The organism is Streptococcus sp. 22.1 (assembly GCF_016648645.1).
In the GTDB taxonomy this organism is placed as follows: domain Bacteria; phylum Bacillota; class Bacilli; order Lactobacillales; family Streptococcaceae; genus Streptococcus.
In genome coordinates this window covers 1-40,461 of record NZ_JACLQK010000018.1, presented here as the reverse complement: position 1 = coordinate 40,461, position 40,461 = coordinate 1, and the positions used below count along the sequence as shown (strand labels likewise).

Below are 40,461 nucleotides of genomic sequence, written 5' to 3'. Positions count from 1 at the left end.
CACTTCTTCTTAAGTTAACAGATTTGAGTTTAGCTTTCGACTTCTGGTGGTATCACTCCCTTGTAGCTATTTTATGCAACATTTTTAATCGCCGTTTTTATACCTACTGATATTTTTCATGAACTCACCTCGTTCATCTTAAGAATATAGGATTTACGTTTCGTGTGGCATGGGTATCACTCCTTAGGCTATTTTACGCAACAACCTAAGTGTCTCCATTTTTATACCTACTAACATTTCTCATGAGCTTTACCTCACTTCTTCTTAAGTTAACAGATTTGAGTTTAGCTTTCGACTTCTGGTGGTATCACTCCCTTGTAGCTATTTTATGCGACTGAATTAATCTCCGTTCTTGTAACGTCCTACTGTCATGTGGTCACGCTCCTCAGAGATGAATGGTAAAGTTATTTGTTTTGCCTACTGTTTTGTTTAGAGATTTTAGTCTCCGTTTTTGTACCTTGAAATATTGACTCTCACCATGGCTTTTACCTCCTTGATGAATCCTTATCTTCTTTACACTCTTAGTATAATGTAAACGCTTACTTTTGTCAATCTTTTTAACAGAAAAACGCATGATTTTTTGAAAAAAGATTTCTTTGCTACAATAGAGACATGTTAGATTTAAAAGAATACGGCATTATCATGTGGGATGCTGAGAAAATCGCCTCTTTTCGTCGTACCCTCCTGGACTGGTACGATCGAGAGAAACGAGACCTCCCATGGCGTAGGACTAAGAATCCCTACTATATCTGGATTAGCGAAATTATGCTACAACAAACCCAGGTTCAAACTGTCATTCCCTATTACGAGCGCTTTTTAGACTGGTTCCCAACAGTTAAGGATCTGGCTGAGGCTCCAGAAGAGAAACTTCTCAAGGCTTGGGAGGGGTTAGGTTACTATTCACGTGTCCGCAACATGCAAAAGGCTGCACAACAAATCATGGATGACTTTGATGGCCAGTTCCCAGATACTTATGACAATATTGCCAAACTCAAGGGCATCGGTCCCTATACTGCTGGTGCTATTTCTAGTATCGCCTTTGGACTCCCCGAACCTGCTGTTGATGGTAATGTTATGCGAGTTATGGCTCGTCTCTTTGAGGTTAACTATGATATCGGAGACGCCAAAAATCGTAAGATTTTCCAAGCGATTATGGAAATCTTGATTGACCCTGACCGTCCAGGTGATTTTAATCAGGCGCTTATGGACCTTGGAACCGATATCGAATCAGCTAAAAATCCGAGACCAGACGAAAGTCCAATTCGCTTTTTCTGTGCAGCCTATCTTAACGGAACTTATGACAAGTACCCTATCAAATTGCCTAAGAAAAAGCCTAAACCTATGCAAATTCAGGCTTTTATTATCAAAAATGAAAAGGGAGAATTTTTGCTCGAAAAAAATGTCGAGGGACGCCTACTAGGTGGTCTCTGGTCCTTCCCTATCATGGAAACGGACTTTATTGGTCAACAACTTAGTCTTTTTGAAAAGGACGATTGTATTCTCGAGACAGTCTCTCAAAAGGCTATTTTTGAGGAAAATTATGCCCTCAAACCAGAGTGGACGAATAATAGTTTTACACCCGTAAAGCATACTTTCAGCCACCAAAAATGGACCATCGAGATGGTGGAAGGTAGCGTTAATGACGATAAAGTCACTACCGATAAGGAGCTATGCTGGGTAGCGGCTGAAGACTTCGACCAGTTCCCAATGGCCACACCACAGAAGAAAATGATTAAAACTTATGAAGACAGCAAAAAAGGATAGCGTTGAGTGCTACCCTTTTTCTTATGCATCAACTTTATTGTGCTTCCGGCTACGCAAAGCAAGGTATACTTTTGAAAGAACTACTCCCCAAAAGATATAAAACAACTCCAAATAAGTCACATTTTTTGACATCAAAAACTCAATCATAATACGACACTCCTTTTTATTAAGAACTCCTGCCACTGTTCTTAGTTGTGCTTCTATTATAGGTAAGATGGCCAATAAAAAATAGTGACATAAATGTCACTATAGAGAACAAAAAGCCGAAACGTTCAAGTTTCAGCTTGAGAATTATTAATCTACTTTGTAGAAGAAGTAACTGTCGTCTGTGGTGCCATAAAGCGACTGCCCACCCCAGATACGATCCTTACTTTTATCTGACTGATCGTCTACTTTCTCATTAGGTGATGATGTTATCTCCCCAGTCAGAGATATTCCTTTAGGTAAGAATGCCATTGCTCCTCCAGCAGCACCAACACCAGATTTAGGACTAGTACCTGATTTAAGGTAGCCATCCGTAACCTTTGAATATTCAATCCCTATCCTTTCTGTGTCACTAACCAACCCATTCTTGTCAAAAGTCAGTGTCATCCCTTTACCATTCTTCCAAGTTCCAGCAATACTAGAGAAATCACCATTTTGGATGGCATTGATATCCATACCAGTCTCTTGGTTGGACTTGCTATCGCTACTGCTTGCATCTGTCTCGTCGCTACTTGAGTCGTCAAAGTCATACCAATCTTCGACAGATAAATCCAGAGTCTGAGCATCACCGAGACCGACCTTACTGGCACCGTCAGTTGTATCAGACATGCTGAAATCAACTGATTGAAGCTGGCTAAAGGCACCATCTTTAATTTCATAGGTCTCAGCTTTGGCCTCAGGTCTCATACGTTGGAATAGTTGGCAGTAAATCGTACCATCTTTATAGAATTTCATGGTGCTCAAGTAACCACCCTTGGCAAAGGTTCCAGCACTTTTGGCAAATACAGGCTTATCATCATTATCAAGATAATAAAGGGCATGAACACTGTCAGGAGTACCAATCAAAAGCTCAGCTGAGCCATCACCGTTGATGTCTACATAACTATATTGCACGTTTTCTCCTGCTCTTTTAGCATCAAAAATAGTGCTAGTCGCATAAGCTTCGTCAGACGAAAGATCACTTGGAACAGCTGATGTATCGCCGTTCAGAGCAATAGGGCGATAGAGATCCAAGACTGAAGCATAGAGCTCATCGTAGCTCACTTCCTCCGTTTCAGATGAATCACCACTCACTTGTTCAGACTTAGAAGCGCTGTCGCCTGAGCCTGAAGCACCCGTATTTGTTGCGTTACAAGCTGTCAGCAAGAACAAACTTGATAAGAGCGCAAATCCTGTTAATTTCTTTTTCATAACTATCCTTTCATAAGAAACGACCTAATATAAATATTAAATCATTTAAATCTCTTTGACATTATGTTAACAATTGTATGGTTGATAAGTCAAGTATTTTTTGAAAAATTAATTTATATTCATTTATCAAGAACGCTTATATAATCATAACTTTCACTATAATCCAACAATCCCATCCTCAATCAAATTAGAATTTTAATTAAAATATCTAGATATTAATTAGTGATTCTTTTTTCATTTACAAATATCTGCATCAAAAAAAGCCGGACCTCAGTCCAGCTTTCATCTGTCTATTTCTATTTAGTCATAAAGTAGGTGATGATCACCAATACTGCCACGATAGCTAGGACAACGGCCAGAAATCCTAGCATGTAGCGCAAGAGAAAATAGGTAAATGGAAAATTTTCTTTCATGTTTTACTTTGCCTCATACCATGTGCGGCCATCATTCTCATCTGCAATGAGAGGGACAGCGAGTTCAACTGCAGCTTCCATGGTTTCTTTAACCAAGGCTTTCATCGCTACAAGTTCGTCGTTTGGCACCTCAAGGACGATTTCATCGTGCACCTGTAGGAGCATCTTAGTTTTATAGCCACCTTCTACCAGAGCCTTGTCTAGGTTAATCATAGCAATCTTGAGGATATCAGCGGCACTTCCTTGGATAGGAGAGTTGATAGCTGTACGCTCTGCGAAGTTGCGGACGTTAAAGTTACGAGAATTAATATCTGGCAACTCACGACGGCGGTGGAAGAGAGTTTCTACGTAGCCCTTATCCTTGGCTTCACGAACCACATTATCCATATAAGCCTTGATACCAGGATAACGCTCAAAGTAGGTGTCGATATACTCCTTGGCCTTTTTACGGCTAATGCCAAGGTTGTTAGAAAGGCCGAAGTCAGAAATGCCATAAACGATACCGAAGTTAACAGCCTTGGCGTTACGACGATCGTTAGGTGTGACATCCTCTGGCTTTTCAATGCCAAAAACACGCATGGCTGTAGAGGTATGGATATCTGCTCCCTCTTTAAAAGCAGCAATCAAATGCTCATCTCCCGAAATGTGGGCAAGCACGCGCAACTCAATCTGTGAGTAATCCGAGCTTAAAAGCACTGCGTCCTCAGTCGATGGGACAAAAGCCTTACGGATGAGACGACCTTGCTCCAAGCGAACAGGGATATTTTGCAAGTTTGGATCCACTGATGAGAGGCGACCTGTCTGTGTTAAATCTTGCACATAACGGGTATGGATTTTGCCATCCTTAAGGATATAATCCTGAAGCCCCAAGACATAGGTAGACTGAAGCTTGGTGATTTGGCGGTACTCCAAAATCTTAGCTACGATTGGAGCAATTGGTGCCAAACGTTCAAGGACATCCACAGCCGTTGAGTAACCTGTCTTGGTTTTCTTAGTGTATTCCAAAGGTAGTCCCATCTTTTCGAAGAGGATGACACCCAACTGTTTTGGCGAGTTGATATTAAACTCTTCGCCCGCCATCTCATAGATTTCTTGGGTCAATTTATCGATGACTACTTGATTTTCCACTGCCATCTCGTTAAGGGTTTGTCCCTTAACCTTAATACCAGCGATTTCCATCTTAGCTAGCACATTTGCCAGTGGTAACTCCATATCAAAGAGAAGCTCTGATTGGCCGTGTTCAGCCAATTTTTCAAGCATGACAGGTTTAGCTACCTGAAGGACCTTGACTTTTTTAGCTAGGTGGTTGAGTAAGACCTCTTTTTCAGGAACGGCACGTTTAGCCCCCTTACCATAGACCACTTCATCTGTTTCAAGCGGCAAGTCTGTATAGAGACGGGCAATGGTTGACAATTCATTGTCCTCAACGGTTGAGAGGAGATACTTGGCCAGACGTGCATCAAAATTAGCCGTAGGCAAGTCAATACCTAGATGACTCAAAAGGACCTTACTGCGCTTGAAATCGTAGATATTAACAGCTTTAGAAAGAGCTGCTTGGAAGGCTTCTGATTTGAGGAGGTCAGTATCTGTAGACGCATAAATCTGCTTATCATTACCCCATGCAAAACCGATGATAGGCTCAGTGTGATAATTGTCACCAAGGATTTCAAAATAGAAGAAATCGTCAGGGCTGAAGTGGTCCGCTGTTACTTGGCTAGGCTCTTCATAGGCCACATCAAAATCTTGTGGCACAGCCTCGCCACCAAGGGCATTTTTAAACTGAACAAAGCCCATCTCATCATAAAAGGCTGTCAATTTTTCAAGGTCAGGTCCCGTAAAGGCCGTGTCATCGAGACCAATTTCAATAGGTGACTGGGTATCAATAGTCGCCAGGGTCTTAGAAAGGAAGGCTTGTTCCTTGTCATTGATGAGATTTTCCTTCATTTTGGACTTCTTCATCTCGTCGATGTGGTTATAGATACCTTCAAGGGAACCGTGTTCCAAGAGGAGCTTGAGACCAGTCTTTTCACCAATCTTAGTAACCCCTGGAATATTATCAGATTTATCTCCCATAAGGGCCTTGAGGTCGATGAATTGCGCTGGAGTAATACCCATTTTCTCCATGAGGTAATCAGGTGTGAAGGCCTCAAACTCAGCTACACCTTTCTTCGAAATCTCAACAACTGTGTTTTCGTCAGTCAGCTGAATCAAGTCTTTATCCCCAGAGACAACAGTAATTTGATAGTCCTCACTGGTATTTTCAGCCATCTTAGCCAAGGTACCGATAATGTCATCTGCCTCGTACTGAGCCAGATCATAATAGGCGATACCACGTGCAGCCAACATCTCACGGATATAAGGGAACTGCTCACGGAATTCCTCTGGTGTCTTAGCACGACCAGCCTTATAGTCCGCAAACATCTCTGTACGGAAAGTTGTTTTACCAGCATCAAAGGCTACCAAGACATGAGTCGGTTGGATACGCTCAAGCAAGTTGTCCAACATGAGGTGGAAGCCATAAATGGCATTGGTATGAAGGCCATTATTGTTACGAAAACGGTCAATTTGATTATAGAGTGCGAAAAAAGCACGAAAGGCAACGGATGAACCGTCAATTAGGAGTAATTTTTTCTGATTAGTCATAGGTTTATTATAGCATAGATAGGAGCATTGGTTTTAATTGAAAATCTCTTATTTTAGGGAGACTCTTTTGTAAAAATAGCTAGTCAACATCTGATGACAAAAGTTCACTGATAAAACGACCTCAGGTATTTCCCTCCTCCACGCCCCATAGGCAAATGTGCTATAATAGAAGCTATGAACACAAAGATTTTAGACCAATTAGAATTTAACAAGGTCAAGGACCAGTTCACAGAATACCTGCAGACTGAACAGGCTCAGGCGGAGTTGCGTGACTTGGTGCCTATGACCAATCCAGAAAGAATTCAAAATCAATTTACAGAAATCCAAGAAATGTCTGAGATTTTCGTAGAGCACCATGGCTTTGCCATTGGTAGCCTGAGAGATATTTCTGAGCCCTTACATCGCTTGGAACTGGATGCTGATCTCAATATCCAGGAGCTCATTGCCATCAAGAAGGTGCTACAAGCTTCAGCTGACCTTGGTCGCTTCTACGCTGACCTTGAAAATGTTGAGCTCGTCGCTCTTAAACGTCTTTTCGAAAAGATTGAGGCCTTCCCAAGTCTACAAGGCAGCCTTCAAAGTATCAATGATGGTGGTTTCATTGAACATTTTGCTAGCCCAGAGTTGCAAAACATCCGTCGTCAACTCAAATCTTGTGATGATGCCATTCGCCAGACCTTGCAAGACATTCTCAAGAAATCTGGTCACATGTTGGCTGAAAGTTTGATTGCTAGTCGTAACGGCCGTTCGGTGCTTCCTGTCAAAAATACCTACCGTAACCGTATTGCTGGAGTTGTGCATGACATCTCAAGCTCTGGAAACACAGTATATATCGAGCCACGTGCCGTTATCCAGCTTAACGAAGAAATTACACAATTACGTGCAGACGAACGCCACGAGATGGCTCGTATCCTGCATGAACTGTCTGATCAACTCCGTCCACAGGCTGCTGCAATTGCCAACAACGCTTGGATTTTGGGCCACATGGACTTCATTCGAGGAAAATATCTCTATCTCCATGATAAAAAAGCGGTTATTCCAAAGATTAGTGACAACCAAACACTACAACTACTTAACGTTCGTCACCCTCTTTTGGCCAATCCTGTAGCCAACGATTTGCACTTTGATGAGGACCTCACGGCCATTGTCATCACAGGTCCCAATACTGGTGGTAAAACGGTCATGCTTAAAACGCTAGGACTAGCACAACTAATGGCTCAATCTGGTCTTCCAATTTTGGCTGATAAGGGCAGCCGTGTCGCCATTTTCCAAGAGATTTTTGCGGACATCGGAGACGAACAGTCTATCGAACAAAGTTTGTCAACTTTCTCTAGTCACATGACCCACATTGTTGAGATTCTGAATGCTGCCGACAGTAACAGCCTGGTCTTGGTCGATGAGCTTGGGGCTGGTACCGACCCTCAGGAAGGAGCTAGTCTAGCCATGGCAATCTTAGAGCACCTCCGTTTAAGTCAGATTAAGACCATGGCTACCACTCACTATCCTGAGCTTAAGGCCTATGGGATTGAGACGCAACATGTGGAAAATGCCAGCATGGAGTTTGACACAGCGACTTTAAGCCCTACCTATCGTTTTATGCAAGGGGTTCCTGGTCGTTCTAATGCCTTTGAAATTGCTCGACGCCTCGGTTTGAATGAGATTATTGTCAAGGAAGCAGAAAACCTCACGGATACTGATAGTGATGTCAACCGTATCATCGAGCAACTTGAAGCCCAAACTGTGGAAACACAAAAACGTCTGGAACACATCAAGGACGTGGAGCAAGAGAACCTTAAATTCAACCGTGCGGTCAAAAAACTCTATAACGAATTCTCCCATGAATACGACAAGGAACTCGAAAAGGCTCAAAAAGAAATTCAAGAGATGGTTGATACCGCTTTGGCTGAGAGCGATAGTATCCTCAAAAATCTCCACGATAAGAGTCAACTCAAACCTCATGAAGTTATCGACGCCAAAGGAAAACTCAAGAAACTTGCCCCACAAGTGGACCTCTCTAAGAATAAGGTCCTTCGTAAGGCTAAGAAAGAAAAGGCTGCGCGTGCCCCTCGTGTTGGAGATGATATCATCGTTACCGCCTATGGGCAACGGGGTACCCTTACCAGTCAAACCAAAAATGGTAACTGGGAAGCTCAGGTCGGTCTCATCAAGATGACCCTCAAGGCAGACGAATTCACTCTGGTTCGTGCCCAAGCTGAAGCCCAACAACCTAAGAAGAAACAGATTAACGTGGTTAAAAAAGCCAAGAAGACATCTGGCGGTCCTCGTGCCCGTCTAGACCTTCGTGGGAAACGTTACGAAGAAGCCATGCAAGAGCTTGATGCCTTTATTGACCAAGCCCTACTTAATAACATGAGTCAGGTGGACATCATCCACGGTATTGGTACAGGTGTCATCCGTGATGCTGTTACCAAATATCTCCGCCGTCATCGCCATGTTAAAAGTTTTGAATATGCCCCACAAAGTGCCGGTGGTTCCGGATGTACCATTGCAACCTTAGGGTAAAAATAGATAAGAAAGACTGAGACCTTGTGTTCAGTCTTTTTTCATATGTTACCAAAACAAAGAACAAAAAAGCCTCCCTTAATCAAGGAAGACTTCTATTTTCTATATCACACTTGTCCACAAGTGCTGGATAATCTGACTAACTGGAAAATTCCAATTAATCAAAAGGCGCAAAACCCAGCTAGATGACAAGACCGTTTGAATGTTATTCATGGGAACAGTCGCAAGAATATTCCCAAACATAGTCAAAGGCACAAGACTCACTAAGGAGGCCAAGACACCACCTACCACTTGAAATCGTCTCTGGTCAAGGCGTTCAATTCTCACAAAATGGAAGAAAATCCCAAGAAAGCGCAAACCATAATAAGCCACACAGTAAATGGCAAAATAGGCAACACCTGCATAATAGACACGGTCAAGTGAGAAGATGTTCTGATCTTTAAAGAAAGCTATACTAGCATCTTTGGTTGGATTGGTATAAGGTACCCAAAGATTGATAGCCTCTCCTAGCGACTGGTAAAAGTAGGCCGCTACACACATGGCAATAATGACTGAAACCACGTAATAAGCTTGCATAAAGAGGCCTCGACGGTAGCCAATGTAGAAATTCCAAGCCACGATAGCTAAGACAAGGAGTCCAATCATGCGTCATCCTCATCGTCATTTGTAGCTGTCGCCTTGACCTTAAGTTGTTCAAGTTGCTTAGCTCTCAACGTTTCCAACTCTTTTTCCATATCTTCAACTTGGATTTCACGTTCCAACTGAGTCGACAAAGAATTGATAGCCATTAGGATAGCAATCGTTTCATTGTCAGCGTTTTTCATCTGCTCTTTGATAATTTTATATTTCTCGTGGGCAACACGCTCAACCTCTTCCATGAATAGGTTATCTTTATCAGTTGTTAGCGTGAGGTTCTTCTCTCCAAAATGAAATTTGTAACGGTTCTTATTTGCCATTTGCTTGTTAGCTGCCAATCAATGGTGGTCACGGATTCGCCACCGCAGCTTCTCCTTATTTTATTGCTTTTATATCGCCATTTTTTAGCAAGATTCAGACACTTACTCTGAGGCGTGTTCGACACTTAAACGCCAACCTATTTCTTCTAATTGTGGAAAAAAGAGCAGGGTTAGGCATTCTCTTTTTAATCATTATATCCTAAATTTTAACTTTCGTAAATTTTAGACTTTGCACTTCTCTAGAAAAATAATTTTCAGGGATTCCGAGTCTGTAAAATATCTACCAATTCTCCTTTTTTGTGCTAAAATAGATTTCATGGGCACAATCGTATTAAAAATGACAGCAGAGCAGATTTCGACACTCCAGAAGGACCTAGCAAGCTATGCGACTGCGACTAAAAATCCTTATGCAAGTTTTTCAGCCAAGGTCGATGGAATAAGTGTCATCGCCTATACTTCAGGAAAGGTAACTTTCCAAGGTGCTAAGCCAGAAATCCTAGCTAGCCGTTTTGGATACCAAGCTGAACCTAAGCATTCACCTGATGGGCAAAACCTAGCCCTAATTGGATCAGACGAAGTCGGAAATGGCTCCTATTTTGGTGGTCTAGCTGTTGTAGCTAGTCTAGTTACCCCAGCTGACCATGCCTTTTTGAAATCTCTAGGAGTTGATGATTCTAAAAATCTTAACGATATCAAGATTCGTCAGATTGCACCTATTTTGGAGGAGAAAATTCCTCACAAGGCACTCCTTCTTTCGCCTAGAAAGTACAATGAAGTGGTTGGAGACGGTAAGAGTCATAATGCTGTGTCCGTTAAAGTAGCCCTCCATAATCAGGCTATCTTCCTATTGTTACAATCAGGTGCTAAACCAGATAAGATTGTCATCGATGCCTTCACCAGCGAGAAAAATTATCAAAAATATCTCAAGAACGAACGTAATCGCTTTGACTTTCCTATTACTTTAGAAGAAAAAGCCGAAGGTAAATACCTAGCTGTCGCGGTGAGCTCTATCATCGCCCGCAATCTCTTCCTGGAAAATCTGGATAAACTCAGCCAAGAAGTAGGTTATACTCTTCCTTCAGGTGCTGGTGCTAAGTCCGACCAGATCGCAGCCAAGCTTCTTCAAGCCTACGGAGATCAGGCTCTCCAAGCTACTGCTAAATATCATTTCGCCAATACTAAAAAAGCCTACCAACGCTTAAAATAACCCTGAAAGGCCTTAACTATGAAAAACAAATGGACCCAATACTTTCTCATTTTCCTTCGTGAATGGGGACTCTTTATCCTCTTTATCACATTCTTCCTCTTGACTCGCCTCTTCCTTTGGCTCCCTGTCCAAGTTGATGGCCACTCAATGGATCCTACTCTAGCCAATAATCAACGTGTTATTGTTTTGAAACACACATCCATTGAACGCTTTGATATTGTCGTTGCCAAAGAGGTTGAAAATGGTAAGACGAAACAAATCGTAAAACGTGTCATTGGGATGCCAGGTGATACCATTACCTATCAAAACGATAAACTTACTGTCAACGGCAAAGAAGTCAAGGAAGAATACCTCAAAGAATTCCAGGCTGCCTTTGCCAAAGATAAGCTACAAAAAGAGTATGCATACCGCGATTACTTCCAACAACTGGCTAAAGAATCTAAGGCCTTCACTGTCAACGCGGACAAAAACACTACTTTCTCTGTCACTGTTCCTGAAGGCAAATATTTCCTACTTGGAGATAACCGTATCGTTTCAAAAGATAGCCGCGAAGTTGGTTACTTTGACAAGAGTGCTCTTGTAGGGGAAGTCAAATTCCGCTTCTGGCCACTTAATAAAATTGGTACCGTTGAAGACAACTAAAACCACTAAATAAGATAAGGTTGGGGAAACCCAGCCTTATTATGTATCTAGGAAAAACACATGCAAGAATTTTATTTTTCAGGAACTATCGAACGCGTCATTTTCGAAAACACTAGTAATTTTTTTCGTATCTTACTCTTAGAGATTGACGAAACGGACAGTGATTTTGAAGACTACGAAATCATTGTCACAGGAACTATGGGGGATGTCATGGAGGGTGAAGACTATACCTTCTGGGGCCAACTAACCAATCACCCTAAATATGGGGAACAGCTACAAATGACCCGCTACGAGCGTTCAAAACCTTCTGCCAGCGGTCTTATCAAATATTTTGCCAGCGACAATTTCAAAGGAATCGGTAAGAAAACGGCCGAGCGTATTGTCGAAATTTACGGAGAAGACCCTATTGACAAGATTCTCGAGGATCCTAGCGAGTTAGAGCAGATTCCCAACCTATCCAAGGTCAATCGAGAAGCCTTTGTTGCTAAGTTAAAAATCAATTATGGAGCCGAGCAAATCCTGTCCAAACTTTCTAGCTATGGCCTCACACCAAAGGCCGCCTCACAAATTTTCAACCAATATAAGGAAGAGTCACTAAATCTTATTGAGGAACACCCTTATCTATTAGTAGAGGAGATTCAAGGAATCGGTTTTAAAATGGCCGACCAACTAGCTGAACGTCTTGGAATTGCTAGTGATGCCCCTGAGCGTTTACGAGCAGCCTTGATTCATTGTCTACTAGAAGCCAGTATGGAAGAAGGCGATACCTACATAGAAGCCAAAGCCTTGCTTGAACGGACCATCATTCTTTTGGAAGGTGCTCGTCCGATTGAACTTGACCCCGCCTTGGTCGCTAACCAATTAACCAATCTTATCCAAGAGGATAAGGTGCAAAATGTAGAGACTAAAATCTTTGATAATACCCTATATTTTGCGGAACAGGGCATCTATACCCACCTAACTCGTATCATGAAGGACCAACCTGATGTCAGCTCTGAAGACAAAATCTTAGACAGCCTTGAAGGGGTGGAAGAGGAGCTTGGTATTACTTATGATCAGGTTCAAAAAGATGCCATTTTCAAAGCCCTACAAAGCAAGGTCTTCATCCTGACAGGGGGTCCCGGAACAGGGAAAACCACTGTTATTAACGGCATTATTAAAACCTATGCTGACCTTCATGGCCTAGATCTCAAAAAGTCCGATTTACCTATTATTTTAGCAGCACCAACGGGACGGGCTGCTCGTCGGATGAACGAACTCACCCAACTCCCTAGCGCCACTATTCATAGACATTTAGGCCTCAATAGCGAGGACGATTTTAAGACCTTAGAGGACTATCTCGATTGCGATTTGATTATCATCGATGAGTTCTCTATGGTTGATACTTGGTTGGCCAATCAACTCTTTGAAAGTATCTCTGATTCAACCCAAGTTATCATTGTGGGTGACCAAGACCAACTACCTTCCGTAGGCCCTGGCCAAGTCTTGGCTGACCTTTTGCAGATTGATAACTTGCCTAAGGTTTCCCTAACCAAAATTTTCAGACAATCCGAGGATTCCACTATCGTTACCCTAGCTAGCCAGATGCGCCAAGGCCAACTACCCGCTGATTTCACAGAGAAAAAGGCTGACCGCTCTTACTTTGAGGCCAATGCCAACCATATTCCACAGATGGTTCCTAAAATCGTCTCTGCTGCGATAAAGAGTGGGATTGCAGCTCAGGATGTTCAGATTCTAGCCCCCATGTACCGAGGACAGGCTGGTATTAACAATCTCAATACCATTATGCAAGACCTACTTAATCCTCAAGAAAAGGCCAATCAGTTCGCCTTTAATGATATCTTCTTCCGCAAGAATGACAAGATTCTCCATCTGGTCAACGATACAGAACTCAATGTCTTCAATGGCGACATCGGAATCATTACTGATCTCATTCCTGGTAAATATACTGAAAGCAAACAGGACGAAATTTACATGTCCTTCGACGGCAATGAGGTTATCTATCCTCGTAACGAATGGAATAAGATTACTCTGGCCTATGCTATGTCAATCCACAAATCCCAAGGGAGTGAGTTCCCAGTCGTTATCCTTCCCATCACACGCCAAAGTGGGCGTATGCTACAACGTAACCTCATTTACACCGCAATCACACGCGCCAAGAGTAAACTAGTCATGCTGGGGGAAATCGTAGCCTTCGATTATGCTGTTCACAACGAGGGAGCTAAACGAAATACTTATCTCATCCAACGTTTTGAACAAACTTATACACAAGCTGTTGATAAGTCTGTCGAAAAGATTGTTAAAAACGAGGCAACAGACGCATCCAATCAAACAAAAAAGGAAAACAACGAATCCTCAGAACCCCTTGAAAACAAAGACATTTCGGGAAATCTAAATCCATCTCCAGCTCTTATTAACACTTATTCACAACCTGTGGATAAGTCTGTTAACAAACCTGTGCAAACCGAAGAAAACTATCGTTTAACTGAAGATAATTGGTCAACTATAGATCCAATGATTGGTCTCAGTGAAGACGATATCGCTGCTTTTTTTAACAATAACTAAAAAAGACTTGGAAAGCGACTCACTAAGAGCAACTCCAAGTCTTTTCATTTACTAAAACACTAAACGAATCAGGGCCATAGACACTATACCGACGATTACTGCATAGAGCAGATTTTTGCTCTTAAATGCTACAATTACCGTTGGCACAGTAGCCAGTATTTCCATCCACTTAAACTGTGGCAAGTGACCAATCTTCTCAGTCGTGAGACTAGAGAGAATCAGAGCAAAGAGGATAGAAACTGGTAAGTAGTGCAAAAATCGAACAACGATATCTGGTAAGCCCTTGTATTTCACTAAAACAAAGGGGAGAATACGGGGCACCCAGCTAACAACAAATCCAAGTAGAATGGCAATGAGAATAAACTTATTGACGGCCATCACACATCACCCCCACACTACATCCAACTAAAGTAGCCACTAAAACAGCCAAAGATTCCGACAAGATGACACTAAAGCTCAGATAAGCCATAGCAATAGATAGTAAAATCAAGAATAGCTTACGCACGCCTTCACCTAACAAAGCATCTATCTGACTACTTAACAAACCTATAAACATGGCAATCAAGGCAAAATCCAAACCAAAAAGCTCAGGATTAGGAATCATGGAACCAATCAAACACCCAACAACTGATGATACAATCCAAACCAGATAGCTGAAAATATTGTTCCCATGCATCCAGTTCGCAGAAATATCTTTATGATGCACATATTCTCCCAACAAGACACCATAACTTTCATCCGTAATCAGACTACCAATTCCCAGCTGATTCCAGAGGCTTGTTTTTGTAAAAATCGTCGTTGCATGTAAACTCATCAACATGTTACGCAAATTAACTAAGAAAACAGTCAAGGTTAACTCACCAAGGCCAGCTCCTGCAACTACTAATGCACACATAGCAAACTGAGCCGAGCCACCATAGACTAAGGCACACATGAGGCCAACCTCAAGGGCCGATAGACCAGAAGCCGCCGCTACAACACCAAAGGCTAGGCCAATAGCCACATATCCTAGGGCTGTCGGTACTGCAGCTTTTACACCTAAACGAAAGGCAGACATACTCAATTCCTTTCTAAAGGAACCTCTTACCAGACTAGTAAGAGGTTCTTCTTATTCTTCAAATCCTGCAAAGGCAAGACTTGGTTTTGCATTCAAGTCCAACTCAGCAAAATGTTTCTGATCACATTCAATGGCAGCTGCTAGGGCAATCATGCCAGCATTATCACCACAGAGACGTAAAGGCGGAATAACCACATCTACATCCGTAATTTCTTCAGCCAAACGTTCACGTAAGCCCTGATTAGCTGCTACGCCACCAGCAACAACAAGTGTCTTGACAGGATAACGCTCCAAGGCTTTCTTAGTCTTAGCTAGGAGAATATCCAACACAGCAGCTTGGAAGGAAGCACAAAGGTCCTCTCTGACTAGAACTTCTCCCTTCTGTTCTGCATTGTGATGCAAATTGATGAAAGCAGACTTTAGGCCTGAAAATGAAAACTCCAAGTGGTCTTCCTTAATCATAGCGCGTGGAAAATCATAAACATCTTTCCCTTTATGAGCCAATTCATCAATTTCACGCCCAGCTGGGTAGGTCAAACCCATCACACGCCCAACCTTATCATAGGCCTCACCAACTGCATCATCACGTGTCTCACCAACAATCTTGTAATTTCCTGGTTCTGACACATAAACCAACTCTGTGTGTCCCCCAGACACCAAAAGTGCTAGGAGGGGGTATTCCAACTCTTGTACCTCACGCGCTGCCATAAGATGCCCAGCCATATGATTAACTGGAATCAAAGGCAATCCATGTGCCCAAGCGAAGGCCTTAGCCGCTGCCATCCCGACCAAGAGCGCTCCGACCAAACCAGGACCATAGGTTACTGCTACAGCATCTAGTTGTTCAGCAGTAATGCCCGCCTCTGAAAGGGCATCCTTAATGCAAAGAGTCACCACTTCCACATGGTGACGACTAGCCACCTCAGGGACAACACCACCAAAACGTTTATGACTTTCCACCTGACTGGCAATAATATTACTCAAAAGTTCCTTCTCATTTTTCAAAACGGCAACTGAAGTCTCGTCACACGAGCTCTCCACTGCCAAAATATATCTATCTACCATTAGACTTCCTCTCGCCTCATGATAACTGCATCTTCTTGAGGCTCATGATAATAATTTTTCCGAATTCCTAGACTTTCAAAACCAAATTTTCTATAAAGTGCCTGAGCGACTTGATTTGAAGCCCTCACCTCTAAAAATATAGGTTCACTACGCTCTTCCAAATGCTTCATCAGCTGACTAGCATAACCACGCCCCTGATAAGCTTTTAAAACAGCGATATTGGTCACCTCAAGCTCACCCACCAAATTTTGAAGGGCTAAAAAACCAACAACTTCTTCCTGATCATAAACATAGAAATACTCCGTAGTATCCAAAGCCAAGTCTGCTACCACTTGTTCTATCGTCCACGGAGATTTGTCATAAACATCCGACAAAATCTGATAAATCAGTTGAGCTTGCTCCTGACTACTCAATCTAGACGCGCTTGATGTAGTTGTCACGGTTAATCTCCTCATGCGTCTTAAGCCAATTCTCCTCTGCCTCAACCCGCTTCAAGTAATGTGGAACAAAGGCATCCACATCAACAGAAGGCAAGGACAAGCCTAAACGACCAATTAACTGAGCTGATGGAAGGCTAGACAAGATCGTTGCCTCTGGAAGATTTTCCTTAATCTGATCCGCAAAATTAGCCACTTCACCGACAAATGTCACCTTTTCATAAACTTTAGCTTGCTCAAGAACATCTGTAAAGGCAGCATGACAATCAGGGACGATAGCCTGACCATTTTCATAAAAACCAACGTAAACATTATTACGACGGGCATCCATGATAGGAATCACAACACCGACAACCGAAAGGTTTGTCAGCGCCTGTAGACTTGAAACCCCCACTAAATCAATGTCAAGCGCATAGGCTAACGTCTTAGCTGTTGCGACAGCCACACGAAGCCCGGTGTAGGATCCAGGCCCCTGTGCAACCACAATACGTTCTAAATCAGACGGCTGCCAGCCTGCCTGAGCAACTAAAAAATCAATGGTGGGCATTAAACTAATACTGTGGTTCTTTTTTACTGTGACAGTTGTCTCTGCCACTAGTTTCTCTTCTTCCAACAAGGCTACTGATAAAGCAGTGCTAGAAGTATCAAATGCTAATATTTTCATCTTTTTTCCTTGTTTCCTTTTATGCTTTTCTATTATAACACAAGTCACTGTTTCCCAGAAACGAACATTTTCCAACTTTTTCCGCCATTTTCTTTATCTAGCCCTTATCTTATGGTACAATAATAGTAATTGTTAAACGAATCAAGGCTACTAGCTATTACTCATAAAGTGAATATCATAACGTCAAGTAAATCAAAGAAAGATTAACTTGACCGGTTTTTTTATAGAATGGCAGAGCCTTTTGGAAAGAAAGGAAAACCATGATTTATAAAGTCTTTTACCAAGAAACTAAAGAGCGTAATCCACGCCGTGAACAGACAAAATCACTCTACCTAGATATCGATGCAGAAACTGAACTTGAGGGACGTATCCAAGCTCGTCAAATCATCGAAAAAAACACTGCCTATAACATCGAATTCATCGAGCTCCTCTCAGAAAAAGCCCTTGAATACGAAAAAGAAACAGGCGTTTTTGAAGTAACGGAGTTCTAAGACCATGGCATCAAAAATCAATCTAAAACCTGAAGAAGTTGGGGTTTATGCGATTGGTGGTTTGGGGGAAATCGGTAAAAACACCTATGGTATTGAATACCAAGATGAGATTATAATCGTCGATGCGGGTATTAAATTCCCCGAGGATGATCTTCTCGGAATCGATTATGTTATCCCGGACTATTCTTACATCGTTGAAAATGTTGATCGTGTAAAGGCACTTGTCATTACCCACGGTCACGAAGACCATATTGGTGGGATCCCCTTCCTTCTTAAACAGGCAAATATCCCAATTTATGCAGGGCCACTTGCTCTTGCTCTTATCAAAGGAAAATTGGAAGAACACGGACTACTTCGTGACGCACAACTCTATGAAATTAATGCTAATACAGAGCTTACTTTCAAAAATATGAGCGTGACCTTCTTCCGCACTACTCACTCAATTCCAGAACCTCTCGGTATTGTCATCCATACACCTCAAGGTAAAATTGTGTGTACCGGTGACTTTAAGTTTGACTTCACCCCAGTAGGTGAGCCAGCAGACCTTCACCGTATGGCTGCACTTGGTGAAGAAGGCGTTCTTTGCCTCCTCTCAGACTCAACCAATGCTGAAGTACCAACTTTCACAAATTCCGAGAAAGTCGTCGGCCAATCTATCATGAAAATCATTGAAGGCATCCACGGACGTATTATCTTCGCCTCATTTGCCTCAAACATTTTCCGTCTGCAACAAGCTGCCGAAGCCGCTGTAAAAACTGGCCGTAAGATTGTTGTCTTCGGACGTTCTATGGAAAAAGCCATTGTCAATGGGGTTGAACTAGGCTACATCAAAGTTCCAAAAGGAACTATCATTGACCCTAGTGAGATGAAAAACTACCATGCCAGTGAGATTCTTATCATGTGTACCGGTTCTCAAGGAGAGCCTATGGCAGCCCTTGCACGTATCGCTAACGGGATGCACCGCCAAGTGACACTGCAACCTGGTGACACTGTTATCTTCTCATCTAGCCCTATCCCAGGAAACACAACCAGCGTAAACCGCTTGATTAATACTATTCAAGAAGCTGGTGTCGATGTTATCCACGGTAAAATCAACAATATCCATACCTCTGGACACGGTGGTCAACAAGAGCAAAAACTCATGCTTCGTTTGATCAAACCAAAATTCTTCATGCCTGTTCACGGTGAATACCGCATGCAGAAGGTCCATGCAGGTCTTGCTGTTGATTGTGGTGTTCCAAAAGATAATATCTTCATTATGGAAAATGGCGATGTCTTAGCCCTAACAAAAGACTCTGCGCGTCGTGCAGGTCACTTCAATGCTCAAGATATCTATGTTGATGGTAATGGTATTGGGGATATCGGAGCTGCCGTTCTTCGTGACCGTCGTGATCTTTCTGAAGATGGTGTCGTACTTGCCGTAGCAACTGTCGACTTCAAGTCTAAGATGATTCTAGCCGGTCCAGACATCCTCAGTCGTGGCTTCATCTATATGCGTGAATCTGGCGATCTTATCCGCGAAAGCCAACGCATTCTATTCAATGCTATTCGTATCGCTCTTAAGAATAAAGATGCTAGCATCCAATCTGTTAACGGAGCTATCGTCAATGCTTTACGCCCATTCCTATATGAAAAAACAGAACGTGAACCAATCATTATTCCAATGATTCTCACACCTGATAAATAAAAAAATGGTAGCCATCTAGCTACCATTTTTTAAGTTTAAATCCAGTCTGAGCACAACTCTTCCAGCAAGTAAAAAAGCGCTATAAGCGCTTCTTTTCGTTTTATGCACCTGGATAAATGTAAGATACTGAACCTGGTGTAGTTGAGTTTTGTGGATCAAACCAACCACGATAGTTATTGATTTGTTGCTGGTTGTTATAGTTTGACTCCAAGATTTGAATTTGACCATCTTGACCAACTTGTGTTACATAACCAACGTGACCATAACCACCATCAGTCCAACATACAATTGATCCTGTCACAGGTGTTGAACCTACAGCATAACCTTGGCTAGCAGCGCTTCCGGCCCAATCGCCACCATTACCCCACCAGTTACTTGCCCATGGAGCGACTTCCTTAACACCCCATGTACATTGACCAACTGGATAACGATTCCAAGTAGCATCTGAATCAGTAGCTGTTACCTCTGAAGAAGAAACTTCTGTTGTTTCTTCAACTGCCGTAGTAGCTCCTGAAACTTCCAAGCTTCCACCAGGAACAATTGTTGACCAAATAGTCATGCCATTTTCAGCTGCTAATTGATAAGGATCTACACCATACTGACTAGCAATCCCGAAGAATGAATCTCCATTTTGAACTGTATAAGTATCAGCATTAACTGTTTGTGCGACTGTAAGACCGAGCAATAATGCACTTGAGGCTGCTGCCAAAGCAGCTTTTTTTGTAGTTTTCATATTTCCCCCTGAATAAGATTAATATGAAATTAGTTTAACACTCTCATATTTTAATGTGATTAAGGAGGAATAAAGAAATATGACAAAAGAAAACAGCTCAGTTAAAACTACGTAATTTGTCCAAGAACTTAATAAATTTAAAAGAAAAAGAAAACCAGGCATAACCTGATTTTCAAATTTAATTTCTTAATAAATATCCAAGTAGTTATCAATTTCCCATTGTGAAACAAAGGTAGCATAGCTTGCCCATTCCATACGTTTCGCATCAAGGAAGTTTGTATAGATATGATTACCCAAAGCTTGACGAACCACTTCATCTGTTTCCAATGCTTTAAGAGCGTTACGAAGTGTTGATGGCAAATCAATAATACCTGCTTCTTTACGTTCTTCAGGAGACATTGAGTAAATGTTTGTTTCAACTGGATCTGGAGCATCAATCTTGTTAATAATACCATCAAGACCAGCTTCCAAAAGAACAGCAAGGGCCAAGTATGGGTTTGCCATTGGGTCTACTGAACGCAATTCCAAACGTGTACCCATACCACGAGACGCAGGAACGCGGATCAATGGTGAACGGTTGCTACCTGCCCATGCAATATATACAGGAGCTTCATATCCAGGAACCAAACGTTTGTAAGAGTTAACTGTTGGGTTAATAATTGCAGTATAGTTATATGCATGTTTCATCAAACCACCAAGGAAGTAGTAAGCGTCTTGAGACAATTGCATACCACGTGGATCCTCTGGATCAAAGAATGCATTTCCTTCTTCAGTGAAGAGAGACATGTTACAGTGCATACCGCTACCAGCAATACCATATTTAGGTTTCGCCATAAATGTCGCATAAAGACCATGTTTACGAGCGATTGTCTTAACAACCAATTTGAAAATTTGGATATTATCACAAGCCTTCAAAACATCTGTATACTTGAAGTCGATTTCATGTTGACCAACCGCCACTTCATGGTGAGATGCCTCAACATCAAATCCCATTTCTGTCAACACATTAACGATTTCACGACGTGTGTTGTCTGCAAGGTCAGTAGGAGCAAGGTCAAAATAACCACCTTTATCGTTAACTTCAAGCGTAGGATTACCTTGCTCATCTAATTTGAAAAGGAAAAATTCTGGTTCTGGTCCAAGGTTAAATGATTTATAACCAACTTCTTCCATATGACGCAAAGCTTTTTTCAAGTTACCACGAGGGTCACCAGCAAATGGTTCACCCGCAGAAGTATAGATATCACAAATAAGACCAGCTACTGCACCATTTTCATCGCCCCAAGGGAAAACTGTCCACGTATCAAGATCTGGGTAAAGATACATATCAGATTCGTTGATACGAACAAATCCCTCGATTGATGAACCATCAAACATAGCTTTATTTGAAAGTACCTTATCCAACTGTTCATCTGTCGCAGGAATTTCAACGTTCTTCATAACACCAAGGATATCAGAGAACATTAAACGCAAGAAAGTAACATTCTTCTCTTTGACTTCGCGACGAATATCAGCTGCTGTGATTGCCATAATAGGGGTCTCCTTTATAAAAACCAAAAATAAAAGTTCAAAGCGTAATTAGATACGCAAGTTACCAAATTGTTGTGACGGGGTCGTAAAACGGCCTTGCTGAAGGAGTTCATCATGCAAGATACGTCGAACGTCCGCATCTGTTAAAGCCACTTGTTTTTGTTGGGCACGAACTTCACGCTCTTCGTACTCATGTTTAATCGCTGCAATATTGTAACCATCATCCAAAAAATCTTTGATTTCCAATAAACGATCCATATCATTTAATGAGTACATCCGACGATTTCCAGCTGTACGTTCAGGTTGAATTAAACCTTGATCTTCATAGTAACGAATTTGACGAGCGGTTAAATCCGTCAACTTCATAACTGTTCCAATCGGAAAAACAGCTAGAGAACGCCTTAATTCTTTCTCTCTTGCCATGATCATCCTCCTTTCCTAACAATTATATTCTGAATATTTCTACATGTCAACAGTTTATGTCACTTTTTCTTACACAATGAGCAATTACCGAACATTACATTGTATATTCGCTCTAATTTAAGGATTTTATCGAAAAATCATAAAAAATAGAGTCCAATAGAACCCTATCATTCTTATTTTAAATGTTTAAGTAGCCAATCATAATCATAATTGACAAGGATTGCTATAAAGACTCCACAGAATGTTTCAAAGACTCTAGCAATAACATAAGTAAAAGTATTATCAGGCGGAATAGACAAGGTAATAATCAAAAGTGCAGCCACCCCTCCAATAACACCAGAAGCATTATTAAAAGACACATTAATGACAATCGTTAACATTGTCAAAATTGGAACCAATAGCAAGGTCACCCAAACTGAATGATGAAACCACATATTCACAAAGTAAAATAATAGCGACAAAAGACCTCCAACCGTATTCGCAAAAATACGTGATTTACCAAACTGAATACTTCTATCAAAGTTTTCTCGAAGACTAAAGACTGCTGTCAAACAACCAATCTGAAGCCCTTCCCAACCTAAAGCAGAAAAAAGACCTAAAACAAGAAAGACAGCAAGTCCCGTCTTAAGTGTACGCATACCAAATTTAAATTTTTTCGGTTCAAATTTCAATCCCATTTTACCATTTTAACATGATTATGAACCATTTGGCTACTTATACAGTATATTACTGCAAAGTTCAAACAAATAATAGTTTTAGCCTCTATCAAACACCCAATAAGATGACACAAAAAAGAGTTGGTTTCCCAACTCTTTTCATTCTAATAGACTTATTTATCAGTAAGTGCAGCCAATCCTGGAAGTTCTTTACCTTCAAGAAGTTCCATAGAAGCACCACCACCAGTAGAGATCCATGAGAACTTGTCTGCACGACCAAGGTTGATAGCTGCGGCAGCTGAATCACCACCACCGATGATTGATTTAACGCCTGGTTGTTTCACGATAGCATCCATCACACCGATTGTACCAGCTTGGAAGTCAGGGTTTTCAAATACACCCATAGGTCCGTTCCATACAACTGTTTTCGCACCAGTCAAGGCTTTATCGAATTCAGCAATTGATTTAGGACCGATATCCAAACCAAGGAAACCTGGGTCTACTGCTTCACCTTCAGTGTCTTTCACTTCAGTGTAGTCAGCAAATGCATTAGCTTCTTTTGAGTCAACTGGCAAGATCAATTTACCGTTTGATTTTTCAAGAAGAGCTTTAGCAACATCAAGTTTATCTTCTTCTACAAGTGAGTTACCGATTTCGATACCTTGTGCTTTGTAGAACGTGTAAGTCATACCACCACCGATAAGAACTTTATCAGCTTTTGCAAGAAGGTTTTCGATAACACCAATCTTATCAGATACTTTAGAACCACCAAGGATAGCTACGAATGGACGTTCTGGAGTTTCAACTGCTTCTTTAATGTAAGCAATTTCGTTTTCAAGAAGGAAACCAGCAACAGCTTTGTCAACATTTGCTGAGATACCAACGTTAGATGCGTGTGCACGGTGAGCTGTACCGAATGCATCGTTTACGAAGATACCATCTCCAAGTGATGCCCAGTATTTACCAAGTTCAGGATCGTTTTTAGATTCTTTCTTGCCATCAACATCTTCAAAACGAGTGTTTTCAACCAAGAGAACTTGTCCATCTTCAAGAGCGTTAACAGCTGCTTCCAATTCTGCACCACGTGTAACACCTGGGATAAATTTAACGTCTTGACCCAATTTCGCAGCCAAGTCAGCGGCTACAGGAGCAAGTGATTTTCCTTCCTTATCAGCTTCTTCTTTTACACGTCCAAGGTGAGAGAAGAGGATTGCACGTCCGCCTTGTTCAAGAATGTACTTGATAGTTGGAAGAGCAGCAGTGATACGGTTATCGTTAGTGATCACGCCATCTTTTACAGGTACGTTGAAGTCAACACGAACGAGAACTTTTTTCCCTTTCAAGTCAACGTCTTTAACAGTCAATTTAGCCATTTGATCAGACTCCTTAATTTTTTAATACGTTTTCATTATATCACAAAATGCATAAAAGAGATAGCAAAATCAGAAGGATTTCTGGCTTATTGCCAGTATAAAACATTTAGCATATAATCGAAATAGAAAGGTCGAATATCCATGAAAAAACCGCTAAACAAGAAGCAGAAACAAGCTGACCATGATCTAAATGTAATCCTTATTCTTACCCTTGTTCCTCTGCTCCTCTTTCTTACTCTTAAACCAACTCTTTTTTCATACACTAACCAAACCTCAGTACCGCTATGGCTGCGATTAATCTTATTAGCTAGTTGTCAATTTGCCATCGCAGGCTTAGGAACCAGCACTGTTATGCTTTATCGCAAAGAATCTTTCAGACACTTTGGATTAATCACCAAAAATCTAGTTACCACCCTTTTTCAATCTCTTCTTGTAGCCCTACCACTTATCATATTTAAAGGAATTACTCATCAGATTCATTCCTATCTACCTCTTCAATCAATACAATTAACAAAAGAAGTAATGAGCCAATCATTTCCTAGTAATATCCTGGCATACCTATTCATCTGTCTTATTTGGGGATTCTGGGAAGGATTTAACTATGTAGTCATCGCTGAAAAGATACGCATACGTTTTCCATCTCCTTACATTTGGTTAGATAGTGGGGCAATAACTTGTGCGATTTTTTGCCTCCTTATCCATGGAATCATTGGTTTTGATGTCTATACCCTATTTGAATCACTTACCGTTTTTATACTTATTTATGGTATGCTAGCTATACAAAAACATAATAAAAACGCCTGGGGTTGTGTCATGCTCTTTCTACTCATTTGGAATGCCTTCTAGCTTATTCATAAATCACAATCCTACTGAGATTATAACAGCCTATTTATACGGATGTTTTATTATTTTGGAAAATAAAAAAAGAGCCGAAGCTCTTCTTTTTATACAATTGAATTATTTAGCGATTTTCGCGAAGTATTCAAGAGTACGTACAAGTTGTGAAGTGTATGACATTTCGTTGTCGTACCAAGAAACAACTTTAACCAATTGTTTACCATCAACAGTTTGTACTTTAGTTTGAGTTGCATCAAACAATGAACCGTAAGAAATACCTACGATATCTGAAGATACGATTGGATCTTCAGTGTAACCGAATGATTCGTTTGAAGCTGCTTTCATAGCTGCGTTCACTTCATCAACAGTAACGTCTTTTTCAAGAACTGCTACCAATTCAGTAACTGATCCAGTTGGAACTGGAACACGTTGTGCAGCACCGTCAAGTTTACCGTTCAATTCTGGGATAACCAAACCGATAGCTTTAGCAGCACCAGTTGAGTTAGGAACGATGTTTGCAGCACCAGCACGTGCACGACGAAGGTCACCACCACGGTGTGGTCCGTCAAGGATCATTTGGTCACCAGTGTAAGCGTGGATAGTAGTCATCAAACCTTGTTTAACACCGAAGTTATCTTGCAATGCTTTAGCCATTGGAGCCAAGCAGTTTGTAGTACATGAAGCACCTGAGATAACTGTTTCAGTACCATCAAGGATATCGTGGTTAGTGTTAAATACGATTGTTTTAACATCGTTTCCACCAGGAGCAGTGATAACAACTTTCTTAGCTCCACCTTCGTGCAAGTGTTTTTCAGCAGCATCTTTCTTAGCAAAGAAACCAGTTGCTTCAAGAACGATTTCTACACCGTCGTTAGCCCAGTCAATTTGTTCTGGGTCACGTTCAGCAGAAACTTTAACGAATTTACCGTTAACTTCAAATCCACCATCTTTAACTTCAACAGTACCGTCGAAACGACCTTGAGTTGTGTCGTATTTCAACAAGTGTGCAAGCATAACTGGATCTGTAAGGTCGTTGATGCGTGTAACTTCAACACCTTCTACGTTTTGGATACGACGGAAAGCAAGACGACCGATACGACCGAAACCGTTAATACCAACTTTAACTACCATTAGTGATTTCCTCCTTATGAAAATCAAATAAATATAATTTTGAGAGCAAGCTCTCCCTATTGTGAAAAGATTAACTTGAGCGCTTTCAATTCAACCTTTCAACAGTCATATTATATAATTTTTTTCAAAAAATTGCAAATAGAAAAGGCACTTACTTTCATAAGTACCTTAACTTTATAAGTTCTAATTAAGCTTCACCAGAATTTTTCTTGATGATTTCTTCTTGAACTGATTTAGGAACATCTTCATAGTGGTCAAATACCATCATGAATGTACCACGACCTTGAGTTGCAGAACGAAGTGTTGTTGCATAACCGAACATTTCAGCAAGTGGAACATACGCACGAACGATTTGGCTGTTACCGTGTGCTTCCATACCATCAACACGTCCACGACGAGCTGTAACGTGACCCATAACATCACCAAGGTTTTCTTCAGGAACAGTGATTGTTACAAGCATCATTGGTTCAAGGATAGTTGGTTGTGCAGTCTTAGCAGCTTCTTTAAGTGCAAGAGACGCAGCAATCTTGAAGGCAGTTTCAGATGAATCGACATCGTGGTATGAACCATCGTAAAGCTTAGCTTTGATGTCAACCATTGGGTATCCAGCAAGGACACCGTTAGCCATAGATTCTTCCAATCCTTTTTCTACTGCAGGGATGAATTCACGTGGAACCACACCACCGACGATAGCATTTTCGAATTCGAAACCTTTACCTTCTTCATTTGGAGTAAATTCAATCCAAACATCACCAAACTGACCTTTACCACCAGATTGACGTTTGAAGAATCCACGTGCTTGTGTTCCAGCACGGAATGTTTCACGGTAAGATACTTGTGGAGCACCAACGTTTGCTTCAACTTTGTGTTCACGTTTCAAACGGTCAACAAGGACATCAAGGTGAAGTTCACCCATACCAGAGATAACTGTTTCACCAGTTTCAGGGTTAGTTTCAACACGGAATGTTGGATCTTCTTCAGCAAGTTTTTGAAGACCGATACCCATCTTATCTTGGTCAGCTTTAGTCTTAGGCTCAACCATCAATTGGATAACTGGTTCTGGAACTTCGATTGACTCAAGAATAACTTTAGCTTTTTCATCAGTCAATGAGTCACCAGTTGTAGTATCTTTCAAACCGATAGCAGCAGCGATATCACCAGCGTATACTTGTTCAATTTCTTGACGGCTGTTAGCGTGCATTTGAAGGATACGTCCGATACGTTCACGTTTACCTTTAGATGTGTTCATTACATATGAACCTGATTGAAGGATACCTGAGTAAACACGGATAAATGTCAAACGACCTACAAATGGGTCAGTCATGATCTTGAAGGCAAGAGCTGCAAATGGCTCATCATCAGATGCTGGACGAGTTTCTTCTTCGTCTGTATCTGGGTTGATACCTTTGATTGCAGGGATATCAAGTGGACTTGGAAGGTAATCGATAACCGCATCAAGCATCAATTGAACACCTTTGTTCTTGAAGGCAGAACCACAAAGAACTGGGAAGAATTCAACGTTGATTGTTGCACGACGGATAGCTGCTTTCAATTCCTCGTTAGTGATTTCTTCACCTTCAAGGTATTTCATCATCAAATCTTCGTCAGTTTCAGCAACTGCTTCGATCAATTTTTCACGGTATTCGTTTGCTTGATCAACGTAATCAGCTGGAATATCTTCTTCAAGAATATCTGTACCAAGGTCATTAGTATAGATTTCAGCTTTCATTTTAATCAAGTCAATGATACCACGGAAATCATCTTCAGCACCGATTGGCAATTGGATTGGGTGTGCGTTTGCTTGAAGACGATCGTGAAGTGTGCTTACTGAGTAAAGGAAGTCTGCACCGATTTTATCCATTTTGTTGGCAAATACGATACGTGGAACACCATACTCAGTTGCTTGACGCCAAACTGTTTCAGTTTGAGGTTCTACACCTGATTGTGAGTCAAGAACGGTTACGGCACCATCCAATACACGGAGTGAACGTTGTACTTCGATTGTGAAGTCCACGTGTCCTGGTGTATCGATGATGTTAACGCGGTGACCATCCCATTGTGCTGTTGTAGCGGCAGATGTGATTGTGATACCACGCTCTTGTTCTTGCTCCATCCAGTCCATTTGTGATGCACCTTCGTGAGTTTCACCGATTTTGTGGATTTTACCAGTGTAGTAAAGGATACGCTCTGTTGTAGTTGTTTTACCGGCATCGACGTGGGCCATGATACCGATATTACGAGTTTTTGCAAGTGAAAATTCGCGTGCCATTAGGTTTATTCTCCTATAAATATTTTAGTTTACTTATTTATTATAACATTATTGTCAAAAAACGGATAGGCAGGACCTACCCGTTTTTTCACTAATATTTAACTGGTTTTCAAATGATATGAATAATATTATTTAAATTCAGAGTCAGCCTATTACAAATCCATAATCTTAGCTTATGAATATATGACTGTAATTCAGCTTGAAACTTATGATTACCAGCGGAAGTGTGCAAAGGCACGGTTTGCTTCAGCCATTTTGTGAGTATCTTCACGTTTCTTAACTGATGCACCAGTGTTGTTTGCAGCATCCATGATTTCTTTTGCAAGACGATCTTTCATAGTGTGTTCACCACGCGCACGTGATGCGTTAACCAACCAACGAAGACCAAGAGTTGTACGACGTTCTGGACGAACTTCAACTGGGACTTGGTAGTTTGAACCACCGACACGACGTGCACGTACTTCAAGTACAGGCATGATGTTGTCCATAGCTGTTTCAAATACTTCAAGAGCATCGTTTCCAGTTGCTTCTTTGATTTGCTCGAAAGCATCGTATACGATTGTTGCAGCAGTACCACGTTTACCGTCAAGCATTACACGGTTGATAAGACGTGTAACGATTTTTGAATTGTACAATGGATCTGCCAATACTTCGCGTTTAGGCGCTCTATTTTTACGACTCATTTTATCTTATCTCCCTTCTTATCCTTTAGGACGTTTAGCACCGTATTTAGAACGGCTTTGTTTACGATCAGCTACACCTGCAGTATCAAGTGCACCACGGACGATGTGGTAACGTACCCCTGGAAGGTCTTTTACACGTCCACCACGGATAAGAACAACGCTGTGTTCTTGGAGGTTGTGTCCGATACCTGGGATGTAAGCAGTAACTTCGATAAGGTTGCTCAAACGTACACGAGCGAATTTACGAAGGGCTGAGTTAGGTTTCTTAGGTGTCATTGTTCCAACACGTGTTGCAACACCACGTTTTTGTGGTGAAGATACGTTAGTTTGAACTTTTTTGTGGCTGTTGTAACCAACGTTCAAAGCTGGTGATTTAGATTTAACAACTTTTGATTGACGTGGTTTACGAACCAATTGGTTAATTGTAGGCATCTACATTCTCCTGTGTTTTTTTATTTTTGGTTGATATGGCACTTGGTGACAGCCCATATCTTTGTGTACTTTTGCAACTTATGTCAGCACGTCTCTGTACACTTTTGAGAGACCAAAAGTAAAAAGTACTGTCTAATATAGTATCATTTTTTGATGATTATTGTCAAGACTTTCTTGTTAAAAAGAAAAATTCCTAATCGTTAAATTAGGAATACTATCGTAGATTAATTATTTATCAAAAATATTACCGACTTCAACTTCTACCTTCTGTGCTTTTACATCGATGTCAGAAACAGTAAGTAATGATTTATATTCATGGATATCACGATCGCCTTTAGCATTTTCTGCGAATACAGCTACACCTACTAACTCACTATCAAATTCTGAAAGCAAGCTAATCATACCCGTAATGGTACCGCCGCCTTTAAGAAAATCATCAACAATAAGGACGCGGCTATTTGGTTTCAAACTACGTTTTGAAAGGAACATCTTTTCAATACGATCACTTGAACCACTAACGTAGTTTACCGATACGGTTGAACCTTCTGTAATTTTCAAGTCACGACGAACGATAACAAATGGAATGTTCAAGACATCTGCTACTGCATTTGCTAAAGGAACTCCTTTGGTTGCAACTGTCATAACGGCATCAATTTTTTGTCCTTTAAAGGCACTGGCAATGATACGACCAACATTTTTTAAAATAGACGGTGTACTCAATAAATCAGATAGGTAGAGATAACCACCTGGTAAGATACGATCACTCTCGGAAAGACGTTTACAAAGATCTTCAACCAGACTTCTTGCATCTTCATCAGAAATAGTCGGTGTAAACATAACGCCACCAGATGCACCAGTTACTGTTTCGATTTCTCCTATTTGACTTTCCTCAAAAGCTTTTTTAATGATAGCAACATCTTCTGAGATTGAAGACTTTGCAGCTTCATAACGTTCTGCAAAGGTGTTGAGGCTTGTCAATTGATAAGGATTATTAATCAGGTAGTTTGAAATCACTACCATGCGCTCACTTCGTTTTAATTTCATATGTTACCTATATTTTCTGTACTTTTTAACTATTATACCATAATACAGCAAAAAACGAACATTTTCATATGAAATGCTCGCTTAATTTCGATTTTAATCAAATTTTGGCTTGTAGAAAGAACGATTATCCATAGCAAAGAGACGATTTGTCATTTCTCCTGGACCTACTAGGTTAAGGGCTGTCGTCATCATCATCATACTGGCATCAAGATTATCAATCATATGAATAATTTCTGCTTCCATAATACGAGGTCGCACTGGGCTACCATACTCTAGTTGTCCGTGGTGGCTGAGAATGACATGACGCAAAACAACGACATCCTCACGCGTATCATCAATATTGAGCTCCATGAGCACCTTAGTGATTTCTTCATCAATCAAAGCAATATGACCAATCAAGTTTCCACGAACCGTATACTCAGTATTTTCAGGACCAGTAAGTTCAATAACCTTAGCTAAATCATGAAGCATAATCCCTGCAAAAAGTAGACTCTTATTGAGCTCTGGGTAAATATCTCCAATGCTGTCCGCTAGGCGAACCATAGTAGCCGTATGATAGGCTAGTCCACTTTCAAAAGCATGGTGATTTGTTTTAGCAGCTGGAAAAGTGAAAAACTCTTTATTATACTTTCGATAAAGAGCACGAACAACACGCTGCCAAGTTGCTTCCTCAATCTTAAAAATCATTTGCTCTAGGTATTCGCGTACTTCAGAAGGATTTACTGGTGGTTTCTCTTTGAAATCAGCTGGATCATTTGGCTCACCAAATGTAGGCAAGCGTAAGGTTATTTGGTTTACCTGAGGAGTATTATTATAAACTTCTCGACGCCCCTCCATATGCACTACTTTACCTGCGGTAAATTCTTCGACATTATAAGGCTGAGCATCCCACAGGTTTCCTGAAATCTCTCCAGTATCATCCTGAAAAGTAAAGGCAATATAATCCTTTCCTGCTCTTGTCTTACGTACCTCTGCACGCTTAATCAGATAAAAACCTTCAAAATACTCGTCTTTTTTCATTTGATTAATCTTCATGCTTGTCCTCGTTTTCTAATCGTGGTAAATCTAACAAACTTTGTGTCGCACTGTCTTGATAGGTTTCAATTGTATCAAGAGCTCTAACAATTGCCCTACTCCTTGTGTTGAGAAGACTATCGACTGTTTTACTTGCTGTATTCAATTGTCTCTGAGCTTTAGCTAACATATCTCCAAACTTGCTAAATTCTAGTTTGACATTGCCTAAAACCTTACTAATATCATCTGCATTCTTTTGAATATTCAAAGTTCTAAATCCTACGGACAATGAATTCAAGAGTGCTGATAAAGTTGACGGCCCTGCGATAACAATATTTTCCTCACGACGAAGGGCGTCAAAGAAGGCTGGTTGGCGTACTACCTCAGCATAAAGTCCTTCCGTCGGCAAAAATAATATACCAAAATTTGTGGTTTCAGGTGGGTTAAGATACTTCTTGTTAATATCCTTGGCAAATCGCTTAATACTAGTCAAAAGAGACTTACGGTGATTCTCAATTTCCTCTTTATTACCAGACTCATAAGCATCTTCCAGACGATAGTAATCTTCCAAAGGAAACTTAGAATCAATGGGAAGGTAGATATATTCGTCTTTATGGTTTCCTGGCATTTTGATTGCATATTCAACTCGTTCACTTGAACCTGATACCGTAGGAAATTCTCGCTCGTACTGATTAACAGTCAATATGTCTTCAATAATTTGCCCTAATTGAAGCTCTCCCAAAATACCTCGTGTTTTTGTATTTGAAAGGACCTTGTTAAGACTTCCAACATCCTTGGCTACATTTTTCATTTCCCCCAAGCCCTGGTTAACCGACTCTAATTGTCTTGAAACCGTCTCAAAAGAGGCTTGTAAACGTGTTTGTAAGGTTTGCTCAAGTTTCTCTTCAACTGTCTGACGCATTTGTTCCAGACGTTTCTCATTGGAATCTTGCATATCTTTAACCGCTTTGGTTAAGCTTTGGTTTATTTGCTCAAGGCGTTGGTCGGAGCGGTCTCGATTATCAGACAAATTTTGATGTAAAACCTCTCGGATATCTGTCAACTGTTGGTATAGTTCCATCTGCAATTGGTTCAATTGCTTTGTCGTTTCCAGTTGGTTTGTCTTAGCAAAACTTTCCAATTGAAACGAAATTTGATCTGAAAGATTATCTGCATTTTCTTCCAAACCCTTATTAATCTGTTCTTTTAACTCCATATTTCTCAAGAAAAGAACAATAAGAATCCCAAAACTTAATAAAGTTAAAAGTGTAAGTAGATAGATCATACTAACTCCTATCTTTAGTCTGGATGACAATCACATATCCATTTGGCACAATCACTTGAATTGGACCATCAACAAATTCATTACTAGAGTAAATTTTCTTTTGAAAATAATTCATACTAGTTAATTCGTATTTTGCTCCCAAAATCGTCAGTTCTCCATCACCTTCATGTAAAAAAGAAACATATGTCATTCCAGGTTCTGGTAACAAGTTATGACTTCCTTCTGGATAATAAGTAATCTTATTTTGCTTATCCTGCAAACAGATATGCCTCATAAAAGGAGCTAATTCAGGATCACTGACCAAAAATAGATTTGATAACATATGATCAATTCTGCCACCAAAAGCACCGAAAATAGTTACTTCCGCCTCAGGATATAATTGAAATACAATTTTTAGGGCTAACTCTGTATCCGTGTCATCCTTTTCAGCTGGAGCAATCCTACACTCTTTAGCAGCTGATTGAATCATCTCTAACTCTGACCGAGATACTGAATCAAAGTCTCCGACAGCCAGATTAAGCGGCAAACCTAACTCCAACAAACGTAAGCAAGCACGATCCACCCCAACAAAATAATCAAAATCGGTAGTGAACCACTCTAGCTCACCACCGACAAATAAAGCTATTTTAGGCATCAATAGCATCACGAAGCGTTTGAACTTGGGCTGTCAAATCAGGATTTTTGAAGAGGTAAGAGCCTGCTACAAAAACATTAGCCCCCGCCTTGGCACATGCTGCAATAGTATTGTTATCTACACCACCATCAACTTCAATATCGAATGAATAGCCACCTTTTTCGCGAAGCTCCACAACACGCTCTACTTTAGACATCATTTCTGGAATGAACGCCTGACCACCAAAACCTGGATTTACAGTCATAATAAGTACTTGATCCACTAAATCAAGTACAGGAATAAGTGCCTCGACTGGGGTTCCAGGATTAATCACAACACCTGCTTTCATACCAGCAGCTTTGATTTTCTGGAGGGCACCATGGATATGTTTAGTGGCTTCAACATGAATAGTCATGATATCTGCACCTGCTTGTGCATAGGCATCCACATAACGTTCAGGATCAACAACCATAAGGTGGCAATCAAAAACCAACTTGCTATGTTTACGCATGCTAGCGACCACATCTGCTCCCCAACTGATATTAGGGACAAATTGACCATCCATAATATCAATGTGAACATATTCCGCACCTGATGCATCAATACGAGCTAGTTCTGAAGCAAAATTAGCATAGTCAGCAGCTAGGATAGACGGAGCAATTTTATAAGACATGAGAGACCTACTTTCTTTTTACAGTTTTTTTATATGTTTCACGACGGTTTTCAATTTCACTTAAAAATTGAAGGTAATTATCATAACGGACTTGCCAAATTTGGCCATCTTCAACCTCATCCTTAACAGCACAAGAAGGCTCATGGGTATGGGTACAAGAACGGAATTTACAGCCATGACTAGCTTGACGGATTTCCGGAAAAGCTTCACTCAAGTCCTCGGCATTATCCACTTCATAATCTAGCGAAGAGAATCCTGGTGTATCAGCAATCTTCCCTCCATGAACATCATAAAGACTTACAGCCCTTGTAGTATGACGTCCACGACCTAAACTGTCTGAAATCTCACCTGTTTCCAACTTCAACTCTGGGGCAATACGGTTCAACAAGGTTGATTTTCCAACACCTGTCTGTCCCATAAAGACTGTTATTTTATTAGTCAAGAGCGGCAATAGTTCTTCCAAACTGAAGACAAAATCAAAACCAATTTTTTGATACTGTTTTTGAATAGCCTTCATTTCTGAATCATCTTCAACCAAATCCATCTTAGAAATATAAATTACAGGTTTTATATTTTTATGCTCTAGTAAAACCAAAAAACGGTCCAGAAGATTACTATTGAAATCCGGTTCCTTAGCAGACATAATGACCACAGCCTGATCTATATTGACAATGGGTGGGCGCACTAAGCTATTGATTCGTTGACCAATTTTAAGGATATAGCCTTCTGAATTTTCCTCTGCTGAAAATTCGACAAAATCCCCAACGTAAGGTGTTTGTCCTTTTTTTCTAAAATTTCCTCGCGCACGCGTCTGGTATACAACACCATCATGCTCTACATAATAGAAACCTGCCAGTGCTTTGATAATTCTTCCTTGCAAGTGAACTCCTCAATCGTTTAATAGCCCTATTATACCACAAAACAACACGCTTTTCTGATCCAAAACAAACCACATTTCCATTTCCTTAAGCTCCTTGCATTTTTAGTAATTTGCAGTATAATAATCCTATCACTGCGGAGGTGGTGGAATGGCAGACACGCATGCTTCAGGCGCATGTGCTTTTTCAAGCGTGAGGGTTCAAATCCCTTTCTCCGCATAGCTAAAAATCCCACTGAAATTCAGTGGGATTTTTGAATTATAGACCTGCTTCACTCAAAGCATCTGATAAGTGTGCAAAATCAGAAATAGATAGAGCCTCTCCACGAATAGAAGGTTTTATATCAGCAATTTCCAAAGCCTGCTCAAGTTTGGTTTTCACTTCTTCAGATTTACCAAAATGATTTGTTAAATTATTCCACAATGTCTTACGACGATGGACAAAGCTAGCCTTAGCCACTCGGAAAAGGAAATCCTCATCTTTAACTTCAACCAACGGTTGTTCACGGCGCGTCATCTTCAAAATTGCTGAGTCAACATTCGGGGCTGGTACAAAGACTGTACGAGGGACAACAAATGCCACTTTAGCAGTCATATAATACTGCACAGCAATTGATAGAGAACCATAAGCCTTGCTATTAGGCTCTGCAGAAATGCGGTCAGCAACCTCTTTTTGCATCATAACAACAAATTCTGCAAAAGCAATCTTACTCTCAATCAAATGCATCAAGATTGGCGTCGTAATATAATATGGCAAATTGGCGACTACCTTAATTGGTAGTTCTGGATTTTTAAACTCTTTGACACGTGTCTGTAAATCCGCCTTGAGAACATCTTCATTAATTACGTTAACATTTTCATGATCACGTAATGTATCCTCTAAAATCGGAACCAACCGATCATCAATTTCAAAAGCCATAACTTCCGCAGCATTTTCAGCTAAGAATTCTGTTAATGCTCCGATACCAGGTCCAATTTCGATTACATTGACATTTTTATCGATCTCTGCCGTATCAACAATTTTTTGTAAAATATTTGTATCTGTTAAGAAGTTCTGTCCAAAAGACTTCTTAAAGGTAAAGCCATGGCGTTCAAGGACAGCCTTGGTCACGCTATAATCTGCAATTCTCATTTATTCTCTTTTCTTATTATTTTCACGATTTTTATACTTGGACACAAAACAGGTCCAAACCCTTAATTATCCCAACCTCAATAATAAGCTACTTAGTAGCGATTTGATGTTAAAATCACTGGTAATCTAGTAATTTGACATAGCCTCTTCTAGCTCCTCTAATGTGATTCCAAACAATTCCAAACGCTTTAAAAGCTGCTTCCCATTGCAATAACCAATACGGAGCACCTCGCCCAAATATTCTCGACGCTTTCGACTATCTGCTCCCATTAGTAGCCCTAACTTCATAAGATTTGATTTACTAATATCAAACTGATTATCATCATCGTAACTACCTAAAACTCCAGATAAGGCCTTTTGAAGATCCTCAAAACTCGCATGCTCAACACCCAATGAACGACCTTTAGTCTTAGATTTTGGTGTTGCTTCCCCACGGTTTAAAAAAGCATGCTTTGCTGTCGGAACAGCTTCCATAATGATTTTACGGATACGTTCACCATTATAGTCTGGATCAGTAAAAACAATCACTCCGCGTAAGTCATTAAGCTTATCGATACGCTCTAAGTCATCCTCATTAATAGCGGATCCTCTAGTCTCATAGGTATCCACCTCATAAAAACGTCTCAAATTTGCCGTATCATCCTTACCTTCTACGACGATGACTTCTTGAATCTTTATTCTATTCATCCAGACCAAAAATCCTCATCGCATTGTCATAAGTAGCCCTAGCCACTTCTTCACTCGTTAAACCACGAAGCTCAGCAATCTTGTCTACTACGTAACGTGTATAGCCTGTACGATTCTCACGACCACGTTTGGGAACAGGTGCCAAATACGGTGCATCCGTTTCAACCAGAATCTTATCTAAAGGTAACTTCTGAGCAGCTTCTTGGACATCCAAAGCCTTCTTAAAAGTTACAACACCTGAAAATGAAATCATCATTCCAAGATCAACAAATTTTTGAGCCATTTCTAGGGATCCTGAGTATGAGTGCATAATCCCCCCACGAGGACCAACACCAACTTCTTTAATAACAGCGTAAGTATCCTCAAGTGCATCACGTGTATGGACAACAAAAGGTAAATTGTGTTCCTTTGACAAAGCTATTTGACGCTTAAAGACATCAATCTGAGTTTCTTTAGGATCTTCCATCCAATAATAATCCAAACCGATTTCCCCAAGTGCCACTACTTTCGGATTATCTAATTGTGATACAATCATATCCTCAATTTCCTGAGAATAGGACCCCGCTTCCGTAGGATGCCATCCAATCGTACTATATAATTGATCATATCTCTCTGATAGTGCTAAAGATTTATTTATTGTTGGTTTATCAAAACCAACAATATTCATTTTAACAACACCTAGTTCAGCTGCAAAATCTATTTCTTCTTGTTCTTTTCCTGCAAAATTATCCACATTAAGATGGGTATGCGTATCAAAAATTTCAATCATAGCTCTATTATAACAAAAACGAGCGAGCATAGCTCACTCACCTTTTCATTTTATTAAACAAAGAGTCGCATATATTCTCTCTTTGTACAACGATTCATTACAATATCCTGTCTATTCGCTTGACGAAGAATAGTCTCAGCCTCCTCATTCTCAAGACCAATTTGACTCCAAAAAACTGTTGCATCCGTTTCAAGAAAATCATAGGCAACATCTGGTAAAAGCTCACTTCGTCTAAATACATCAACAATATCAATCGAAAATGGGATATCTTTAAGATGAGCATAAACATGCTCTCCTAGAAGCTCCTGACCTTCTAGTTTGGGATTTACTGGTATAATACGATAACCAGCAGCTTGTAGAAAATGAGCAACCTGATAAGATGCTGCCTCCTTGCGATGAGATAAACCAACAATTGCAATCGTCTTTGCAGATTTTAAATAAGATTCTATAACCTCATCACTAGGATTTTGAAATGAATAAGACATATGATTCTCCTCGTCGTTTGAATAAACTAAAAATAAAAATCCCCAAACGGGACTGTGACGATTAGTTAGCTAAGCTCGGCAACGATAGCTTTAATTTGTTCTTTTGTATGTACACCTGCTACTTGCTTAACAACCTCACCATCTTTTTTGAAGAGTAAAGTTGGAATAGACATAATTCCAAACTTCTGAGCTGTTTCTGGGTTCTCATCAACATCAATTTTAACAATCTTAAGTTCATCTTCTGAAATTTCTTCAGAAAGTTGCTCAAGAATTGGTGCTTGCATCAAGCAAGGCCCACACCAAGTTGCCCAAAAATCAATCAAAACGAGGCCTTCAGCTGTTTCTTGTTCAAATGTAGCATCTGTTACTACTTGTGTCATTTAATCATCCTCCTAGACATTATAAAACTTTTGTAGACCTATTCTATATGATTCTAAAGGCTATTGCAAGAATTTGACACATACATAAAAAATTCTTATCAAATATTAGTCATTACCTATCATAGACATCACTTGCCCACAGGCAGTCTTGGGAGTATAATAATAAAAAACTATAAAAATAGAAATGAGTAAATATGGATAAAGATGCAATGATTACCTATCTCATAGGTGAACTCAAAAAAGAAAATCTAGAATTACATGATTTGATTATCCCAGAAGAACTCGAGGAAAAACAAAAACTTCTCAGAGCACTCTTTAATACACGTAAACCAATGGCAGCATCAACACAATTCTTAACAATCCAAGACCTTTACCTACAAGTTAGAAAAGGGGAAAGAGGATTTGTACAACTCAGTTCGCTCCAGCCCATTCCACAAGATGATCGAATCTACCTCTGGAAAGGTGATATTACAAGACTCGAAGTAGATGCAATCGTAAATGCAGCTAATAAAACCTTACTTGGATGTATGAAACCACTTCATGATTGTGTAGATAACGCTATTCATACATACGCAGGTGTTCAGTTACGCCAAGCTTGTTTCGAGCTCATCTTAGAACAAGGATATGAAGAACCCGTTGGCATGGCTAAAATCACCCCAGCTTACAATCTTCCTTCTGCCTTTGTCATTCATACAGTAGGTCCAAAAATAGTAGACCAACCGACACAAATTGATGAAGATCTTTTAGCAAAAAGTTATCTTTCAGTATTAGCACTAGCTGAGAAAAATAACATTGAATCAATTGCTATACCATGTCTATCAACTGGAGATTTCAATTTTCCAAAACAAGAAGCTGCCAAAATCGCCATTCAAACAGTCAAAACCTTTATTGACGAATCAAGTATAATAAAAAAAGTAATATTTAACGTATTTGATGATGAAAATTTAGCTATTTATCAAAAACTCCTTGCCGAATAAAAGAAGAAAATCGATTTGATTTTCTTCTTTTTTATTACATAACTGAATGCTCTTTTAAAAGATTAAAAAATGACGAGTAATCTCTTTTAAGATTGACAAAACCACCGTCCTTAGACAAGAAACTATGTTCAGAAACAGCTGTACAAACAAGGATTCCGTTTTGATTTACCATATTGTATACAAAAGTAAGTTTAGCAGATTTAACTCTTTTAACATTAATCTCGATAGAAATTACATCTGCAAAAGTAGAAGTAGCTTTATAGTCACAGGAAATTGAAGTAACAGGAGAGATAATTCCCTCCTCTTCAATTTTTTCATAAGGCCAACCTATCTCTCTTAGAAAAAAAGTTCTCGCCTCTTCCATCCATCGAACATAATTAGAATGATGAGTAATACCCATTCGATCTGTTTCATAATACTGGACCTCGTGTTTACAAATAAACATAAGAACCTCCAAAAAGACTAAGAAATAAAATCTAAAATATCATCCTCAGAAAGAGAAGAGTCACATACAACCTTAGCAGCACCATTTTCTGAAACAAAGAGAGCAGGAACTGTAGCAATACCATATCTTTTACGTAAAGCTTGAATATCTTCTAATTCTTCACTATTTTCGCTATTAATATAGAAAATAGTAAGATTTGAATTACGTGCCACATTTGATAATTTAGGTTCAAAAAGTTGACAATATGGACAAGAAGGACGTCCAATAAATAAAATAAATTTTTCAGCTGTATCAATATTCTCCTTAGCCGAAGAAACAGAAATAGGTGTAAAAGCAGATGCAAAATTTGACATAGAATACCTCTCAATTTAAAATATAGTATTATCATATCTGAAATTTAAACTTTTAACAAGTAAATAACTTAACAAAAAAAAGCTAGACCTGCGTCTAGTAATAAGAATTATACTCCGCCAGTAGGACTCGAACCTACGACATCATGATTAA

Annotated in this window: 40 protein-coding genes and 1 tRNA gene; 10 read left to right on the top strand and 31 right to left on the bottom strand. The window is 40.2% G+C overall.

Features of this window, described 5'->3' with window-relative positions:
- Positions 1–612 precede the first annotated feature (612 nt).
- Positions 613–1,764, top strand: coding sequence for an A/G-specific adenine glycosylase (gene mutY / locus H7U04_RS08770; protein WP_201059685.1), 1,152 nt, complete (start codon positions 613–615; stop codon positions 1,762–1,764).
- Between the two features lie 294 nt (positions 1,765–2,058).
- Here mutY and H7U04_RS08765 read toward each other — a convergent pair whose 3' ends face one another.
- Together H7U04_RS08765 and polA are read right to left on the bottom strand one after the other, a co-directional pair.
- A complete protein-coding gene (locus H7U04_RS08765; RefSeq protein WP_201059683.1) occupies positions 2,059–3,159 on the bottom strand; it encodes a DUF6287 domain-containing protein in 1,101 nt (366 codons plus the stop codon).
- A 416-nt stretch (positions 3,160–3,575) separates the two neighbouring features.
- Entirely contained in the window at positions 3,576–6,215 is a 2,640-nt protein-coding gene (gene polA, locus H7U04_RS08760; protein ID WP_201059681.1) for a DNA polymerase I, read from the bottom strand.
- A 174-nt stretch (positions 6,216–6,389) separates the two neighbouring features.
- Between polA and H7U04_RS08755 the strand changes: the two genes are divergently transcribed.
- A complete protein-coding gene (locus H7U04_RS08755) occupies positions 6,390–8,738 on the top strand; it encodes an endonuclease MutS2 (RefSeq protein WP_201059680.1) in 2,349 nt (782 codons plus the stop codon).
- Positions 8,739–8,840: 102 nt separating this feature from the next.
- Here the strand turns inward: H7U04_RS08755 and H7U04_RS08750 are convergent, their stop codons facing one another.
- Both H7U04_RS08750 and zapA read right to left on the bottom strand, forming a co-directional pair.
- A complete protein-coding gene (locus H7U04_RS08750; protein ID WP_201059677.1) occupies positions 8,841–9,383 on the bottom strand; it encodes a CvpA family protein in 543 nt (180 codons plus the stop codon).
- Positions 9,380–9,694 carry a cell division protein ZapA gene (gene zapA / locus H7U04_RS08745; RefSeq protein ID WP_004183554.1) on the bottom strand — a complete coding sequence of 105 codons (315 nt, stop codon included), beginning with the start codon at positions 9,692–9,694 and terminating at the stop codon, positions 9,380–9,382. Before zapA ends, H7U04_RS08750 begins: the two co-directional genes overlap by 4 nt.
- A 316-nt stretch (positions 9,695–10,010) precedes the next feature.
- On the opposite strand from zapA, the gene rnhC reads away from it, so the two are divergent.
- Genes rnhC through H7U04_RS08730 form a run of 3 tightly spaced genes read left to right on the top strand, consistent with a single transcriptional unit; the run spans position 10,011 to position 14,108 of the window.
- Positions 10,011–10,901 carry a ribonuclease HIII gene (rnhC, locus tag H7U04_RS08740; RefSeq protein ID WP_041817282.1) on the top strand — a complete coding sequence of 297 codons (891 nt, stop codon included), beginning with the start codon at positions 10,011–10,013 and terminating at the stop codon, positions 10,899–10,901.
- 18 nt (positions 10,902–10,919) lie between these two features.
- A complete protein-coding gene (gene lepB / locus H7U04_RS08735) occupies positions 10,920–11,543 on the top strand; it encodes a signal peptidase I (protein ID WP_013991198.1) in 624 nt (207 codons plus the stop codon).
- A gap of 60 nt (positions 11,544–11,603) precedes the next feature.
- Positions 11,604–14,108, top strand: coding sequence for an ATP-dependent RecD-like DNA helicase (locus H7U04_RS08730; RefSeq protein WP_201059675.1), 2,505 nt, complete (start codon positions 11,604–11,606; stop codon positions 14,106–14,108).
- Between the two features lie 51 nt (positions 14,109–14,159).
- Here the strand turns inward: H7U04_RS08730 and H7U04_RS08725 are convergent, their stop codons facing one another.
- Genes H7U04_RS08725 through tsaB form a run of 5 tightly spaced genes read right to left on the bottom strand, consistent with a single transcriptional unit; the run spans position 14,160 to position 17,331 of the window.
- On the bottom strand, positions 14,160–14,486 hold the full coding sequence (locus H7U04_RS08725) for an AzlD domain-containing protein (RefSeq protein WP_037599077.1): 327 nt from the start codon (positions 14,484–14,486) through the stop codon (positions 14,160–14,162).
- Complete coding sequence (locus H7U04_RS08720) at positions 14,473–15,165, bottom strand: AzlC family ABC transporter permease (protein ID WP_073688624.1); 693 nt, start codon at positions 15,163–15,165, stop codon at positions 14,473–14,475. The genes H7U04_RS08725 and H7U04_RS08720 overlap by 14 nt, the downstream gene beginning before the upstream one ends.
- Positions 15,166–15,216: 51 nt before the next feature.
- Positions 15,217–16,230 carry a tRNA (adenosine(37)-N6)-threonylcarbamoyltransferase complex transferase subunit TsaD gene (gene tsaD / locus H7U04_RS08715; RefSeq protein WP_110981010.1) on the bottom strand — a complete coding sequence of 338 codons (1,014 nt, stop codon included), beginning with the start codon at positions 16,228–16,230 and terminating at the stop codon, positions 15,217–15,219.
- A complete protein-coding gene (gene rimI, locus H7U04_RS08710; RefSeq protein ID WP_045769118.1) occupies positions 16,230–16,685 on the bottom strand; it encodes a ribosomal protein S18-alanine N-acetyltransferase in 456 nt (151 codons plus the stop codon). The genes tsaD and rimI overlap by 1 nt, the downstream gene beginning before the upstream one ends.
- On the bottom strand, positions 16,645–17,331 hold the full coding sequence (gene tsaB / locus H7U04_RS08705) for a tRNA (adenosine(37)-N6)-threonylcarbamoyltransferase complex dimerization subunit type 1 TsaB (RefSeq protein ID WP_110981011.1): 687 nt from the start codon (positions 17,329–17,331) through the stop codon (positions 16,645–16,647). Before tsaB ends, rimI begins: the two co-directional genes overlap by 41 nt.
- A 260-nt stretch (positions 17,332–17,591) precedes the next feature.
- Between tsaB and H7U04_RS08700 the strand changes: the two genes are divergently transcribed.
- Positions 17,592–17,822 carry a DNA-dependent RNA polymerase subunit epsilon gene (locus H7U04_RS08700; RefSeq protein ID WP_002884752.1) on the top strand — a complete coding sequence of 77 codons (231 nt, stop codon included), beginning with the start codon at positions 17,592–17,594 and terminating at the stop codon, positions 17,820–17,822.
- A 4-nt stretch (positions 17,823–17,826) separates the two neighbouring features.
- Positions 17,827–19,509 carry a ribonuclease J1 gene (rnjA, locus tag H7U04_RS08695; RefSeq protein WP_002884294.1) on the top strand — a complete coding sequence of 561 codons (1,683 nt, stop codon included), beginning with the start codon at positions 17,827–17,829 and terminating at the stop codon, positions 19,507–19,509.
- Positions 19,510–19,609: 100 nt separating this feature from the next.
- Here rnjA and H7U04_RS08690 read toward each other — a convergent pair whose 3' ends face one another.
- The 5 genes from H7U04_RS08690 to H7U04_RS08670 all read right to left on the bottom strand — a co-directional run bounded on the left by H7U04_RS08690 (position 19,610) and on the right by H7U04_RS08670 (position 24,224).
- On the bottom strand, positions 19,610–20,242 hold the full coding sequence (locus H7U04_RS08690; RefSeq protein WP_008535629.1) for a CHAP domain-containing protein: 633 nt from the start codon (positions 20,240–20,242) through the stop codon (positions 19,610–19,612).
- Between the two features lie 186 nt (positions 20,243–20,428).
- Entirely contained in the window at positions 20,429–21,772 is a 1,344-nt protein-coding gene (glnA, locus tag H7U04_RS08685) for a type I glutamate--ammonia ligase (protein WP_002884322.1), read from the bottom strand.
- Positions 21,773–21,820: 48 nt separating this feature from the next.
- Positions 21,821–22,195 (bottom strand): MerR family transcriptional regulator, encoded by a 375-nt coding sequence (locus tag H7U04_RS08680; protein ID WP_008535631.1) that lies wholly within the window; start codon positions 22,193–22,195, stop codon positions 21,821–21,823.
- A 173-nt stretch (positions 22,196–22,368) separates the two neighbouring features.
- Positions 22,369–22,872: an FUSC family protein gene (locus tag H7U04_RS08675; RefSeq protein WP_037602725.1), complete on the bottom strand. Its 504-nt coding sequence runs from the start codon at positions 22,870–22,872 to the stop codon at positions 22,369–22,371.
- A 152-nt stretch (positions 22,873–23,024) separates the two neighbouring features.
- Positions 23,025–24,224, bottom strand: a complete 1,200-nt coding sequence (locus tag H7U04_RS08670) for a phosphoglycerate kinase (RefSeq protein ID WP_002884739.1) — start codon at positions 24,222–24,224, stop codon at positions 23,025–23,027.
- A 141-nt stretch (positions 24,225–24,365) separates the two neighbouring features.
- Here H7U04_RS08670 and H7U04_RS08665 point away from each other — a divergent pair, with 141 nt between their 5' ends.
- Positions 24,366–25,070, top strand: coding sequence for a hypothetical protein (locus H7U04_RS08665; protein WP_022495961.1), 705 nt, complete (start codon positions 24,366–24,368; stop codon positions 25,068–25,070).
- A 111-nt stretch (positions 25,071–25,181) separates the two neighbouring features.
- Here the strand turns inward: H7U04_RS08665 and gap are convergent, their stop codons facing one another.
- The 10 genes from gap to rsgA all read right to left on the bottom strand — a co-directional run bounded on the left by gap (position 25,182) and on the right by rsgA (position 35,085).
- Positions 25,182–26,192 (bottom strand): type I glyceraldehyde-3-phosphate dehydrogenase, encoded by a 1,011-nt coding sequence (gap, locus tag H7U04_RS08660; RefSeq protein ID WP_002884461.1) that lies wholly within the window; start codon positions 26,190–26,192, stop codon positions 25,182–25,184.
- 187 nt (positions 26,193–26,379) lie between these two features.
- The gene (gene fusA / locus H7U04_RS08655) at positions 26,380–28,461 is read right to left on the bottom strand and encodes an elongation factor G (protein WP_002884537.1); all 2,082 of its coding nucleotides are present in this window, start codon (positions 28,459–28,461) and stop codon (positions 26,380–26,382) included.
- Positions 28,462–28,673: 212 nt separating this feature from the next.
- A complete protein-coding gene (rpsG, locus tag H7U04_RS08650; protein ID WP_002884746.1) occupies positions 28,674–29,144 on the bottom strand; it encodes a 30S ribosomal protein S7 in 471 nt (156 codons plus the stop codon).
- Between the two features lie 18 nt (positions 29,145–29,162).
- Positions 29,163–29,576 carry a 30S ribosomal protein S12 gene (gene rpsL, locus H7U04_RS08645; RefSeq protein WP_002884809.1) on the bottom strand — a complete coding sequence of 138 codons (414 nt, stop codon included), beginning with the start codon at positions 29,574–29,576 and terminating at the stop codon, positions 29,163–29,165.
- 228 nt (positions 29,577–29,804) lie between these two features.
- Entirely contained in the window at positions 29,805–30,620 is an 816-nt protein-coding gene (gene purR, locus H7U04_RS08640) for a pur operon repressor (RefSeq protein ID WP_002891918.1), read from the bottom strand.
- A 93-nt stretch (positions 30,621–30,713) separates the two neighbouring features.
- Positions 30,714–31,655, bottom strand: a complete 942-nt coding sequence (locus tag H7U04_RS08635; RefSeq protein WP_002884679.1) for a 3'-5' exoribonuclease YhaM family protein — start codon at positions 31,653–31,655, stop codon at positions 30,714–30,716.
- Entirely contained in the window at positions 31,645–32,919 is a 1,275-nt protein-coding gene (gene rmuC, locus H7U04_RS08630; protein WP_037598490.1) for a DNA recombination protein RmuC, read from the bottom strand. The genes H7U04_RS08635 and rmuC overlap by 11 nt, the downstream gene beginning before the upstream one ends.
- A gap of 1 nt (position 32,920) precedes the next feature.
- Positions 32,921–33,553 (bottom strand): thiamine diphosphokinase, encoded by a 633-nt coding sequence (locus tag H7U04_RS08625; RefSeq protein ID WP_037598492.1) that lies wholly within the window; start codon positions 33,551–33,553, stop codon positions 32,921–32,923.
- The gene (rpe, locus tag H7U04_RS08620) at positions 33,546–34,205 is read right to left on the bottom strand and encodes a ribulose-phosphate 3-epimerase (RefSeq protein ID WP_002884311.1); all 660 of its coding nucleotides are present in this window, start codon (positions 34,203–34,205) and stop codon (positions 33,546–33,548) included. Before rpe ends, H7U04_RS08625 begins: the two co-directional genes overlap by 8 nt.
- A gap of 7 nt (positions 34,206–34,212) precedes the next feature.
- Positions 34,213–35,085 carry a ribosome small subunit-dependent GTPase A gene (gene rsgA / locus H7U04_RS08615; RefSeq protein WP_073689895.1) on the bottom strand — a complete coding sequence of 291 codons (873 nt, stop codon included), beginning with the start codon at positions 35,083–35,085 and terminating at the stop codon, positions 34,213–34,215.
- 134 nt (positions 35,086–35,219) lie between these two features.
- Here rsgA and H7U04_RS08610 point away from each other — a divergent pair.
- A tRNA-Leu gene (locus tag H7U04_RS08610) sits at positions 35,220–35,302 on the top strand.
- Positions 35,303–35,341: 39 nt separating this feature from the next.
- Here the strand turns inward: H7U04_RS08610 and rsmA are convergent.
- The 5 genes from rsmA to trxA form a co-directional block, all read right to left on the bottom strand.
- On the bottom strand, positions 35,342–36,214 hold the full coding sequence (gene rsmA, locus H7U04_RS08605) for a 16S rRNA (adenine(1518)-N(6)/adenine(1519)-N(6))-dimethyltransferase RsmA (protein ID WP_061652507.1): 873 nt from the start codon (positions 36,212–36,214) through the stop codon (positions 35,342–35,344).
- Positions 36,215–36,340: 126 nt separating this feature from the next.
- Positions 36,341–36,901: a ribonuclease M5 gene (gene rnmV / locus H7U04_RS08600; RefSeq protein ID WP_037599066.1), complete on the bottom strand. Its 561-nt coding sequence runs from the start codon at positions 36,899–36,901 to the stop codon at positions 36,341–36,343.
- Entirely contained in the window at positions 36,894–37,670 is a 777-nt protein-coding gene (locus tag H7U04_RS08595) for a TatD family hydrolase (RefSeq protein WP_037599169.1), read from the bottom strand. The genes rnmV and H7U04_RS08595 overlap by 8 nt, the downstream gene beginning before the upstream one ends.
- 53 nt (positions 37,671–37,723) lie before the next feature.
- Positions 37,724–38,155: a CoA-binding protein gene (locus tag H7U04_RS08590; protein ID WP_002891932.1), complete on the bottom strand. Its 432-nt coding sequence runs from the start codon at positions 38,153–38,155 to the stop codon at positions 37,724–37,726.
- 65 nt (positions 38,156–38,220) lie between these two features.
- Positions 38,221–38,535: a thioredoxin gene (trxA, locus tag H7U04_RS08585; protein ID WP_002884315.1), complete on the bottom strand. Its 315-nt coding sequence runs from the start codon at positions 38,533–38,535 to the stop codon at positions 38,221–38,223.
- Between the two features lie 194 nt (positions 38,536–38,729).
- On the opposite strand from trxA, the gene H7U04_RS08580 reads away from it, so the two are divergent.
- Positions 38,730–39,512 (top strand): protein-ADP-ribose hydrolase, encoded by a 783-nt coding sequence (locus tag H7U04_RS08580; protein WP_073689894.1) that lies wholly within the window; start codon positions 38,730–38,732, stop codon positions 39,510–39,512.
- Positions 39,513–39,546: 34 nt separating this feature from the next.
- Here H7U04_RS08580 and H7U04_RS08575 read toward each other — a convergent pair whose 3' ends face one another.
- Together H7U04_RS08575 and traF are read right to left on the bottom strand one after the other, a co-directional pair.
- A complete protein-coding gene (locus H7U04_RS08575) occupies positions 39,547–39,957 on the bottom strand; it encodes an acyl-CoA thioesterase (RefSeq protein ID WP_073689893.1) in 411 nt (136 codons plus the stop codon).
- A 17-nt stretch (positions 39,958–39,974) separates the two neighbouring features.
- Positions 39,975–40,310 (bottom strand): conjugal transfer protein TraF, encoded by a 336-nt coding sequence (traF, locus tag H7U04_RS08570; RefSeq protein WP_060971720.1) that lies wholly within the window; start codon positions 40,308–40,310, stop codon positions 39,975–39,977.
- Between the last annotated feature and the right edge of the window lie 151 nt (positions 40,311–40,461).

Coding starts and splice junctions, on each gene's coding strand:
- mutY (WP_201059685.1), top strand. CDS start 613: ATGTTAGATTTAAAAGAATACGGCATTATCATGTGGGATGCTGAGAAA.
- H7U04_RS08765 (WP_201059683.1), bottom strand. CDS start 3,159: ATGAAAAAGAAATTAACAGGATTTGCGCTCTTATCAAGTTTGTTCTTG.
- polA (WP_201059681.1), bottom strand. CDS start 6,215: ATGACTAATCAGAAAAAATTACTCCTAATTGACGGTTCATCCGTTGCC.
- H7U04_RS08755 (WP_201059680.1), top strand. CDS start 6,390: ATGAACACAAAGATTTTAGACCAATTAGAATTTAACAAGGTCAAGGAC.
- H7U04_RS08750 (WP_201059677.1), bottom strand. CDS start 9,383: ATGATTGGACTCCTTGTCTTAGCTATCGTGGCTTGGAATTTCTACATT.
- zapA (WP_004183554.1), bottom strand. CDS start 9,694: ATGGCAAATAAGAACCGTTACAAATTTCATTTTGGAGAGAAGAACCTC.
- rnhC (WP_041817282.1), top strand. CDS start 10,011: ATGGGCACAATCGTATTAAAAATGACAGCAGAGCAGATTTCGACACTC.
- lepB (WP_013991198.1), top strand. CDS start 10,920: ATGAAAAACAAATGGACCCAATACTTTCTCATTTTCCTTCGTGAATGG.
- H7U04_RS08730 (WP_201059675.1), top strand. CDS start 11,604: ATGCAAGAATTTTATTTTTCAGGAACTATCGAACGCGTCATTTTCGAA.
- H7U04_RS08725 (WP_037599077.1), bottom strand. CDS start 14,486: ATGGCCGTCAATAAGTTTATTCTCATTGCCATTCTACTTGGATTTGTT.
- H7U04_RS08720 (WP_073688624.1), bottom strand. CDS start 15,165: ATGTCTGCCTTTCGTTTAGGTGTAAAAGCTGCAGTACCGACAGCCCTA.
- tsaD (WP_110981010.1), bottom strand. CDS start 16,230: ATGGTAGATAGATATATTTTGGCAGTGGAGAGCTCGTGTGACGAGACT.
- rimI (WP_045769118.1), bottom strand. CDS start 16,685: ATGAGGAGATTAACCGTGACAACTACATCAAGCGCGTCTAGATTGAGT.
- tsaB (WP_110981011.1), bottom strand. CDS start 17,331: ATGAAAATATTAGCATTTGATACTTCTAGCACTGCTTTATCAGTAGCC.
- H7U04_RS08700 (WP_002884752.1), top strand. CDS start 17,592: ATGATTTATAAAGTCTTTTACCAAGAAACTAAAGAGCGTAATCCACGC.
- rnjA (WP_002884294.1), top strand. CDS start 17,827: ATGGCATCAAAAATCAATCTAAAACCTGAAGAAGTTGGGGTTTATGCG.
- H7U04_RS08690 (WP_008535629.1), bottom strand. CDS start 20,242: ATGAAAACTACAAAAAAAGCTGCTTTGGCAGCAGCCTCAAGTGCATTA.
- glnA (WP_002884322.1), bottom strand. CDS start 21,772: ATGGCAATCACAGCAGCTGATATTCGTCGCGAAGTCAAAGAGAAGAAT.
- H7U04_RS08680 (WP_008535631.1), bottom strand. CDS start 22,195: ATGGCAAGAGAGAAAGAATTAAGGCGTTCTCTAGCTGTTTTTCCGATT.
- H7U04_RS08675 (WP_037602725.1), bottom strand. CDS start 22,872: ATGGGATTGAAATTTGAACCGAAAAAATTTAAATTTGGTATGCGTACA.
- H7U04_RS08670 (WP_002884739.1), bottom strand. CDS start 24,224: ATGGCTAAATTGACTGTTAAAGACGTTGACTTGAAAGGGAAAAAAGTT.
- H7U04_RS08665 (WP_022495961.1), top strand. CDS start 24,366: ATGAAAAAACCGCTAAACAAGAAGCAGAAACAAGCTGACCATGATCTA.
- gap (WP_002884461.1), bottom strand. CDS start 26,192: ATGGTAGTTAAAGTTGGTATTAACGGTTTCGGTCGTATCGGTCGTCTT.
- fusA (WP_002884537.1), bottom strand. CDS start 28,461: ATGGCACGCGAATTTTCACTTGCAAAAACTCGTAATATCGGTATCATG.
- rpsG (WP_002884746.1), bottom strand. CDS start 29,144: ATGAGTCGTAAAAATAGAGCGCCTAAACGCGAAGTATTGGCAGATCCA.
- rpsL (WP_002884809.1), bottom strand. CDS start 29,576: ATGCCTACAATTAACCAATTGGTTCGTAAACCACGTCAATCAAAAGTT.
- purR (WP_002891918.1), bottom strand. CDS start 30,620: ATGAAATTAAAACGAAGTGAGCGCATGGTAGTGATTTCAAACTACCTG.
- H7U04_RS08635 (WP_002884679.1), bottom strand. CDS start 31,655: ATGAAGATTAATCAAATGAAAAAAGACGAGTATTTTGAAGGTTTTTAT.
- rmuC (WP_037598490.1), bottom strand. CDS start 32,919: ATGATCTATCTACTTACACTTTTAACTTTATTAAGTTTTGGGATTCTT.
- H7U04_RS08625 (WP_037598492.1), bottom strand. CDS start 33,553: ATGCCTAAAATAGCTTTATTTGTCGGTGGTGAGCTAGAGTGGTTCACT.
- rpe (WP_002884311.1), bottom strand. CDS start 34,205: ATGTCTTATAAAATTGCTCCGTCTATCCTAGCTGCTGACTATGCTAAT.
- rsmA (WP_061652507.1), bottom strand. CDS start 36,214: ATGAGAATTGCAGATTATAGCGTGACCAAGGCTGTCCTTGAACGCCAT.
- rnmV (WP_037599066.1), bottom strand. CDS start 36,901: ATGAATAGAATAAAGATTCAAGAAGTCATCGTCGTAGAAGGTAAGGAT.
- H7U04_RS08595 (WP_037599169.1), bottom strand. CDS start 37,670: ATGATTGAAATTTTTGATACGCATACCCATCTTAATGTGGATAATTTT.
- H7U04_RS08590 (WP_002891932.1), bottom strand. CDS start 38,155: ATGTCTTATTCATTTCAAAATCCTAGTGATGAGGTTATAGAATCTTAT.
- trxA (WP_002884315.1), bottom strand. CDS start 38,535: ATGACACAAGTAGTAACAGATGCTACATTTGAACAAGAAACAGCTGAA.
- H7U04_RS08580 (WP_073689894.1), top strand. CDS start 38,730: ATGGATAAAGATGCAATGATTACCTATCTCATAGGTGAACTCAAAAAA.
- H7U04_RS08575 (WP_073689893.1), bottom strand. CDS start 39,957: ATGTTTATTTGTAAACACGAGGTCCAGTATTATGAAACAGATCGAATG.
- traF (WP_060971720.1), bottom strand. CDS start 40,310: ATGTCAAATTTTGCATCTGCTTTTACACCTATTTCTGTTTCTTCGGCT.